Source organism: Streptacidiphilus carbonis, assembly GCF_000787775.1.
GTDB lineage: Bacteria > Actinomycetota > Actinomycetes > Streptomycetales > Streptomycetaceae > Streptacidiphilus > Streptacidiphilus carbonis.
Genome location: NZ_BBPM01000021.1, coordinates 65332 through 119715, shown reverse-complemented (window position 1 = coordinate 119715; position 54384 = coordinate 65332). Strand labels below are relative to the sequence as shown.

Genomic DNA, 54384 nt, shown 5'->3' with positions numbered 1-54384 from the left:
GGAGGGGGGGGGTCCCATCCGGACCCGCCCCTCCGGCGTGGCGCGCACCGGTCGTCCTCCGTTCCACGAACGTTCAACTGTCAGCCTGTGGCCGTGCTGTGCGGAGTCCCTAGAGTCCGTGGAGGCTTTTGTGAGAAGGGTGACTTATGGATGCACGCCTTGCCGTCCGGGCTCGTGGGATCACCAAGTGCTTCGGCGACATCGTCGCGCTCGACAACGTCGATCTGGATGTGGCGCAGGGTCAGATCCACGGTCTGGTCGGACCGAACGGCGCCGGCAAGACCACGCTGCTCGGTCTGCTGCTGGGCCTGTCTGCGGCGGACAGCGGCGAACTCGACATCCTCGGCACGACCGTCCGCCGCGCCCTCGACGCCCCTGACGGCGTCACCGGATTCGTCGACGGACCGGGCCTGTACCCGTCGCTCACCGCCCGGCAGAACCTCGCCGCGCTGGCCGCGCTGCGCGGCCGCGGCTCGGCGGCCGCACGGATCGACGACATCCTCGCCGAGGTCGGCCTCACCGACGTCGCCGACGACCGGGCCCGCGGCTTCTCCCTCGGCATGCGCCAGCGGCTCGGACTCGCCGCGGCCCTGCTCTCCGGGCCGCGACTGCTGGTGCTCGACGAACCCGCCAACGGCCTCGACCCGGCCGGCAAGCGGCACGTCCACGGGGTGCTGACCCGGCTCGCCGCCGAGGGCACCGGCGTGGTGCTCTCCAGCCACCGGATGGACGACCTGGAGGAGCTCTGCTCCGAGGTCACCATCCTGGCCACCGGGCGGGTCGTCTTCTCCGGGCCGCTGGGCAAGCTCGCCGCCGAGAACCGAGAACTCGACTACCGGCTGCTCACCTCCGACCCCCGGGCCGCCCTCGGCGCGGCCGCCGGCACGGCCGGGATCCGCGTCGTCGAGTCCACCGTGGCCTGGCGCGGCGCCGAGGCGTTCGTCGTCCGCGCCCTGGTGCCCGCCCTCGACGAACTGGTGGCGCGGCTGGCGCGCGACGGCGTCGCGGTGCGCGAACTCGCCCCGGTGGTCTCCCCGTTGGAGGCCGCGCTGCTCGCCCTGACCGAACCGCAGGACCAGGAGGCCGCCCGATGACCGCCACCGCGACCCCGACCACGACGCCGCGCGAGGACACCGCGGCCACTCGCGCACACCCCGTCCCGTTGGCCGGCGGCTACCGCTTCGAGCTGGTCAAGCTGGTCTCCCAGTGGCGGATCCGGCTGCTGGTGCTGGTCTGCTGGATCGCGCCCGCGCTCTTCGTCGCCGCGGTGAGCCAACAGAGCACCCTGCCCGCCGACACGCTCTTCGGCCGCTGGATGCACGCCACCGGGTGGGCCGGATCGCTGGTCGTGCTCGGCTTCTCCGGCAGCTGGGCGCTGCCGCTGCTGATCTCGGTGGTGGCCGGCGACGTCTTCGCCGCCGAGGACCGGCTCGGCACCTGGCGCCACCTGCTGGTCGCGGTCAGGTCGCCCCGGCGGATCTTCGCGGCGAAGGCACTGGCCGCCCTGACCCTCATCCTGCTGCTCGTGGCGGGGCTGGCCTGCTCCAGTGCCGGCGGCGGGCTCATCGCGGTCGGCAACCGTCCGCTGGTCGGCCTCGACGGGCACCTGCTGACGCCGTCGGACGCGGCCGTCAAGGTGCTGCTCGCCTGGGTCTGCGTACTGGCGCCGACCCTGGCCCTGGCCGCGATCGGGCTGCTCGGCTCGGTCGCGCTGGGGCGCTCCCCGATGGGCCTGCTGCTGCCCGCGCTGGTCGCGCTGGCGATGGCGCTCGCCCAGATGCTCCCGCTGCCCGTGGCGGTACGCGTCGCACTGCCCGGCTACGCCTTCATCTCCTGGAACGGGCTGTTCACCGGTCCGACGCAGCTCGAACCGCTGCTGATCAGCATCGCGGCCGGTCTGGTGTGGGCGGTGGCCGCGACCGCGGCGGCCTATGCGGTCTTCGTCCGCCGCGACTTCACCAACGCGGCGTACGACGGCACCGGTCGCCGCAGCGTCACCTTCGGGCTGCTGCCGCTGGCCGGGCTGCTCGCCGTGAGCGTCGCCGGTGTAGCGGTCGCGACCCCGTCTACCGGTTCCGGCATCGACCAGGACAAGGTCCAGCGCTCGCTCGCCACCGCATTCGCGCACCTCTACCGGATGCAGACGGACGAGCTCAACCGCCCCGCCGTGACCGAGGCGCAGCTCCAGGTGTCCGCGTCCTGCGACAGGGGCGGCGGCCAGGGCGACAACGAGGGCCCCGGCAACGACTGGCGCTGCGTGGTCACCTGGCACCTGCCCGGGGTGCAGGTCAGCGGAAGCGCCGTCTACCAACTCGACATCTCCGCGAACGGTCGCTACGTCGCCGACGGCGACGGACCGAAGGAAGTGAACGGCTACTTCCTGGTGCACACCCGCTACGGGGACGCGCCGAACCCGTTGTGGCAGTTCGACGGCAACGTCGAACTGCTCTCTGCCTCATCGAAGGGATAACACCGTGCAGGTCAAGCGGCAGCGTCGGATCAAGGAACAGGCCCCCCAGCTCAACGTTCTCGGCCGGAGAGTCGGTCGGCGGAGCGCCCTGGTCACCGCGGGTATCACGGTCGCCCTGGGCGTCACCGGCACCGCAGTCGCCTCTACCCAGCAGTTCGGCACCCAGCAGGTCGGCCAGGTCACCGCCAAGGGCCAGGTCGTGTCCGACGACCAGTACCTCAACCCCTACGGCAGCCGCACCGTCATCAACGACGGCAAGATCATGTCCTCGACGGTGAGCCCCGACGGCAGCACGCTGGCGGCCGCGGTCACCGACGGCGACGCGGCGCTGGTCATCATGGACCTGAAGACCGGTCAGGTGAAGCAGAGGATCGGCACCGGCACCGCGGACGGCCTGCGCATCAAGAGCGCCTCCGTGGGCCAGGAGGGTCCGACCTACTCCCCCGACGGCACCCAGCTCTGGCTGGGCCAGAGCGACGGCTACACCAGGTTCACGGTGAACCCGGACGGCACGCTCGCCAACCCGGTGGTCGTCTCCATCCCCGTCGACGGCACCAAGCACGCGCTGGTGGGCGCGGCCGTGTTCTCGGCCGACGGCTCCACCGTGTACTCCGCGGTCAACGGCCAGAACCGGGTCGTCGCCATCAACGCGGCGACCGGGACCATCGTGCAGAGCTGGGCCACGGGCATCGCGCCGCGCGGCCTCGCCATGGTCGGCAACAAGCTCTACGTCAGCAACGAGGGCGGCCGCCAGGCCAAGCCCGGCGAGACCACCATCAACTCCTACGGCACCGACGTGCCGGCCAACCCCGTCACCGGCGCCTCCACCACCGGCACGGTGAGCGTCATCAATGTGGCGGACCCGGCGGCGGCCGTCGGCTCCATCGACGTCGGTCTGCACCCGACCGCGGTGTACGCCAGCAAGGGCACGGTGTTCGTCACCGACACCGCCGACAACAAGGTGTCGGTCATCAGCTCGGCCCACGACCGGGTGGTGCAGACCATCACCACCCAGCCGTGGCCGGAGGCGTCGGTCGGCTACGAGCCCAACGCCGTGACGCTCACCGACGACGGCCACCTGCTGGTGACGCTCGGCCGCGCCAACGCGGTCGCCGTCTACCGCTACTCCGGGGCGCAGGAGCCGGTCAGCTACATCGGCCTGCTGCCGACCGACTACTTCCCGGCCCAGATAGCCACGGTCGGCAAGAAGATCGTGGTCTCCAACACCCGTGGCGTCGACGCCCTCCGCCCCACCACCGCCTCCGGGCACGGCACCCACGACACCACGTCCAGCCTGACCACGTTCACGCTGCCCAGCGACCGGGTCGTCAGGGAGCAGACGGTCAAGGTCTTCCAGCAGAACGGCTGGACCAACGGCTCGGTCAGCACCGCCGCCGCCACCGCCAAGAAGACGAAGGCCGTGCCGGTCCCGACCCGTATAGGCGACCCGTCGACCATCAAGCACGTCTTCCTGCTGGTCAAGGAGAACCGGACCTACGACCAGGTCTTCGGCGACCTGCCCCAGGGCAACGGCGACCCGGCGCTGACGCAGTTCGGTGAGAACGTGACTCCGAACCAGCACGCGCTGGCCCAGCAGTTCGGGCTCTACGACAACTTCTACGACGTCGGCACCAACTCCGCCGAGGGCCACAACTGGCTGATGCAGTCCGACAACCCGGAGTACACCGAGTCGTCGGCCGGCGAGTACACCCGCAGCTACGACACCGAGAACGACGTCCTCGGACACCAGAAGACCGGCTTCATCTGGACCGGCGCCCAGGCCGCCGGGAAGTCCGTCAAGGACTACGGCGAGTTCCAGTCGCTGGAGAGCAAGCCGGCCGGCGCGACCTGGCAGAACCTGTACTGCGACGCCAAGACCATGGCCGCGACCGGGGCGTCGACGGCCTACCCGATTCAGACCGGCTCGGCGATCCCGTCGCTCAACAAGGTGTCGGTGCCCGGCTTCCCGCTGTTCGACCTGAGCGTCCCGGACACCTACAAGTACCAGATCTGGAAGCAGGACTTCGAGAAGAACGGTCCGGCGAACCTGAACATGTTCTGGTTCTCCAACGACCACACCGGCGGCCCGGCCAGCCCGGCCGCCGAGGTCGCCGACAACGACCTGGCGGTCGGCAAGATGGTCGACGAGATCTCGCACAGCAAGTACTGGAAGGACTCCGCGATCTTCGTGGTCGAGGACGACTCCCAGGCCGGCCTGGACCACGTCGACGGCCACCGCGCGCCGGTCCAGGTCATCAGCCCGTACGCCCAGCACGGCGCCGTCGACAACCACTACTACTCGCAGATCACCATGGTCCGCACCATCGAGCAGATCCTCGGGGTCCAGCCGATGAACCAGAAGGACAGCGCGGCCACCCCGATGTTCGGGGCGTTCACTTCGAAGCCCAACTACACGCCGTTCACCGCGGTGCCCAACCGGACCTCGCTGACCGACGGTCTCTCCACCCCGCCGCCCTGCGGCGTGGACACCCCCGCGCCGCAGGACCCCACCGCGGCGCTGGTCCCGGCGACCACCGCGCCGCCGGCGGCCGAGAAGCAGGTCGCGGCGCAGTGGAACAGCTGGAAGTCGCACCAGCGGCTCACCGGCCCGAGCGCCGTGCCCGACTACGCCAACCCCGAGCAGATGAACCGCTTCACCTGGTACCAGACCCACAACTGGACCAAGGCGTACCCGGGTGACAGCAAGATCCTCGCCCCGAACGACGTGCCCGGCGCGTCCATCCCGTCGGCGGAGAACGACAACTGACGGAGCCCGACCGCATCACAGGATGCCCCGGCCGGCGGTGACGCCGGCCGGGGCATCCTGCGTCCCCTCGGCTGCGAACGGCCCGGTCGCGGTGCGTCCGCGTCCGGCCCGCACGGCTACGCTGATCAGGTAGGTCGCGAGACCGGTCGTCGGAGGAGTGCAGGTGGCGCAGACAGTGGGACAGCCCGGTCCGAAGGGCGACGCCGGGCGGGCGGACGGGCACCTGGCGGAGGGTTCCGGGGTGCGCTGGCTGGTCCTGGTCTACAAGGTCCCGGCCGAGCCGACCCGGCTGCGGGCCGGGGTGTGGCGCAAGATCAAGGGCCTGGGCGCCATCTACCTGCAGAACTCGGTGGCGGCGCTACCGCAGGGCCCGGGCGCGGAGCGGTCCTTGCGGGTGCTGCGCAACGAGATCGTGGAAATGGGCGGCAGCGCGCTGCTGCTGGGCTCCGAGGTGCTGTCCGGCAGCGCGGAGATCGAGCAGGCCTTCAACGCGGCCCGCGACGACGAGTACGAGGAGATCGTCGACCGCTGCCAGGACTTCCTGGGGCAGATCGAGAAGGAGTACCGGGCCGAGCACTTCACCTACGCCGAGTTGGAGGAGAACGACGAGGACCTGGTGAAGCTGCGCAACTGGTTCGCCAAGGTGGAGAACCGGGACGTGCTGGCGGCGTCCGGCAAGGCCGAGGCGACGGCGGCGCTGGCCAGGTGCGAGCAGGTCCTGGACGAGTACGCGGCCCGGGTCTATGCCGAGGAGGGGGAGGGCCGCTGACGGGCCGTCCCCCGTCTCACCCCCGTCCCACCGCGCGCTTCACCCCCGCCGGGCCGACCGCACCGCCCGGCGCAGCGACAGCCCCAGCAGCAGGACCACCGCGACCGGCGGCAGCCACCAGGCGTCGACCCCGCCCCGGACCAGGCCGTAGGTCGCCGCCAGGGCCAGCACCACGCCGACGGCGACCCGCCAGTCGTCGCCGACGATGAAGTCGTACCAGAACATCGCGAACGTGCGCAGCAGGGTCACGTCAGGCTTCCTTCCACGGGGGCGCCGGAGGGGGTGCCCCCGGAGTTCTTCGCGCCGGGGCCGCTGCGGCGCAGGACGGCGGTGCAGCCGAGCGCGACCAGGGCCACCACCGGGACCAGCACCAGCAGCGAGGTGTCCGAGCCGGGCCAGTGGGCCCCGGTTCCCTCGGTGGCCCAGAACACGCCGAAGGCGGTGAGCATGGTGCCCACCACGAACTTCATGGTGTTCTCCGGGACCTTCGCCAGCGGTGCGCGGACCGCGACGCCGACGGCGGCGACCAGGACCACCGCGGCCAGCGCGCCGAGTACGGCGACCGGCACGTCCTTCTGGTTGTTGCCGAAGGTGACCACGATGAAGGCCACCTCCAGGCCCTCCAGGAAGGTGCCCTTGAAGGACAGGGTGAAGGCGTACCAGTCACGCACGGCGCCGCGCCCGCCGCCCGCCGCCGCGCGGGCGGCTTCCACCTCGTCGGCGAAGGCCGCCGTCTCGTCGTGCAGGGCCTTGTGGCCGGAGCCGCGCAGCACGGCCTTGCGCAGCCACTGCAGGCCGAAGACCAGCAGCAGCGCGCCGACGACCAGGCGCAGCCCGTTGATCGGGATCAGCGAGACGGCCGGGCCCAGGACCGCGACGGTGGCGGCGAGGGCGACCAGTGCGGCGCCGGCCCCCTGGAGGGCGGAGCCCCAGTGCCGGGCGGTCCCGGCGGCCAGGATGACGGTCAGCGCCTCGACGGCCTCCACCGTGCAGGCGAGGAAGACCGTGAGGAAGAGAACCCAGGAGCTCACGTGGCGGCTCCCGGGGCGGGCACGGGCGGTGGGGTGGTCATCGGACCTCCGTCGAATTCCATCACACTAGAAGTGTAACGACGGTTAGATCCATAGAGCCACAGCTGAAACGGAGCGGATCTGCCTCAGGCGTGGCAGCGCAGCATCTCGAACGCCGGGTTGGCCCGGTAGTCCTCCCAGAATCCGTCACCATATGCGGCGGTCCCGGCGGGCGACACCTCGGTCGGCACCCAGGTGATCCCACGGAACCCCGCCCTGGCCAGGGACGTCTCGAACACCTCGCGGCGTGCCAGACCGGAGGTGAACGTGATCGGCGCCCCCTCCAACAGAGCGGTGACCCTCACCCGGGGCCCCGTGCCGGCCTGCTCGCCGGTCAGCTCGGTGAGGAACCCGTACGGGCGCGGCGACGGCCCGGAGAAGTCGTAGTCCGGCGTCTGGTGGAGCATGAGGAACTCACCGCCGCTCTTCAGGCTCTGGTGCACCTTGCGGCAGAGGTGCTCGAATTCGGCGACGGTCTCCGCGTAGTTCAGCAGCATCACCGCGGTCGCCATGTCGAACCGCTCCCCCGGCAGCGACAGGTCGGCCACATCGCCGACCTGGTAGCGCACCCCCAGCGGGTCGGCCTGCTCGATGCCCTCGGCGGCGCGGATCATCTCACCGGAGATGTCGACGCCGAGCACGTCCGCCGCTCCGCGCCGTTTGAGCTCACGGCTGTAGAAGCCGGTGCCGCAGGCCAGGTCGAGCACCTTCCGGCCGGTGACGTCCCCGACCATGCCGAGGAAGCTGGGCGCCTCCACGTACCGGGCCAGCGGCAGGCTCTTGAAGCCCTCGAACGCCTCACCGATCTCGTCGTACGTCTGCTGCGCACCGCTCACCGCGGACTCCCTCCGTCGTGGTGTCCCGGCCTGGGACACCCGGGCAGTCTCTCCGCGCCCGGCGTTCGGCCCGTACTGGCAGAAGCCACAAAGATCGGGGGGCCTGCGACCGCGTCGTGTGAAGGATGTACGGGCTCTGCCTGCTCCCGGGGCTGCCGCCGCACCGGACCTGACCTGGCGTCACCCTCTCGCCCGCCTCGACGTGCCCCGCGAACGGAGCACCCCTGGCGTGAACGATCAGCCCCTCCGGCTACGCCACCTACGGCCAGATGGCCGTGGTCCTGCGCTGAGTCCGCTCCGGCCGGGGCCTTGTGGCGCCGCGCCCTCCCGGTCGACATCATGGGACCCGTCAGTCAGTACTCCAGGGGGACGGCCGCCATCGTGAGCATCATCTACACACTGATCCTGTTCGCCGGGATCGCGCTGCCGGCCCGGCACGCCGACGACCAGGCCACCGCCCACTGGTGGCAGCCCCTCGTCGCCGCCGTGCTCATCGGCGCCGCCGCGGCCGTCGCGGGACGCATGCGCCCCCGGCCGGTGTCCTACTTCGCGATCGGCACCGCCGTCGGCTGCACGATCGGCATCGTCGGAGCCCCGTTCTGGCACCACGCCAACCAGGAGCCGGCGCTCGTCGCAGGCCTCCTCCTCTCCGGCGCGGTGCTGTTCCTGTGCGCCGGAGAGATGAACCGACGGCGGTACGACACCCGGATGATGCCGGTCCGCGCGGACGTCAGGCGTCGCGCTTCTTGAACAGGACCGCCCCGGCGACGATGACGGCCGCGGCATACGCTGCGAAGACGGCGAACCCGGTCCAGGGTGACAGCATCGGGATGCTGCCGTCGCCGAGCTTGCGCAGGCCCCACAGCTGGCCGCCGGCGAAGAACGGCACCCACTTGTCGACGTGCTTGGCCCAGTCCGAGGGCAGGAACTGCGCCATGATGAAGGTCACGAACAGCACGCCGATGGCCGCGGTGATCGCGCCGGCCGTGTGCCGCAGCAGCGCCGCGAGGCCGAAGGCGAGCAGGCCGCTGACAGCGAGGTAGAGGCCGCCGCCGATCACGGCCTGCAGGACGTGCGGTGCGCCGATCGTCGTCGACAGGTCATGGATGGTGATGACCGGATGGCCGGCCGGCCCCGGGCCCTTGGCACCCACCGGCCCCCGGAAATCATGGACCGACACCTTGGCGAAGAACGCCTGGCCGATGAAGAACGAGGTGAAGCTGCAGAACAGGCCGGTGACCAGGGCCACGCCGGTGAAGACCGAGAGCTTGGCGCCGAAGACGACCCCGCGGCGCGGCATGGACGTCAGCGAGGTGCGGATCATCCCGGTGGCGTACTCGCTGGACATCGTCATCGCGCCGATCACCACGATCACCAGCTGGCCGAAGACGATGCCGAACATCGCACTGCGGACCGGGTCGAAGGTCGGCACGTCCTGGATGTCCGTGTGTCCCGACGAGCCCCAGGCGAACAGCGTGCTGATGCCGATGGTGACGATCGCGGTCGCCAGGAGGGTCCACACCGTGGACCGCACCGAGCGGATCTTGGTCCACTCCGAGCGCAGGGCGCCGCCGAAACCGGCCCGGCCGGTGGCCGGCGGAAGGCCGACAGCGGTGAGAGTCGTCATGATCCGGCCTCGACCTTTCCGTCCGCCGACGCGAGCTGCGCCGCCGGGACCGTCGCGTGGAACTCCACGCTGTCCTTCGTCAGTTCCATGAACGCCTGCTCCAACGAGGCCTGCAGCGGCGACAGTTCGTGGATCCGGACGCCGTTGTCGAACGCGAGGTCGCCGACCTGCGTCAGGTCGAGACCGCTGACCAGCAGCGTCCCGTCGGCGCCGGGCTTCGCCCGGCCGCCCGCAGTGTCCACGAGCTCGGCGAGCTTCTCCGGCTCGGTGGTGCGCACCCTGACCTGGAGGGCGGAGTTGCGGTCGATGAACTCCTGCACCGTGCAGTCGGAGATCAACCGGCCCTGGCCGATGACGATCAGGTGGTCGGCGGTGTTCTCCATCTCCGACATGAGGTGGCTGGAGACGAAGACCGTGCGGCCCTCCGAGGCCAGTCCCTTCATCAGGTTCCGGATCCAGAGGATGCCCTCCGGGTCCAGCCCGTTCACCGGCTCGTCGAACATCAGCACCTTGGGGTCGCCCAGCAGCGCGCCGGCGATGCCCAGCCGCTGGCCCATGCCCAGCGAGAAGCCCTTGGACCGCTTCCTGGCGACGTCACTCAGGCCGACCAGCTCCAGGACCTCCGCGACCCTGCTCTTCGGCAGGTCGTTGGTCTGCGCCAGGCACAGCAGGTGGTTGTAGGCCGAGCGCCCGCCGTGGATCGCCTTGGCGTCCAGCAGCGCGCCGACCTCGCGCATCGGATGCGCCATCGCGGCCAGCGGCTTTCCGTCGATGGTGACGCTCCCGGCGGTCGGGGCGTCCAGACCGAGGATCATCCGCATCGTCGTCGACTTGCCGGCCCCGTTCGGCCCCAGGAAGCCCGTGACCTGGCCCGGCCGGACGGCGAACGTCAGCTGGTCGACGGCCAGCCGTTCGCCGTATCTCTTGGTGAGGCCTGATGCCTCGATCATGACTTCTACGCCCTCTCGCGGTTGACCTGCTCCCGACGCGGCGAGAGTAGCGCCGTCCGTCCGGCGGCACGTCAGCTCCTGTGCTGAGCCGGGGTACATCTGAAGGATGACCGCAACGGCACGCCGCCCGCGCACGGGCCCGCCGTCGGCGCAGCCCCTGCCCGGCGCCACGACCCCCGGGGCGCCTTGACGCAGCTGATCCACACCTGGGTAGTCTTCACGCCCATGACCTGGCTGCCCGAAGACTTCGTCCACCCCCTCCGCGTCCCCGTGCTCGACGGCTACCACCTGCGTCCGATCCGGGCCACCGACACCGAAATCGACTACCCGGCCGTGATGGGTTCGCGGGAGCGGCTCTGGTCGATCTTCGGCGAGGCATGGGGCTGGCCCGCGGCCACGATGACCGAGGAGGAGGACCGCAAGGACCTGGCCCGGCACGAGCGCGAGGCCGACGCCCACCAGTCCTTCAACTACGCGCTGTTCGACGCCGACGAGACGGCGCTGCTGGGCTGCGTCTACATCGACCCGCCGGAGAAGCAGGACGCCGACGCCGAGCTGTCCTGGTGGGTGGTGGACGAGCTGGTCGGCACACAGGTCGAGAAGGCACTGGACGCCCTGGTCCCCGACTGGATAGCCGCCGACTGGCCGTTCCGGCACCCCCGCTGCATCGGCCGCGACCTCTCCTGGCAGGAGTGGCTGGCCCTGCCCGCCAGGAAGTGAACCGGGCAGCCCGCAGGCGCCCGGGGAGGTCGGCCGCCAGAATGGTCGCATGGACAGGGAAGCGCAGCGCTACATCGACGGAATCCCCTCCGAGCACCGCCCGCTGTTCGACCGGGTGAGCGGGCTGATCCTGGAGGCGTACCCCGGGGCGGCGCCCGTGCTGTCCTACGGGATGCCGACCTACCGGGTGGGCAAGCGGAAGCTGCACGTCGGGGCCTGGAAGCACGGCATCTCGATCTACGGGTGGGGCGCCGGTGCGGATGCCGAATTCATCGCCCGCCATCCAGCACTCCTCCACGGCAAGGCGACCATCCGGCTCCGTCCGCAGGACGCGGCCGACGTCACCGACGACGAACTGCGGGGGCTGATCCGCGCCGCACTGGAGTCCTGACGACGGCACGGACCATCGGCCGGCCCCGCAACCGGCGGACACGCCCGGCCGGCTGACTGCCGGTCATTTCGGCCCTGTGCGGCATATAAACGACGCACATGGCCGAAATGTCAGGGAGCAGACTCCGAGGTGTGCCACTACTGCGGTTGCCGCGACATCCCGCTGATCAGGGAGTTCATCGCCGAGCACGAGTCGGTGACCAACCTGGCCGGGGACTTCCGGCGCGCGCTGCAGCGGGGCGGGACGGCGACGGCCCGGGTGCTGGTGGACCGGATCTCCGCCGAGCTGTCCGCGCACTGGCGCGGCGAGGAGGACGGCCTGTTCGCCGTGATGGCCCAGGACCCGGAGTACACCGCGTACATCGACGACCTGGTCCGCGAACACCGCGAACTCCACGCCCTGCTGGCCGCCGCCGACCTCGGCGACCCCGGCGACGCGGACCTGGTCCTGACCGCACTGGACGGTCTGCACCAGCACATCGCCAAGGAGGAGGACGGCCTCTTCCCCGCATCGCTCACCGCCCTCAGCGGTCCTGAGTGGGACTTCGCGATGGCGGCCTGGCGCGAGACCCCTCGACCTGCGAAGGAACCCGGGCACGAGCCCGGAACCAACCGCGGCTGACAGCCCGTGAGACCGGCCGCGACCGGCGCATCAGCTGCTGGCATAGTCCGATCGTCCGCTGTGGCAGGTTCACCCCCGGCACCGGCTGACAGGTGGTCACCCACGTCGCAGGATGGTCTCCATGAACCAGATCCAAGAGGTGGAAGTCGGCGCGGCTCTGCTGCATGAATGCCCCCAGTGCGGGCAACTCCCGCACCAGTCCTGCATCACAGCGGGCGGCAATCGCGCGGACAAGCCGCATGACGTCCGGCTGCGCGCGGCCGCCCGGTCCCGGACCCCGGTCATCCGGGTCGCCCCTGCGGTCACCGCCGTCGCCGCCGCCGAGCGGCGGGCCACCATGATCTACTGCTGGGCCCCGACCGTCGTCCCGCTGCTGATGCAGACCGGCGACTACACCATGGCCCTGCTCTCCGGGCCGCTGGGCCAGCCCACGCCGGAGGCCGTCGCCGCGTACCGGGAGGTGCACGAGGAGCGGAAGGCACGGGCCCGCGGCGGCGTGCCGGTGCAGGCGGTCATCGGCGAGGCCGCGCTGCGCTCGGTTGTCGGCGGTCCCGAGGTGATGCGCGGACAGATCGGGCAGTTGCTGGCTCTCCCGGAACGGTTCACGGTGCGGGTGCTGCCGTTCACCGAACCGGCCCAGGGACGTGCCGCGTTCATGGCGCTGGACCTCGAACGGCCGGTCGAGCGACTGGTGTTCGTCGAGGGGTACCGGGAGGGGTTCGAGAGCGTCCCAGAGGTCGTCGAGGGCCACCTCGAACGCTTCCAGTACCTGTCCCGGCGTTCGTTGGACGCCGACGAGTCACGCGGATTCCTGCAGAGCCTGCTGGACGACGTAAGCGCGTGGGGGTAGCGGCACCAACGCACCGCGCAAGCCGGGCGGCACCTCAGCCGTTGAGGATCCTGGCCTTCTCGCTCTCGAACTCGGCTTCCGTCAGCACACCCTGGGCCTTGAGGTCGGCCAGCGCGGTCAGCTGCGAGACCCGGTCCTGGGCGGGCGCCGCCGGAGCCGGCGGGGCAACCGGCTGCTGGGCCATGGCCTGCTGCTCGGCCAGCGCCTGCTGCCCGGCGCTGCGTTCGGCCGCACCCCGCTGGACCCGGCCCGAGACCGCGCTCGCAGTTCCGGCCACCACGGCCGTCCGGGCCACGGTGCCGAGCAGGCCCGGGCGTCCCATCCTTCTGCGGATCATGACCGTCTACTCCTCTTCCAGGGATTCGATCGCGGCGACCACCGTGTCGCGCGGAATGCGTTCCAGCAGCGCGACCTGGCCGCCCGACCCGCGCAGTGCGGCGGTCAGGCGCGCGGCCCAGGTGTTCTCCCAGACCACCACCAGGGCCGAGGACTCCGCCGGCAGCGACTCCGCCACGGAGTTCAGGTCCTCCGCGCTGAGCAGGTCGAACTCGCGCACCGCGACCCTGTCGAAGGCATCCGCCAGGCCCGCGTCCTCCAGCTCCACCACCGCCGTCGAACCGTCGGCGCCCTTGCTGACGAAGGTCAGGTCGAGGATCCGGACGGTCCCGCTGTCCTGCAGTTCCCGCAGCGCGGGGGCGACGTCGCCGTTGAACCGGTTTCCCGGGAACGCGACGGCGGCCACATCGACCGGACCGACTGTGTCCGCCCTGAGTCCGTCTGGCATCGGCGTACCGCCCTTCTGCTCATTGACGATCACTAATAGGAACAAAGCCCCTATATCGGGCAGCCTAGGGGCCGGACTCGCCTGTCGCATCCCCACGCGGCCGCCTCAGCACGTGGCCGCCTCAGCACGTTGTCGCCTCACCACAGGTCGACTTCCACAGGTGGAGGGGCCGGCGTCAGGGAGTGACGATCGCGAAGTCGGGGTCGGGGGCGCTCAGACAGCCCAGCAGTTCGGCCAGCCTGCCCGGGTCGCCGGAGACCCGCGCCCGCCCGGTCAGATCCGCCGCCGGGACCACACCGAGCAGGACCGCCCGCAGGTCGGCCTCAGCGAGGGTGATCTCCACATCCGGGTCGCCGGCCGGCCTGCTGTCACCGAAGGCGTGTGTCAGCACGCCGTTGTGCAGACGCATCGTGATGCGTTCGCCGCCTTCCAGGTTCCAGCGCACGGTGATGGTCTTGTCCCAACTGCGCGGGCCGTCGACCCGGATGGCGAGGGCGTCGAACAGCTGGTCCAACGTCAGCGCGGCCATCAGGTCCGGCGAGGCGGCAACGGTCGGGGTGCCGACCGGGCCGTGACGCAGTTCCAGAGCGCCCATCAGGAAGAAGTTGCGCCAGGGACCGTTCTCACTGCCGTAGCCGAGCTGCTCCAGGGCGTCCGATTGCAGTCCGCGCGCCTCGGCGTTGTCGGGTTCGGCGAACAGCACATGGTTCACCACCTGGGCCACCCAGCGGAAGTCGCCCTCCGCGAAGGACTTGCGGGCACTCTGCAGCACCTGGTCGGAACCGCCCATGAAGGCGAGGTAGCGGGTGGCCGCCTCGACCGGAGGGTGCTCCCACAGGTGGGCCGGATTGCCGTCGAACCAGCCCAGGTAGCGCTGGTAGACAGCCTTGGTGTTGTGACTGACCGAGCCGTAGTAGCCGTGGGTGTGCCAGGCGCGCTCCAGGGCCGGCGGCATCTGCATCCGCTCGGCGATCTCCGATCCGGTCAGCCCCTGGTTGAGCATGCGCAAGGTCTGGTCGTGCAGATAGGCGTAGGTGTCACGCTGCTCGGACAGGAACTCCTGGACCCGCTCCCGACCCCACACCGGCCAGTGGTGGGAGGCGAAGGCGACGTCGGTACCGTCCAGGAACAGCTCGACCGCCTCGGCCAGGTAGCGCGCCCAGACCCGGGGGTCGCGGACCTCCGCGCCGCGCAGGGTCAGCAGGTTGTGCAGGTTGTGGGTGGCGTTCTCGGCCATGCACAGCGCGGACCGGTCCGGGAAGTGGATGTTCAGCTCGGCCGGGGCCTCGGTGCCCGGGGTCAGCTGGAAGACCATGCGGATGCCGTCGACCGTCTCGGTGTGCCCGGTACGGGTGACCGTGAGCGTGGGCGGGATCAGACTCACCGTGCCGGTGGAGGTGGTCTGGCCCAGACCGGTGCCGATCTGTCCCTGCGGACCGGTGGGCAGGGCCGCGCCGTACATGTACGCGGCACGCCTGGCCATCGCGGTGCCCGCGTAGACGTTCTCGCGGACCGCGTGCTCCAGGAAGCCCTCGGGAGCGATGACCGGGATCCCGCCGGCCACGTCCTCGTCACTGACCACGCCCTTGACGCCGCCGAAATGGTCCACATGGCTGTGCGTGTACAGCACCGCGGTCACCGGCCGGTCGCCGCGGTGGGCGCGGTACAGGGCCAGAGCCGCCGCTGCGGTCTCGGTGGAGATCAGCGGGTCGATGACCAGGACCCCGCGCTCGCCCTCGACCACCGTCATGTTGGACAGGTCGAACCCGCGGATCTGGTAGATGCCCTCGACGACCTCGAACAGGCCGTGACCGGAGGAGAGCCGGCTCTGGCGCCACAGGCTGGGGTTGGCGGTGGGCGGGCAGTCCTGGTCCAGGAAGGCATAGGCGTTCAGGTCCCACACCGGCTTCCCGTCGGCACCGGGGATGAGTCCGTCCTCCAGGGTGCCCAGCAGGCCCCGGGCGGCATCGTCGAAGTCGCTGGTGTCCTCGAAGGGGTACTGCTTGAGTACCGCTTCGTTTCCGGCGGCGATCCCCGCCTGGGCTTCCTTCGACCGGTCGTCCTGGGCCATGTCCAGCTCCCCTTTCCCGGCCTTCCGGCGTTGCGACCGACCGGACCATGGTGCGGTGCCGCGCACTGCGGCACTCCCGGCCACTCTCGCGGGACCGGGCCGCGCCGACCATCCGAGTGCTCCGTCCGGTGGACGGCGGCCGACCCGAGGCCGTGTTGACGGCGACCCGCTCAGGCGGCCGAACAGGGCCATGCCCTGGGGAACCATCAGCTCGGGCTCGGCGATGCCCTTCCGGTCACGCTGCCACGCGCCCGTGCGGCCGCTGCTGGCAGTCGCGTTCGTCCTCCTGGCTGCACCGGTCGCCGCGATCGTCGGCTTCAGCACCCACTGAAACGGTCCGTCAGCAGGATCTCCCAACGGGTCAACCCCGCTCGCTGCTTCCGGTACGGGCCCGTTGACTGGATCTCTGCCGGGTACGACGACGGATCGGAGGGCACCGTGGACGGGCAACCCGGACGCGCTGACGAGGCGGAGCTCGATCGGCTGCGGCACCAGGTGGCCGAGCTCTCCCGTCCGCACCACCGGCTGCGTTCGACCGGAGCAGGGATCCTGCTGGCGCTGGTGCTCATCCTGACGCCGCTGGCGGTGGTCGCCTCCTGGACCGCGAGCATCATGGGTGACACCGACCGCTACGTCGCCACCATGGGTCCGCTGGTGGAGAGCCCGGCGGTCCAGGAGGCGATCGCCGCCCGGGCCGGCACAGCAGTCTCCCAGCACCTTGACCTGAACACCCTGCTGGAGCAGGTGGCGCCGACCGACCGGCCGCTGCTGACCCGGGCCTTGGGACGGCTGGGCACGCCCATCGAGAGCGCACTGGCCGGCTTCGTCCAGAAGCAGACGCTGGCGGTCGTCTCCAGCAGCTGGTTCCGGACCTTCTGGACCGACGCCAACCGTCGCATCCACACCAGCATGGTCAAGGCCCTCACCGGCAAGGGCGGCGGCGCGGTGCGGCTGACCGACAACAGCGTCACCATCGACCTCGCACCCGTCATCGACCAGGTCAAGCAGCGACTGGTCGACTCCGGGGTGACCATCGCCGCGAAGATCCCCACCGTGCACACCTCCTTCACCGTCTTCGACGCCGAACACATCAGCGCCGCCAGGACCGGGTTCCGGCTGCTGCAGCTGCTCGGCGACTGGCTCGGCGTACTCACCGTCCTGCTGGCCGCACTCGCGGTCTGGCTGGCCCGGCGCAGGCGTCGGGCATTGGTCACCGCCGCCGTGCTGGTCGCCGCCGGGGCGCTGCTGCTCGGCCTGGGCCTGGTGGTCGGGCGCGCGATCTACCTGGACAGACTTCCGGCCACGGTCGCCTCCGACGCCGCAGCCGCCGTCTTCGACCAGCTGGTGCGCTTCCTGCGCACCGCGGTGCGCTCGGTCGCGGTGCTGGGCATCGCCGTCGCCCTAGGCGCCTGGCTCTCCGGGCCCGGCCGCCGGGCAGCACAGCTGCGGTCGCTCTGGTCCGCGGGTATCGGCGCCACCCGCGACGCCGGGGAGCAGATGGGTCTGCGGTTGGGACCGGTGCCCGGTTTCGTGCACCGCTGGAAGCGCTGGCTGGTGTGGACCGCCCTCGCGGCCGGCGGCCTGACCCTGGCGTTGTGGTCCTACCCCACCGGCTGGGTCGTGGTCGGCATCGTGCTCGCCGTGCTGTTCGCCGTCACCGTCATCGAGTTCCTGGACCGGGAGCCCGAAGCCGACAGCCCGTCAGGAGACTCCGTCCCGGGCCTCGGCGGCGCCGGCTGATGCAGGTGGACGCCGCCGCGGTGCGGCGGATGACGTCGTCATGCGGAGTCGACTCCTTACGGGGCGCGAACGGATATGCGATATGCCGTATTTGTCGCGATACTACGCCCTGATCCGACCTAGCGTTGCGGTCAGTCCACACTGCCGTTCCAGCTACGGAGATTGATGATGACTCCCGCCCGTACCGCCCGGATCACCGCCGCAGCCGGCGCCGCGCTCGCCGCCGCCGTCGGGCTCGCCGCCCCCGCCTCCGCGGCCACCCCGTTCCACACCGGGTCGCACAGCTCCGCGGTCTTCGTGCAGACCGACAACCCGGGCGGCAACACCGTGGTCGCCTACGACCGGGCCGCCGACGGCTCCCTCACCGCGGCGGGCAGCTATGCCACCGGCGGCCTGGGCGGCGTCCTGGCCGGCTCGGCCGTGGACCACCTCGCCTCCCAGGGCTCGCTCGCCTACGACCGCGAGCACCAGTTGCTCTACGCCGTGAACGCGGGAAGCAACACCGTCACCGTGTTCGCGGTGCACGGCGACCGGCTCCGGCGCACCCAGCAGATAGCCTCCGGGGGTTCCTTCCCGGTCAGCGTCGCCGTCCACGGCAACCTGGTCTACGTCGCCAACGCCCTGGGCGGCGGCTCGGTGCAGGGGTTCGTGCGGATCGGTGACCGACTGGTCTCCATCCCCTCCTGGAACCGGGGCCTGGGACTGGACCCGTCCGCCACTCCCCAGTTCACCCACACGCCGGGTGAGATCGCCTTCACCCCGGACGGCACCCGGCTCGTGGTCACCACCAAGGCGGCCGCCAACAGCATCGACGTGTTCCGGCTGAGCGCCTCCGGAGCCCCTGCGGCCACCCCGGTGGTGAACACCGAGCCCGGCGCCGTGCCCTTCGGCTTCGTGTTCGACAGTGCGGGCCGGCTGCAGGTCACCGAGGCCGGCGGCAACGCGGTGGCGACCTTCACCGTGGGTCGCGACGGCAGGGTCACGGCGTTGGGCGCCCCCGCCGCCACCGGGCAGGCCGCGACCTGCTGGATCGTCAGGGACGGGAACCACCTGTACGCCTCCAACGCGGGCAGCGGCAGCCTCTCCGGCTACACGACCGGTGCGCACAGCAGCCTCACCCCGCTCGGCAACACCGCCACCGACGGCGGAACCGTCGACGCGGCGGCCTCCTCGGACGGCCGCTACCTCTACGCCCAGACCGGCGCGAGCGGCGTCGTGGACGAGTACCGCGTGGGCGCCGGCGGCTCGCTGACCCCGGTCGGCTCGGTCACCGTGCCCGGCGCGGCCGGCGGCGAGGGCATCGTGGCCCAGTAGCGGCCACCGCGCAGTGCGGACCGCCCCGGCCGGCACCGGTCGGGGCGGTTTCCGTGCCCAGCGCTACCGCTCAGGGCGAGACCCCGCCGAACCCGATCTCGTTGCCGTCCGGATCGTGGAAGGTGAACTTGCACATGCCCTCCGGATAGCTCTGACGGGTCGTCGGCTCCAGTCCGCGCTCGGCCATCTGGGCGATCCGGGTGTCGATGTCGTCAACGATGACGGTGTGCATCGCGCTTCCCGCCCCGTCCGGCCGCTGCACGATGTACAGGTAGCGGTGTTCCGCGAGTCCCCAGACCGCCTCCGTGTCGTGCGGAAAGAAGGTCGGTGGAGTGCCGAGCAGCCTCTCGTACCAGGCCAGGGCAGCTGTGTAGTCGGTGACCGGGATGCCTGCGAAAAGGTCGAGTGCCATACCCCCAGCGTAGGCCGCTCACCAGGCCGGGTCCGCTCGGCCGGGCCCGGCCTCCGCCGACAGCGGAACGACTATGTCGCCAAGATGCGCGGCTATCCGGCCGTGGGCATCCCGCACCACCTGATCGTCGATCCCCGTAACGGCACCGGCCTGCACGCCTACCAGATCGAGACGATCGAAGGACGCCCCGCCTACAGCATCCAGATCCCCTACAAGTACGGCGACATCGTCCCCATCGGCGACTGGACCATCGAGACCGCCGACCTCCCCCGGTAAGACCAGGAACCCCGGTGAGCGGCTGCGCACACCTGGCGGCTGGTCAGGCTGCGGTGTGCGGCGCGCTCCACTCCACGTCGGGCCTGGCGCAGACCGGGTTGCCCTTGGCGTCGGCCATCCGGACCCTCGCGAGCAGCAGGCCGGTCCCGGCCGCCGCGGCCATGACGTCCGGCTCGACGCCGGACAGCAGCAGCTTGGCCCGGCGGAACATCCGGAAGCCGCCGTCCGTGCCCACCTCGCCCCAGGACAGGTAGACGAAACGGCCGCCCAACCGGTTCTGGATGTAGCGGCCGCGCAGCGTCAGCAGGCCCTCCGAGTCGGTGAACGGCTCGCACTCCAGATCCCACGACACCGCGTCCGCGTCGCCCGGCTGCAGGTCCAGCAGCTCGCCCGGCTTGTCCTTGCGCTGCACGGCGACGTGGACGTTCCCGGCCCCGGGGAAGTCCGGTCCGGGTCCGCAGTGACGTCCCGGCAGGTCGTAGCCTTCGATACGCAACAGCACCCGCCCATCGTCCCACGGCGGGTACTGGTCTCCCACCACGACCGGGAGACGGGCCCCTCACCTGTGCTCGCCCCGAACCGTCAGAGATTCACGGAAACCCCCAAGGGACGCGGCGCCGGGGGACCCGGCGCCGCGTCGGTCCGTCAGCGGGAGACGGGAGCCAGTGGGGCGACCGGTGCGACGCACAGCGGTCCGCCGTCCGAGGCGCCCTTGGCGTCGCTCGCGGTGCTGCCGTTCGGTCCGACCGCCTTGGTCAACGACGTGCCCGAGCCGCAGCCGTGGCTGCCGCCGGGGGACGCGGCGTAGACGGCACCCGCCCCGGCCAGCACGCTGACCAGCACGGCACCGCCTGCGACCGCCGCCCTGCGCTTGATCTTGCTCATTTCGTACTTCCCTTCACTGCGGGACCGAGGTCCACCGGGACGGCGCGTTCCGCCCTGGTGGACCCATTCAGTCAGCGCCGGGGTTTCGTCCGCGTTCGGTGCCGCTCCGACGGCCTGCGTCATCGATATGGACCCCCGAATATGAACTGACATGACGCACCATCGGGTCGGCCGTGCCACCCGCCCCGACCCGGACGCGCGCATCCAGGGCAGCACCGCCAGCGCTGCCGCCAACCCGCCCCGAGTGGACGCCTGCGCCCTGCGCCGCGTCAGCGTTCGGTGCTCGACGGCGCTGGGAAGCGGACGCTGACGGTCAGTCCGCCGCCCGGATTGGCCTGCGCGGTGACGGTGCCGTGGTGCGCCTCGGTCACCGCACGGATGATCGCCATCCCGAGTCCGTGGCTGTCCCGGCTGCTGCCCCGGGTACGGGGAGCAGCGCGGACGAACGGCTCGAACAGTCCGTCGACGAGGCCGGCCGGAACCTCCGGGCCGGTGTTGGACACGGCGAGCACCGGTCCGTCCTGGTCCGACACGACATGGACCAGGACCCGACCGCCGTCGTGGTTGTGCCGTACGGCGTTGCGCAGCAGGTTGACGGCGAGGCGTTCGAGGAGCGCGGGATCTCCGTCGACGCGGACCGGGGCGGACCTCACCTCGATCGCCAGGTCCCGGTCCTTCGCTTCGGCGCGGGTCTCCGCCAGGGCCGTCTCTGCGGCCGCGGCGAGATCCGCCGGTACGGCGGCGGCGATGCCGTGCTCGGCGCGGGCCAGGTCGAGCAGGGTGTCCACCAGGTGCTCGCTGTGGCTGTTGATGGCCAGCAGGGTGTCGGTGAGGACGCCCACGTCGCACTTGCCTGGTGTGGCGGCGGCCACTTCGAGGAGGGTTCTGCTGATGGTCAGCGGGGTCAGCAGCTCGTGCGAGGCGTTGGCGGCGAAGCGGCGCTGGGCCTGGAAGGTCCGCTCCAGCCGGGCCAGCATGGTGTCGAAGGTGTCGGCGAGTTCCTTGATCTCGTCCTGCGGACCGTCCAGCGCGACCCGTGCTTGCAGGTCGTGCGAGGCGGTCTCTCGGGCGACCGCGGTGATCCGCCTGATCGGCGCGAGCATCCGGCCCGCGACGGTCCAGCCGAGGACTGACGCCACGGCCATGCCGAAGACCAGCGCGACCACAGCCGACAGGAGCACGCCGTGCCAGGTGTCCGAGGTTTGCCCGGACCCGGCCGCCGGCCCCGTCGCCGGCACTGCGGGCGTGGGCGCAGCGGTCAGGACGGTCGACGTCAACAGGTACACCCCCACCGACAGCAGGGTCACCGCGAGCGTGAACGAGACGCCGTAGATCAGGGTGAGCCGCGTCCTGATGGTCAGCCCGGCCCCACGCGCGGTCACCGGTCCGCCAGCCGGTAGCCGACTCCGGGTTCGGTGTGGATCAGCGGTGGATCCCCCAGCTTGCGTCGCAGCCAGTAGATCGTGATCCGCACGGCGCTGGTGAACGGGTCCGCGTTCTCGTCCCATGCCTTCTCCAGCAGCTGCTCCGCGCTGACGACGCCGCCGTCGGCCGCCAGCAGCAGCTCCAGGACGCCGAACTCCTTGCGGGTCAGGCGGATCTCACGCCCCTCGCGGACCACCTCGCGACGGTGCGGGTCCAGTCGCACGCCGGCTGCCTCAAGGGCGACCGGCCTGCCATTGGGCCCCCGACGGCACAGGGCGCGGATGCGCACCACGAGTTCGGGGAACCGGAACGGCTTGGCCAGATAGTCGTCGGCGCCCAGCCCGAAGCCGGCGACGGTGTCGTCCAGGCTCCGGGCCGCGGTCAGCATCAGGATCCGGCAGGTCGCTCCCGACCGGGTCAGCTGCCGGCACACCTCGTCCCCGTGCACGCCCGGCAGATCCCGGTCCAGCACCACCACGTCGTAGTCGTGGACGGCCAGCCGCTCCAGCGCCTCGGCGCCGTCGCCGGCGACGTCCACGGCCATGGCCTCCTCACGCAGCCCCGCAGCGACCGTACGGGCCAGCAGCGGCTCGTCCTCCACGATCAGAATCCGCATTCCGCGCCCCTCCTGGTTCCCCTGCCGAACAGCACATGGTGCACGGCGGGCTGTTTCGCCGGCGTTGCGACACCCCGGTCGGCGCCGTCACGGTCGGACCAGGCCGCCGCCCGGCGGCGGGGGGACGGTCCGCGTGACCACCGCTCTCCGCGCACAGCCGCCCGGACCAGGTCCAGCATGCACCGCCGGCTGCTCAGTTCCAGTTGCCTGTCCCGCTGCTACTGCGGCAGTTGGTCGAACTGCAGCAGCTGGACCTCGGCGAGGTCGGTGTTGCCGCCGTGGTCGTCCAGGACCCGCAGCATGGGTACCGACTCGTGCTGCGGCGGGGTGAAGGTGTACCACTGCTGGTCGCTGGTCACGCCGGAGATGGTGACCAGCGTCTGCCAGGTGGCGCCGCCGTCGGTGGACCCCTGCACGACCGTGCCGTTGGCCCGGCTCGGGTAGGTGGCCCGGGCGTGGATCCGCACCGCGTCGAAGCTCAGCGAGGAGCCGTCGGTCGGGGTGACCGTCACCCAGCCGTTGGAGGCGGTGGTGTCCGTGGAGGTGGTGATGTCGCCGTCGAACATCCGCCAGCCGTTGGCGGCCGCCGTGCCCGTGCCCGGCCACTGCGGGGTGGACGCGACGACCCAGGACGGCGAGACGGCGGCGACCCTCACATGGGTGTTCCACAGTTGCAGCGCGGATCCGTCGGTGCTCTGGAAGACGGTCGCGCCGATCCGGCCGTCGGCGGTGGTGGAGTCGACGGTGAACTGCAGGGCGCGTCCGTAGGCCACGTTCTCCGGCAGTACCGCCGTGGCCTTCCAGTGCTCGGCGTCGGTGCTGGTGACCGTCGCGGCGACGCCTTCGACGGTGGCCTTCAGCGCGGCCAGCGGTTGTGCGGCCACCAGGTCGAGGGTCACCGTGTCCCCGTTGACGGCCTGGCCCGCCACCGTGTCGTCGGACGACAGGTGCACCGAGGAGATCGTCTGGACCGCCTCGGCCCTGACCCCGTGGATCCGGAACTCGCTGAAGGAGGAGATTCCCGGATAGTTGGGGTCGGTGGCCACGCCCGGGTCGTCGACCTGGACCTTGAAGAACCGATAGGACTGGTTCTGCACCTCGCTCCGGACCGGGATCGTCTCCATCGCGAAGCCCGGGGTGGTGTCGGTGGTCTCCTTCGAGGTCAGCTGGGTCCAGGTCCGGCCGTCGTTCGAGCCGTAGACATTGGCGCCCTGCGAGCGGTTGGCGAAGTTGTAGCGGGCCCGCAGCCCGAAGGCACTGGCCGTCACCCGGAACCCGGCGCCGAAGTCCACCGTGAACGGGGCCTTCAGGTCGCCCGAGTAGGTGTTGACGTCACCGTCGACCATGTTCCCCAGGGCGGTCGAGGGCAGCGACGAGGTCACCAGCGCCGGGTAGTCGAGCGAGCCGTCGTCGGCGAGGGTCGGGTTGAGCAGTCGCAGCGCCTGCACCGCCCGCTGCACGGTGGCCAGGCCGGCCAGGAACGTGCTGTCGTCGGCGGTGCCGATGGTGGACCGGACTGCGGCGACCGCGGCATGGAACGCGTCGAGCGTCGTGCTGACATAGGTCGCCTTGGCGTCGAATCCGGTCTGTGCAGACGTGAGCGCGCTCTGCCGGTCGCGGGCTACCACCAGGGTGACGTTGAGGACGGTGTCGACCGTGCCGTCGGAGGCGACGACCGTCTGCTGCGCGGTGCCCGCCTGCGAGGCCGTCGGCGTCCAGCTGAAGGCCCCGGTGGCGGTGTCGACCGTCGCTCCCTCGGGCAGCGCGGGGGCCTCGTAGCTGAGGACGTCGCCTCCCGCGTCGGTCGCGGCGAGCGACCGGCTGAGGGTCTCGCCGGCCACCCCGATGAGCGTGGTCTGCTGCCCCTGCGCGAAGGCCGGCGGGGTGAGCTGGGCCTTGGCCTGCAGGTTGACGCTGTCGATGTCGACGTTCACATCGGAGGCGCCGACGACGGTGTAGTACGCCAGGTTCGCGCCCCCGGTGCTGCCGGGGACCACCGCGTAGTCCATGTCGTAGACGACATAGCGCCACTGGCCGTGCGTATCAGGCAGGCTGACGGTGTGGTAGGGGGCGAGTGACATGTTCTTGCGGATCTGGAGCGTCGCCGGGCCGGTGGTCCGGATCAGCACCCCGACCGGACTGTAGCCGTTCTGGCTGTCGTACATCAGCGTGCGGACCGCGATGCTGGTGCCCTTCCTGGACGCCTGCATCCGGACCACGTCGTGCCCGTCGACCGAGTGCACCTTGGAGCGGCTGTCCAGCGGGATGCTCCGGTCGGCCACCTGCACCAGGGCGTTGGGCTGGGTGGGCCGGACCTGCCCGGCCACCTGCTCGGGCAGCGAGAGCCAGTAGTCGGGGTTGTAGTCCGGGTTGCTGTTCCAGAAGTTGTAGAGGCTGGTGCCCCAGTAGAACTCGGGTCCGTCGGCCTGCTGGGCCATCTTCGCCACGTTCGGGGCCTGCTTCTGGACATTGACGCCCAGGCTGTACCTGTAGATGTTGTACAGCTCGTCGATGGGGTCGAACTGCCGTCCCCGGTACGCCTCGGAGGGCTTTCCGGGACCGCCGGTGGTGTCGATCCAGGGGATGGTCCTCCCCATCATGTAGGCGTAGAAGGTGTCCGTACCGGCCAGCAACCGGTCGCTGCCGAAGGCGTACGGGGTCACCGCGTTCTTCTTGGTGGACACCGTGCCGGCCACCGGGTCCAGCTTGGTGTTCTGCACCGTGAGCAGTCGGGCGATCTCGGTCAGGGCGTTGATGCCGTCCCAGGCGTGGGCCTGGTCGCGGCCCATCTCCTGCTCCTGGACGAATGAGTAGCCGTAGGGGTTGCCTGGGTCCTTGGCGCTGATCCTGGGGATCAGGTCGATCAGCGACCCGTTGGTGTCGGTGTCCGGGTTTCCGGAGTTGACGGAGAACCACTCGACGCCCTGGTCGTAGCCGGCCCGATCGTCGCTGAAGATGTAGCCGGCCAGCTCGCCGACCAGCGGGTAGGACTGCTGGCTCATGAAGAAGGTGTTGCCGTACAGCAGGGTCTTGATGACGGGGGTGATCAGGTTGGTGGTCAGATTGCCGGTGTCCGCGTCGGTCCAGCTGGTGTCGTAACCGCCCGCGGTGGGATTCACCGTGGAGTAGCGGAAGATCTCGGCCGCGGCGAGCATCCGCATCAGCGGGATGCCGGCGTGGATGTGCGCGTCGGCGTAGGCCGCGTACTTGGCCGGGTCCATGTGCGACCAGGTCCGGATGATGTGCATGCCGTTCTCGCGGTACACCGGGTTGCCGGTGATGTAGTACTGGATCGCCTGGGTGTACGCACCGAAGGCGTCCGCGATGAACTTCGCCTCGACCCCCTGCGAGTTGAACGCGGTCGTTCCCGGGGTGTCGACCTGTGAGCTGTGGTTCACGGGGGTCAGGGTGGCCGACGCGTACGAGGTGCCGACCATCGCCGCGTAGTAGGAGGCCCACGGCTCCTGGTTGTCGAGCACCTCCTGACGCGCGAGTCGGAGGTTGGACGCGCTCACAGCGATCCCCGGATGGACGAAGCCGGCGCTACTGGTGACCTGGTTCAGTACGACGGCGGGAAACGCCGTCGCCACCGGTGCCGCCGCCACGGTCGACGCCGCCGCCGGAAGCGCCGGCACCAGTGCCACCAGCAGGGCGAACAGTGCTGCTGCGGCCGCCCACCAGCGGGCTCTTCCGGGTCTGGCCGTCGGATCTTGCCACATACGAATTCTCCCTGGGGTCATGGTTACTTGAGGCTTCCGAGGGTGATCCCGGAGCGCCAGTAGCGCTGCAGGGAGATCATCAGGATCACCATCGGCAGCAGCGAGACGATCGAGCCGACGACGACCATGCCGGTCAGGTCGGTGGAGCTGTCCGTCTTGACCTTGAGCCAGGAGTAGAGGCCCAGCATGACGGTCCATCTGCTCTGGCTGCGCAGGAAGATCAGCGGTCCGAAGAAGCTGTTCCAGTTGGCGACGAAGCCGAGCAGGAAGACGGTGGCGGCGCCGGTCGACATCAGCCGGCAGCCGATCCGGAAGAAGATGCGGTACTCCCCCGCGCCGTCGATCCGGGCCGCCTCCAGCAGTTCGGGCGGGATCGCCCCCTCCGCGTAGACCTTCGCCAGGTAGACCGAGAAGGAGTTGAAGCAGCCGGGCACGATGATCGCCCAGGGGGTGTCGATCAGTTGGAGGTCGCTGTACAGGAGGAAGGAGGGGATGGTGAGCAGGGCGCCGGGCACCAGGAAGGAGCCGATGACGCAGCCCATCAGCACGCCCCGGCCCCGGAACTGGTACATCGCCAGCCCGTATCCGCAGGCGACGCAGATCACCGTCATACCGGTAGTGCTGACCAGGCCGTAGACGACGGTGTTGCCCATCCAGCGCAGGAAGATCCCGTCCTGGTAGGTGAACAGCTGGCGCAGGTTGTCGCCAAGGCTCAGGTGCGCGAACCACAGGCCGTTGGTGGTGTAGAGGTCGTTCTGGTCCTTGGTGGCGGCGACGATCAGCCACCACACCGGCGCGAGCGCGTAGACGGTGAAGAAGGTCAGTCCGGTCAGCAGCAGCACCTTGGTGCGTCGGCCGTGCCGGACCGCTCCGGGTGCGGTGCGCCGGCGCAGGGCCCGCACCCGGGCGGTGGGGTCGGCGGCGGTGGGTGGCGGCTGGAGCGTCGACGTCATACCGGGGCCCTGTTCGTGAGCTTGTAGAAGACGGCGGACACGGTGCCGACCACCGTCGCGAGGATGATCGAGAGGGCGGCGGCGTAGTTGAACTCGCCCTGCTGGAAGGCCCAGTCGTAGATCGCCATGATCGGGGTGAAGTCGCGGGTCACGGTCTCCGGCGTCATGGTGCGGAACAGCATCGGGTCGCTGAAGATCTGCAGCGTGCCGATGATGCTCAGCACAGTGATCAGCACCAGCGACCGGCGCACCAGCGGGACCTTGATGGACCAGGCGATCCGCCATTCGGAGGCCCCGTCCACCCGGGCGCTGTCGAAGATCTCCCGTGGCACGGCCTGCAGCGCCGAGTAGACGATGAGCATGTTGAAGCCGATGCCGCTCCAGGCCAGCAGATTGCCGATGGAGATCCAGACCATGCTGCCGCTGTAGAAGTCCGCGTTGATCCCGAACAGGTGGAAGAACGGGGTCAGCGGGCCCACCACCGGGCTGTAGAGGTAGATCCAGATCAGCACCGCGACGATGCCCGGGATCATGTAGGGGATGAGCAGCGGCACCCGGAAGCGTCCGGCCAGGCGGGTTGTCAGTGCGTCCAGCAGCAGCGCCATGGCCAGGCTGAGCACCATGATGGTGGGGATGGCGACAACGGCGAACAGGGCGACGCGCAGGATCGCGGACCAGAACGCGGTGTCCTGGAAGCCCCGGGAGAAGTTGGCGAAGCCGCTGAACCTAGTGGTCGCCGGGCCGAAGCCGAGCCCTGCGCTCTCCTTGGTGTAGAGGCTCTCTCGCAGCGCGAGCACGATCGGCGCCAGCGTGAAGACGGCGAACCCGAGGAAGAAAGGGGCGGTGAAGGAGGCTCCCTTCAGCGCCATGATCCGTTTCCACGGGAGCCTCGGTGCCGTCGGGATTGCACTGCGGACGTCGGCTACCACCGCGTCAGCCCTCCACATTGATGTGCTTGCTCGTCAGGTCGGCCACCGTCCACTGCTGCATGTGCTGCAGTGCCGCCTGCAGGGTGGTCTGCTTGGTGACGACCTTCGCCCACTGGTCCTGCAGCTCGGCGAACATGCCGGTGTAGTCGGGGCCCGCCACCCAGGTGTCCCTGCCGCTCCTGGCGGCCTTCAGGATGACGCCGCCGGCCTCGGACTTGTGCGTGCCGAAGAGCTTGTCGGGCACCACCGAGTCGACCCACGGCGAGGGGTCGGGGATGGCGCCCGGCCAGGTGTACTGCCCGGTGTCCTGTTGGTAGGAGGCATTGATGGCGTCCTTGGAGGTGTTCAGCCAGACCCCGGCCTCGACGGCCTCCTTCACATGCGCGCAGCCCCTGGGAACGATCACCCCGCTGGTCGGGGAGTGGCTCGGGGTGACGAACTTCGTGGCACCGGTGAACTGCGGCAGGTCCACCGGCTCCCAGTCGCCCAGCGACTTCTTGTAGTTCAGCTCGTAGGACGCCAACTGCCAGGTGGAGGTGGGCAGCGAGACCATCTTTCCGGAGTCGAAGTAGCTGATCAGCGCCGGCTTGTCGGTGTAGGTCTGATGGGCCACCAGGTTGTCGTCGATCAGCTGCTGCACGACCGAGGCGGCCTTCAGGGACTCGGGCGACAGGAAGTCGACCTTCCACTTGTCGCCGTCGATCCGGTACCAGCTGCCGCCGGCCTGCTGGACCAGGTTGATCAGGGTGCTCGGGTCCTCGCCGGCCAGGTTCATCACATAGATGCCGTGCTGCTTGAACACCTTGCCGGCCGCGATCACGTCGGCCCAGGTCTTGGGGACGGCGACGCCGTACTGGTCGTACAGCTTTCGGTTGATCACCATGAACGCCGGCGTGGAGCCGCCGGGAACCGCGTAGTACTTGCCTCCCGCCTGGGCCGAGGCGAGCGCCGACTGGGCGAACAGGCCCTGCTTCAGGTACGGGTCCAGGTCGGCGGTGATGTCGTCGGCCAGCCCCTCGGAGGCCAGCGACGGCGCCTCGCCGAAGTTCTGCACCAGGCAGGGCACGTTCTTCTGGGCGGCCACCGCGTTGCGTACGTTCTGCTGGGTGCCGGGGTTGTCGGCCTCCTTGACGAACTTCAGCTGGACGTCCTTGTGGGTCGCGTTGAACTTGGCGACCACCGGATCGACCGTAGGCGACTCCTCCCAGCTCCAGTACTCGATGGTGACCGGACCACTCGACTTGGCCGTCTTGGCGCCGCTGGAGCAACCCGCCAGGACCGATATCGAGAGCAGCACTGCGGTTGCGGTGGCCATGGCGGCCGGTCTGCCGTTCATCGAACTCCTCCTGGAGGTGCGATAGAAATCGGTCTCTACGCAAGTTAGGGGTGGGCTGCCGGTCGGGCAAGATGTCGTACAGCGAAAACTCCCGGGTCCCGGCCCTGGGAATGGCCACGTGACCACCATTACCGCTGCTCACCAGCCGTTCGACCGCTTCCCTTGAGATCTTCCGGGACCGCCCCGTTGACCCGCAGTGGCCGTCTCGCTAGCTTGGAAAGCGATTTCTGAACGTTCCCCTTCCCGGTTCGAAGACCGGGCCCGCAGCTCAGGAGCGCGATGACCCCCCTGCCCAGCTTCGGTCCGCCCGGCTCAGGCCACCGTCCGTACCACGCCGGGAAGCAGGGACCGTGGCTGAGCGACCGCGCTGTTCGCCATCGCGCCCGAGCACCTCTCCGGACTGTTCCCGCTGCGGCTGATGAACCGGCTGAAGGAACTGGTCGAGGTCGACGACTCGTTGGTGGTCCGCGACTTCCGCCGGTCCGCCGCGGCCATGGCGCTGGAGGGCACCGAGATCCTGGTCACCGGCTGGGGCTGCCCGCAGCCGGACGCGGAGGTACTGGCCGCGGCCCCCCGGCTGCGCGCCGTGCCGCACGCGGCGGGGAGCATCCGCAGCCTGGTCACCGAAGGCTGCTGGGAGCGCGGGCTGCCGGCCGACTCCCCGCTCTTCACGCTGCCCAACGTCCTGCTCACCCCGCACATCGCCGGCTCCCAGGGCAATGAACTGGAACGGCTCGGCCGTACCGTCGTCGAAGAAGTCGAACCCCTGGTCGAGGGACTGCCGCTGCAGCACCAGATTCTCCTCGCCGACCTGGAACGGGTGGCCTGAACACTGCAGGGAGGTACTGCTCCGCGGTGCCGCACCTCCTACGATGCAGCGACGGAGCGGATGAGCGGGCGGACGAGCGGGAAGAGCGGCGACACCATGGCGAAGCGTGGGACACGGCGGGACGACGGCCCGGGACACGAAGGAGGGGGCCGGCCCGAGGGCGACGTGAAACACGAGGGAGACGCCAAGCGCGAGGGAGACGCCAAGCGCGGCAGCGAGATCAAGCGCGGCACCATCAAGGAGGTCGCGGCCAGGGCCGGGGTCTCCCCCGCCACCGTCTCCCGGGTCATCGGCGGCACCTACCCGGTCGCCGGCTCCACCAGGTCCCGGGTCCAGCGCGCCATGCGCGACCTCGACTACGTCGTCAACGCCTATGCCCGCGCCCTGGTCGCCTCCACCTCCAACACCGTCGCCTTCGTCGTCAACGACATCACCGGCGCCTTCTTCGCCCATATCGCCATGGGAGTGGAGCAGCAGGCCACCGCCGAGGGCCGGCTGTGCCTGGTCTGCACCACGCACGGCGACCCGGCCCGCGAGCTCGCCGTCATCAACCTGATGCGCGAGCAGCGCGCCGAGGCGGTGGTCCTGGTGGGCGGCGCGCCGTCCACCCCCGGGTACGGCGAGCGCATGGTCAAGCTCGCCCGCGCGCTGGACGCGGCCGGCTCCCGACTGGTCCTCGCCGGACGCCCCTCGCTCGGCCCGGACGTGCCGGAGACGGTGGTCGAGTACGACAACGAGGGCGGCGCCTTCGCCATGACCAGCTATCTGCTCTCGCTGGGCCATGAGCGCATCGTGCTGCTGGGCACCCAGCCCGGCCTCTCCACCTCGGACGAACGGGTCCGCGGGTACGAACGGGCGCTGCTCAGCCGCGGGCTGACGCCCGATCAGTCACTCATGGTCCCCGGGGAGTTCTCCCGGGAGTCGGGCTACGAGCAGACCCTCCGACTGATCGCCGACGGGGTCGTCTTCACCGCGGTCTACGCCATCACCGACATGGTGGCGGCCGGTGTGCTGCACGCCCTGCGCGAGGCCGGCCGGCGCGTCCCGGAGGACGTCTCGGTGGTCGGCAACGACGACATCCCACTGGCCCAGGAGCTCTACCCGGCCCTCACCACCGTCCACATCCCGCACGAGGAGTTGGGCCGCACCGCGGTCCGGCTCGCCCTCAACCGCGCCGACCACCCGGGCGCCCAGCAGCGGACGAAGATGGGCACCCACGTCGTCGTCCGCGACTCGGCCGGCCCGGCGCCCCGCCCTGCCTGACCACCGGTCGCTCGCGACGGACCGACGCCACGCCGGCCGGAGACGCCCGGCCCGCTACAGCACGCGCTCACCGTGGTTCGTACCGCGGATGAGGCCGGTGCGTTTGGCGGTGGCGAGCAGCGGGGTGGTCTCGATGGCGGTGATCCCGCCCAGCGGGCCGATGGTGGTGACCAGGAAGGTGTAGAGGGCGTCCAGGTCGGTGGCGGCCAGGGCGATCAGGAGGTTGGCGGGGCCGGTCGTCGCCGCCGCGAAGCGGACCTGCGGGTGGGCGGTCAGGGCCTCGGCCGTGGACTCCAGCGCCCCGGGTCGGACAGTGATCCACAGCAGGGCCTCGGCGTGCACACCGAGCAGCGCGAGGTCCACCTCGGTGGCCAACCGGACGGCCTGGCCGCGCACCAGGGCGTCCAGCCGCCTACGGGCCGTGAGCGGGGTGGTGCCGGCACGGAGGGCGAGGTCGGTGTAGGTGGCGCGGCCGTCCTCGGCGAGGGCCGCGATCAGGGCGGTGTCGAGGTCGAGGGGCGCTGGTGGCGCGGTCGGCGGAACCGCGGCGAGACCGGCCGTCTCCTCGGGTGAGAGCAGGCCCGCGGTCCAGCGGAAGGCGGCGAGGTAGACGCGCAGCAGGGTGTGCGCGACCCAGGAGTGCACCGCGTCGGTGGCCGGCAGGTCGCGCAGCAGCAGGGTGTTGCGGGCGTCGGGGCCGTCCAGGAAGAAGATGGCGGAGATCTCGTCGCCGCCGCCGAGGATGTCCACCCAGACGGTGTCCGCGCGGCGGGAGAGGGCGCCGGCCACCTGCCGAATCTTGTTGGGACGGCAGCGGATCCGCAGCGCGACCGGGACCAGGCCGGGAAGCCGGGCCGGGTTGCGCACGGCGGTGGCACGCAGGGTCCCGTCGGCGTACAGCGGCGCGGCGCGGCGTACGACGGTGCGCTCCGACAGCCCCAGACAGCGGCTGACGTCGCGCCAGGAGGCACGGGGCGAGGCCAGCAGGACGGCCGTGATCCGACGGTCCGTCTCGTCGAGTTCCTGTCTCATGATCTGCATGGTAGGCGGTATCGATGGCGTTGTTCCTGCGTTTATGGCCCCGATGGGTATGTCTTCCTGCGGCGAGTCCGTAGAACAGTGGAGGTAGAGCGAGAGTGCCGAGCTGACGTGGGAGAAGACGATGACTGATCATGGAGCCGACCTGCTGGTCCGGGCCGCTGCGGTGCACACCCTGGTGCCCGGCCAGGCCCCGCAGCGGGCCCTGGCGGTGCGTGGGGAACGCATCGCCGCGCTGTCCGCCGACCCGAACGGCCTGGACTCCTGGGTGACCGCCCGGACCACCGTCCTGGACCTGCCGGGGTCCACCGTGCTGCCGGCGTTCGACGACACCCACACCCACCTGATCTTCGCGGCGCTCGGCGCCCATGACGTCCCGGTCCACCGGGCCCGGAACATCCCTGAGTTCCTGGACCTGATCCGGCAGCGGGCCGCGGTCACCCCCGAGGGCGAGTGGATCCGCACCACCACCAACTGGCAGGAACTCAATCTGGCCGAGCGCCGCATGCCCACCGCGGCGGAGCTCGACCAGGCCACCGACCGGCACCCGGTCCTGGTCAAGCGCGGCGGCCACAACGACGTCGTCAACACCTTCGCGCTCCGTCTGGCGGGCATCACCGAGGACACCCCCGTGCCGCCCGGCGGCACCATCGGCCGCGGCGCCGACGGCAGGCTGGACGGCAGGCTGATCGACAACGCCCTGCGGTTGGTGGAGCGCCTGGTCCCGGCCCCGGACCGGACCGAGCGCATCGACGGACTGCGTCTGGCCGGCCGCGACTACGCCGCCACGGGCATCGGGACCGTGCGCGACTGCGCGGTCACCCCTGAGGACTACGCGGTGCTCCTGGCCGCCCGTGCGGCGGGGGCGCTCGGCACCCGGGTGCGGGCGCTGGTCTCCGCGCTCGGACTGACCAGCGCGGCCCAGGTGGAGAACGTGCTCGACGCCATGGAGGAGTGGCGTGACGACTCCGACCCGTGGCTGTCGGTGTGGGGCGTGAAGTTCGGCCTGGACGGGGGCCTGGAGGCCGGGGCCACCGAGCAGCCGTACGCCTGCGACCACACCTTCTCCGGGATGCTGACCTGGGAGCCGGACGCGCTGGTCGAGGCGGTCGAGGCAGTGGTCCGCCGCGGTTGGCGGGTCGGCACCCACGCCTACGGCGACCGCGCGGTCCGCGTCCTGCTGGACGTCTACGAACGCGTCCTGGACCGCAACCCCGGTCTGCCCGCCGGCACGCTGGTGATGGAGCACGGAGGCCTGGCCGGGCCGGAGCAGCGCGCCCGCGCCGTCGCCCTGGGTGTCCCGGTCACCATCCAGCAGCCGCTGCTGCACGACACCGCCGAGGTCGAGGAGGGCTTCTGGGGCCCGGAGCGGGTCGCCCGGCTCTTCCCCGCCCGCGGCTGGGTCGACCTGGGCGCCCAGGTCAGTGCCGGATCCGACTTCCCGGTCGGCCGGTTCGGGGCCATGCGCTCGGTCTGGGGCATGACCACCCGGCAGACCGTCATCGGCGTCAAGGGCCTCGAGCACGCCATCACCTACGACGAGGCCGTCGCCCTGCACACCGTCAACGCCGCCCGCCTGACCGGCGAGGAGCATCTGCGCGGCACGCTCACCCCCGGCCGCCTCGCCGACCTCACAGTCTGGGACCAGGACCCGGCCCGCTGCACCGGCGACGCCCTGCGCGACCTCAAGCCCACCCACACCCTGCTCGGCGGCCGCCCCGTCCACAGCCCCGAGCTGACCGACTCACTCCCGGTCAGCCGGTCCGCCGAAACCATCGCGGATCTGTGAACCACCGTCAGTTCCATCCCTGCCCCACCGCCACAGCGCACCCCCCGGACGGTCCGCCGGCGGCCTGCCGCACCGAGTGGAGCCGGCACCCGCACATCGCGGGGGTGTGCGGCAGCGCCGGGTACGGCAGAGTGGGCGCCTGTCGTCGAAGACAAGGACTCCAGCGCGATGGGTACCAGCATTCCCAGCCATCATGCGATGCAGGCGCGGGACAACCTGCGGGAGCTGACGGCCGGTCTCGCCCACGGCGACACCGGCTTCAGTCAACCGAAAGACCTCGCACGGACCCTGGCCGCGCTCGCCGAGCTGGCTGAGCTGCTGTCCAAGAGCCTGCTTCTCAGCTTCGCCGGCCTGGGCGCAATGGCGCTTGACCCGGCGGCAACGGTGGTGGGACGGCTCATGACCGAGACGGCGACGACTGCCACGGACCTCGCCGTCCAGCTCGAGCAGATCCACGAACTCGTGGGTCGTCTTCCCCGCCGACGCTGACGCGACGAAGTCGTCGGGTTGTCCACCCGGGCGCACGGAGCGGTCGGCCGCGACGCGGACCTCCGCCCGAGCGAGCAGATTTGTGTTATCGCGACGCCGATCAGAGGCCCTCCATAGTCATGACCCAGTTCTCACGCAGTGGACAGCACCGGCCGGACGGGCCGTGGACACCGGTCGACGTGGTGCGGGCCGCTCGGACCGGCGACCAGCAGGCGCTGGACGCGCTGGTGGCCGACTACCTGCCGCTGGTCTACAACATCGTGGGCCGGGCGCTGAACTCCCCCGCCGACATCGACGACGTCGTGCAGGAGATCATGCTGCAGATGATCCGCGACGTGCGGAAGCTGCAGGACCCGGAGGCGTTCAGGTCCTGGCTGGTCGCGATCGCCATGCGGCAGGTGCGCAAGCACTGGCGGATCCGTCGCGGCGAGCCGGCCACCGCACCGATCGAGGGCCTGGAGGAGACGGCGCTGCTGGCCGATCCGGGGGCGGACTTCGTCGACCTGACGGTCACCGAGCTGAGCCTGTCCGACCAGCGCCAGGAGGTGGCCGAGGCCACCCGCTGGCTGGACGCGGGCGACCGGCAACTGCTGTCGCTGTGGTGGCTGGAGGCCGCGGGCCAGCTGACCCGCAGTGAACTGGCCGCCGCGATGGACCTGCCGATGCCGCAGACCGCGGTCCGGGTGCAGCGGATGAAGGCCCAGTTGGAGACGGCACGGGCGGTCGTCCGCTCGCTCAAGGCGGTGCCCCGGTGTCCGGAGCACGACACCGTGCTGCGCGGCTGGGACGGCCGACCGGCCGGCCTGTGGCGCAAGCGGATCGCCCGTCATGTGCGCGGCTGCGCGCAGTGCGCCGGGCTGGGTCGGCAGACGGTGCCGGCCGAACGACTGCTGTCCGGGCTGGCGCTGACACCGGTGCCGCTGGTGCTGCTGACCCTGGCGCGGTCCGGGGTGGTCGGCGCAGCGGCGGGCGGCGCGGCGATCGGCGGCGGCGGAAGCGCGGCGGCGGGCCGGACGGTCGCTCGTGGCGCGGGCAGAGCTGCACGGACGGGAAGCCGTTCGGCCCATGCCTGGGGTGGTGGCGTGTCCCTGGGCAAGGCCGCCGTCCTCGCCTCCGCCGCCTCGGTGGTCCTTGTGGGCGGAGCAGTGGCCTGCACCGGCGGGGCGTTCGGGCACGATGCGAAGAACGCCCCCCAGGCCGCTCCTTCGGTCCGAGCGGCGGCGACGGCCCCCGAGTCCGCACCGGTCGCCAAGCCGCCGTCGCCGAGCAAGCCCGCGCCGTCCGCGAAGGCCTCCGCCCCCAAGCCGGTCGCACCGGCGAAGGCGCCAACTGTCAGCAGTGCCAAGCTGCCTGTGCGGGCCGCCTTCTACTACCCGTGGTACAGCGAGAACTTCGCCAACGGAGGCAGCAAGTACAAGCCCTCGGCCGGCTACTACTCCGTCGACGACCCGGCCACGGTCGACCGTCAGATCAAGGACATGCAGTACGGCGGGCTCGAAGCCGGCATCTCCTCCTGGTGGGGCGCGGGCAAGCGCGAGGACAAGCGGCTGCCGCTGCTGATGTCCGAGGGGGCCAAGCTCGGCTTCTCCTGGACCGTCTACTACGAGGAGGAGGCCTACTCCAACCCCTCGGTGGCGACGATCACGTCGGATCTCAGCTATCTGCGCAAGTACTCCGACCAGCCGACCTGGCTGCACATCGACGGGAAACCGGTCGTCTTCGTCTACGCCTCGGGCGACGACGGCTGCGCCATGGCCACCCGCTGGGCGCAGGCCAACCGGACCGAGGGGTACTACGTCGTGCTCAAGGTGTTCGGCGGCTACCGCAGTTGTGCCGACCAACCACAGGGCTGGCATCAGTACGAATCCGGCCTGGACATCCAACAGGGCTACTCGGCGGTGCTCTCCCCGGGCTTCTGGAAGAACGACGCCGCCACCCCGACGGTCCCCCGCGACCTGGCCCGGTTCCGCAGCGACGCCACCGCGGTCGCCACTTCGGGCGCGCCGTTCCAACTCGTCGTGACCTACAACGAGTGGGGCGAGGGCACCGCGGTGGAATCGGCCACCGCCTGGCCCAGCTCCAGCGGCCACGGCGCGTACATGGACATTCTGCACCAGGTCTTCGGCGCCCATCCGGGGTGAAGAAAGTTTCACATGATCCACCGGGTTCCGGATTGGTCCAGACCTTGACTCCGTCAGGTTTGAAGCAGTTCAATCAAGTCTCGAAGCAAATATTTGACAGCACAGGGCAAATTGCGAACTGATCGCGATCGATTGGTTCACTTCTCAAACACGATCCTGCCCTCGCGCGGCTCACCACCCCCAGCCGCAGGGCCAGTTGTCACCGTGTCAGGCCCCTGTCGTCACGCAGCCCAGCCAGCCCTGCCCTGCCCTGCCTCACCCTGTTCCGCCCGACCCTGTACCGCTCCGTCCTGCGCATCGACCAGGTCGCCTCCCGTCCCCAGGAAGGATCCCGTTGAACACCGCCTCCCGCTCCCGCCACAAGTACCGGCCCGGACTGCGGGCCCAGGCGCTGGCCGGAGCCACCGCCCTGGCCGCCGCCACCCTCGGGTTACTTCTCACGACCTCCCCGTGGGACCCGGCAGGCGCCGCCGTCGTTCCGGGCACGGCCACCGCCGCGGCCGCCGCGAGCACGAGCGGGGCCGCCGTCCCCGGCATGGCCGAGTACGAGGCCGAGGGCGCGCAGGCCGCCACCGACGGCAAGGTGATCGGTCCCGACTACACCCAGGGAGACCTGGCCACCGAGGCCTCGGGCCGGCAGGCCGTGCAGCTCACCGCGCAGGGCCAGTACCTGCAGTTCACCCTGTCGTCCGCAGCCAACGCGCTGGATCTGCACTACGCCGTCCCGCAGGGCGCCTCGGGCAGGCTCTCCGTCTACGTCAACGGGACCAGGCTGGGCACGGAACTCCCGCTCACCTCCGCCTACAGCTACATCAGCACCGGCATCACCGGCAGCAGGACCCACAAGCTCTACGACGACGCCCGGCTGCGGCTCCCCTCCACGGTGGCCGCCGGATCGACCGTCAAGTTCCAGGTGGACGCGGGCGACACGGCCCTGCCCTACACCCTCGACGTCGCCGACTTCTTCGACGTCGCCGCTCCGGCCGCCCAGCCCGCCGGCTCCGTCTCGGTGGTCAGCGAAGGTGCGGACGCCAGCGGCAGCGGCGACTCCACCAACGCCTTCCGTACCGCCATCGCCGCCGCAGCGTCGGCGGGCGTGCCGGTGTGGATACCGCAGGGCACGTTCAGGATCACCTCCGCGCTCCAGGTCGCCAAGGCCACCTTCGTGGGCGCGGGCAGCTGGTACTCGCAGCTGGCCACCAACGAGTTCATCAACAACGGCTCGGCCGTGTCCGGCCCGGTCAACCTCAGCGGCTTCGCGATCCTCGGCTCCACCGTGGGCCGGCACGACGACAGCTCCGCCAACGCCGTCAACGGGTCGCTGGGCAGCGGCGCGACAGTGGACGGGCTGTGGATCCAGGACACCAACGTCGGCTTCTGGCTGCAGTACGGCAACAGCGGAATCACCGTGAAGAACTGCGTCGTGCTGTCCACCGACGCCGACGGCCTGAACTTCAACGGCAACGCGAGCAACGACACCGTCACCGGCAACTTCCTGCGCAACACCGGCGACGACGGACTGGCCCTGTGGTCCATGCCGTCGCCCGACACCGGCATCACCCTCAGCCACAACACCGTCGTCCAGCCGACGCTGGCCAACGGCATCGCGGTCTACGGCGGCTCCGGCAACACCGTCACCGGCAACACCATCGCCGACACCAACGCCCTGGGCAGCGGGATCGCCGTCTCCAACCAGGCGTTCCTGTCCCCGTTCACCCCGCTGTCCGGAACCACCACCGTCTCCGACAACACCCTGATCCGCACCGGCGCGCTCAACCCCAACTGGGGCCACGCGATGGGCGCCATGCGCTTCGACTCGTTCAACTCGGCCTTCACCGACGCGACCGTGAACGTCAGCGGCAATGCCGTCTACTACAGCCCCTACGAGGCCTTCGAGATCGTCTCCGGCGGCGGCTCCGGCTACGCCGTTTCCGGTCTCGTCTTCAGCAACAACACCGTCAACTGGACCGGCACCACGGTATTCCAGGCCGAGACCACGGGCTCCGCCTCGGTCAGCGGGCTCACCGCGTCGAACGTCAAGGTCGCGGGCGCGTACAACTACGGCTACCCCAACAACAGCGCGGGCACCTTCGCCATCAACCAGGGCAGCGGCAACAGCGGTTGGAGCACCGCACCTGTGCTCACCGCCTTCCCGACGCCGACCGGGCTGCCGCCGACCGGCCCCGCCCCGACCGGCGGCGGCACCCCGACCACCGCCCCGCCGACCACTGCGCCGCCTACCACTGCCCCGCCGGCCGGCACCGACCTGGCGCTGCGCGCGACGGTGTCCGACACCGGCCACACCCAGAACTACACCGCCTCCAACACGGTCGACGGCAATGCCGACACCTACTGGGAGAGCACCGACAACGCCTTCCCGCAGAGCCTGACCGTCGACCTCGGCGCCACCCACGCAGTGGGGCGGCTCGTGCTGACCCTTCCGCCGGCCACCGCCTGGTCCGCCCGCACCGAGACCTTCTCCGTCCTGGGCAGCACCGACAACGGCACGTACACCACGCTGACCGCCTCGGCGGGCCACACCTTCGATCCCGCCACCGGCAACACGGTCACCGTCACCCTCCCGTCCGGCACCGCAGCCCGGTACCTGCGGCTGACCTTCACCGGCAACACCGGGTGGCCGGCCGGACAGCTTTCCGGATTCGGGGCCTTCGCCTCCTGACCCCCCATCACCCCCGGTCGCCCATCGCCCCTGACCTTCATCACTTCGGCATCACCTACCGAAACCCACCACCGATCCCTGGAAAGTGAACCCACATCATGGGCATGACTCGTCGTACATTCATCGGCATCGCCGTCGCCGGGACCGCCGTCGGCGCACTGCCGGCCTGGGACGCGGCCAGCGCCGCCGTGTCCGCGCAACCGGCCGCCAGCCCGGCCGGGGACGTGGTCGGCAAGATCACGGTCGGCTACCAGGGCTGGTTCGCCTGCATCGGCGACAACTCCCCCATCAACGCGTGGTGGCACTGGAGCCCCAACTCCTCCCAGCCGCCCTCCCCCAGCAACAGCGGCATCAAGGCCTGGCCGGACATGTCGGAGTACAGCAAGAGCTACCAGACGGGCTTCGCCGCCCTCGGCAACGGCGCTGCCGCCAAGCTCTACTCCAACTACGACGCCCAGAGCACCGACACCCACTTCGCCTGGATGTCCCAGAACGGCTGCGACACCGCCGCCCTCCAGCGCTTCAACCCGACCGGCGGCGAGGGGCCGATCCGGGACGCCGTCACCGCCCTGGTGCGCACCTCCGCCGAGAGCCACGGCGTGAAGTTCTACATCATGTACGACGTCAGCGGCTGGACCAGCATGCAGGCGGAGATCAAGGCGGACTGGACCAACAAGATGTCCGCCTACACCTCCTCCTCCGCCTACGCGCACCAGAACGGCAAGCCGGTGGTCGGCATCTGGGGGTTCGGCTTCAACGACAGCAACCACCCGTGGGACGCGGCGACCTGCCTCGACGTTGTCAACTGGTTCAAGAGCCAGGGATGTTACGTGATGGGCGGGGTGCCGACCTACTGGCGCACCGGCGTCAACGACTCCCGGGCCGGCTACCTGGACGTCTACCACGCCTTCAACATGATCTCGCCCTGGATGGTCGGCCGGATCGGCACCGCCGCGGACTCCGACAGCTTCTACACCAACGTCAACACCGGCGACCAGGCCGACTGCAACGCCAACGGCATCGACTACCAGCCGTGCGTGCTGCCCGGCGACCTGTCGGCCCGTCAGCGCGCGCACGGCGACTTCATGTGGCGGCAGTTCTACAACATGAAGCGGGTGGGCGCGCAGGGCATCTACATCTCGATGTTCGACGAGTTCAACGAGGGCAACCAGATCGCCAAGACCGCCGCGACCGCGGCCGGCGTCCCCACCGGATCAGGGCTGCTCGCCCTGGACGAGGACGGCACCGCCTGCAGCAGCGACTACTACCTCCGCCTCACCGCGGACGGCGGCAGGATGCTGAAGGGCCAGATCGCGCTGACCGCCACCCGGCCCACCCAACCCGTCGTCAGCAGCGGCGGCACCACGGTCATCAGCCTGCGGTCCCGCGCCAACAGCATGATCGTCACCGCGGACAACGCGGGGGCGGACCCGCTGATCGCCAACCGCACCGCGGTCGGCCCCTGGGAGCAGTTCGACCAGCTCGACGCCGGCAACGGCAACATCGCGCTGCGGGCCCACGCCAACAACATGATCGTGACGGCCGAGAACGCCGGGGCCAAGGCCCTGATCGCCAACCGCACCTCGGTCGGCGGTTGGGAGACCTTCAAGCTGGTGCACAACTCCAACGGCACGGTCAGCCTGCTCGCCCTGGTGAACAACTGCTACGTCACCGCGGACAACGCCGGCGCCAGCCCGCTGATCGCCAACCGCACCGCCATCGGCACCTGGGAGCAGTTCGACCTGCTCTGACGCTCCGACGCGCCGGTGCGGGGCCGCGGCACCTGCCGCGGCCCCGCACCCGTGGGACCCGCTACACCGCCTCGGCCTCGACCGGGGTGGCCCGGGGCCCGGGCTCGTGCGCGGAGTCGACGGCCGGGGCCCAGTGGATCCGGGTCGCGCACAGCGACACGATCAGGGCGCAGGCGGCGACCGCGCCCATGCCCCAGACCAGGCCGCTCGCGTTGGCGATGAATCCGATCACCGGTGGCCCGGCCAGCAGGCCGACCGTGCCCATGGTGGCGACCAGCGTCAGCGCGTCCGACCCCTGGGCCGCCGCCGCCACGTAGACGCAGGGCGTGACCGCGGCGACGCCCAGGCCCACGCAGGCGAACCCGATCAGCGCCGGGACCAGGCCTCCGCTCAACAGGGCCAGTGCCAGGCCCAGGGCAGCCAGCGCGCTGCCGGTGCGGACGATCCGGCCGTCGCCCCAGCGGTCGCGCCGGCCGTCGGTGAGCAGGCGGGCCAGCACCATGGTGACCGAGACCACCGCGATGCCCATGGGCGCCAGCCCGGCCGACGCCCTGGCGACGTCCTTGAGGTAGAGCGAGGACCAGTCGTTCATGGCCCCCTCGGTGACGGTGCCGAAGGCCATGGCCAGGCCCATCCACAGGGTCAGCCGGGCCGGCAGGGTCAGCCTGCGCCGCCGCTCCTTCGGCTCCTTCACCTCGCCGGACGCACCGGGACCGGCGGCTTCGGCGGCTTCGGCCGCTCCGGCGGGCTTGTCCTGCGTCAGCAGGCCGGGCCGGGCGTAGGCGACAGCGAGCAGCAGCAGGCCCGCGGCGACCGTGAAGTGCAGCAGCACGGACGAGGTCAGCAGGCTGATGCCGGAGGCGATCAGCGCGGCCACCAGCGACCCGCCGCTGAAGGTGGCGTGCAGCGTGGCCATGGTGTTCCGCCCGAACCGCACCTCCAGCGCCGCGCCCTGCGCGTTCATCGCCACGTTCAACGCGCCCACCAGCACACCGTCGGCGCACATCACCACCAGTGCCGTCGGATAGTCCGGCAGCTCAGCCATGGCGAACAGCAGCAGGGCCAGGCAGAGCGCCGACAGCAGCGAGAGCCGGCGCGAGCCCAGGCGCTTCATCAGCAGCGCCACCAGCGGGAACGACGCCACCGCGCCCACGCCGGTGGCCATCAGCAGCAGGCCCACCTCGGCCGCGCTCAGACCCAGGTGCGCCTTGATCGCGGGTATCCGCGAGGCCCAGGTGGCGTACTGGAAGCCGAGCGAGCAGAACAGCGCCACCACCGCCAGCTGGGTCCGGCGGAACTCGTCCTGGACACGGAACATGGGCGTCAGTCTCCTTCGTGGTGCGGGGGTGAGCCGTGCGGCGGGGCGCCGAGCGGTTTGGACATGTAGACGGCGCGGGCGCCGTAGTGCCGCTCGGCGGCGACATCGCGGTGGACGGCGAAACCGTGGCGCGACCAGAAGGACTCGCTGCCGGCGACCGCGACCAGGGAGACATGCCGGTGCCGCTGCGTCCGGGCGACCACCTCCAGCCGGGCCAGCAGCCGGGCGGCCAGCCCGCGGCGGCGCAGCTCCTCGGCGACGACCAGGTCGTGCAGATGCAGGTTGCCTGCGCGGAAGGCCTCCTGCTCCGGCTCGCCCAGTCCCGGATACCGGAACCTGGGATAGGGCAGAGCCAGCGCGTACGCTGCGACGCGACGTCGCAGCGGCGCTCTCGACTCGAACTCGACCACGAAGCACGTGGCCGGGGAGGCCCGCGCCCGGGACTCCAGCGCCGCCCGCTGCTCCGACAGGCCGAGCGGGGCGTAGGCGCGGGACTCCAGGGCGACGATGCCGTCCCAGTCGTCCGGACGGATCCGACGGATACTCAACTCCTCAGCCACGCGGCCTCCCTGCGCTCTCTGCGCTCGCAGCGGGCAGCCCGCTGCCGCGCACGCAGGTGTGGCCGAGCGGCGGGAAGCCGTTGAACCCCTGGGTGAGGTAGCTGGTGGCGTAGGCGCCGGCCGAGAGCACCCAGACCGGATCGCCCGAGTCGAGGTCCCGGGGCACCGGGACCGGGCTGTGCCCGCGCGGGTAGGCGTCGTCGCCGTCGCAGGTGGGACCGGCGACCACGGCGGGCACCCGGGGCGCGTCCGGGCTATGGGTGGGGAAGACCAGCCGGTACTGCAGCGCGTCCATCTCGTACAGGCCGTTGAACTTGCCGCAGCTGAGGTAGAGCCAGTGCTCCCGTTCCCCGCCCGGCTGCTGACGGGCGGTCAGCCGGGCCACCTGGGCCCGGATCGCGCCGTGGTCGGCCACCAGGTGCCGGCCCGGCTCCATGATCAGGTCCAGCGGCCGGGCCGACACCTCCCGGAGCCGGGCCGCACCCTCGCGGATCACGGCCAGGATCTTGTCCAGCGGCGGCTCCAGGGGCCGGCCGTGCCGGTCCAGGTAGCCGAGGGCCGGCAGGCCGCCGCCCAGGTTGACGTGGTCCGGGTGGATGCCGCGCCGGTTCAGCGCGGCGAGCGTCCCGGCCAGCGAGTCGAAGGCGTCCCGCCAGGCCCCTGCGGTCATCTGCTGCGAGCCCACGTGCACCGACAGGCCCGCCGGGGTCAGACCCGCCGCCCGGGCCGCCGCCAGCACCGCCGGCGCTTCCCGGGCCGAGCACCCGTACTTCCTGCTGAGACCCCACAGCGCGCCCTCGCCGCTGGTGGCCAGCCGGCAGAAGACCCGCGCGCCGGGAGCGTGGCGCGCTATCGCGGCGACGTCCGCGACGCTGTCGGTGGCGAAGTCGCGCACACCCAGCCGGTGGGCCTCGGCGATGTTCCGATCGGACTTGACGGTGTTTCCGTAGTGGACGGAGCCGGCGGGTAATCCGGTCCGCAGCGCCTGGACGATCTCCTGCGGGGACGCCGCGTCGAAGCCGGCGCCCTGTCCCGCCAGGCAGGCCAGCACCTCGTCCACCGGGCAGGCCTTGACTGCGAAGCGGATTCCCACCTGCGGCAGTTCGCGCCGCAGGGCGGCGTAGCGCGCCTCGATCCCGTCGAGGTCGAAGAAGATGCGGTCCCCGGCGGCGGCGGACAGGGCGTCGGACAGTACGTCGGACAGTGCGTCGGACATGACTCCGGACAGCGGCTCGTTCCGGTGCGTCATGTGCGGCTGCGCTCCAGCTGCCGTCCCGGCGCCGGAGACGTGCGCGGGTCGAGGGACGTGACCGCGGCAGCCCGCATCAGCGGACCCCAGACCTCGGTCAGCAGGGCGAAGTCCTCGATGTCGCGCCGGGCCTCGTCCAGCAGCCGGGGGCCGCGGACGGCCAGCAGGTCGGCGAAGGCCGCGTAACGGCCGCCCAGTCTGCGGTAGGAGCGGTCCAGGCTGCGCAACCGCTGGACGTTCTCGCCCCGGTCGAGTTCGGCGCTCTGCCGCAGGAACCGGGCGATCAGATCGGGCCGCACCCGGTCCTGGTCGTCGAGCAGCGACTCGCCGGCCGCCGCCATCCGGGCGTAGACGTCGTTGAAGTAGAGCATCGACAGGAAGAACTTCACCAGCCGCACGTGGTAGGCGGCGAACCCGGCGTCGGTGCGCCGCTCGGGGGTGTAGTAGTTGACGATGTGCCGGTTGTGCAGCACACCGGGCAGTCCGGCGTCGTGGACCAGATGGATCAGGAAGTAGTCGCTGCCGATCGTCTCGGTCCCCGGCGGCAGCGGGACCAGCTCCTGCACCTGGTGGAAACTGATATTGCTCATGTCCACCCGCATCGGGTCCACCACGGTCAGCGTCGCGCGGTCTCCGCTGAACGTCTCGCTGCCCGCGCCGCGGAACGACTCGGCGACCAGGTCCCGCTTCTGCTCCGCCGACCAGTCCGCCGGCGCCCACAGGCTGACGAGGTCGTGGTAGACCTCCGGGTCCAGCCGCTCGACCTCGCCGATGTCGACGGAGAGCTCGCCCACGAAGGAGGCGCCGACCATGGACACCGGCCGGTGCGCATACGCCGGGTCCAGGTCGATCTCGTCGACACCCGCGGCCGCCTCGCTCGCGCGCCTGCCCAGGGAGGCCAGTTCGTGCCGGACCGGATGGACCGGGACGCCGTCCAGCAGCTGGTAGCGGAGGTCGGAGTCGCGGCGGTGGACCGACTCGCAGCCCAGCGCCCTGGCGATCAGGAACGCCCGGTTGGTGCAGGCGCCGTAGGAGGACCGGCTCGGCAGCATCAGCGCCAGCACCAGGTCCGGCTGGAGCACCTCCGCCCGGTCGATCGCCTCGCGCAGGAACGCGCGCTGCGCGGCCTCGTCCAGATGGTGCACCACCACGTTCGGCACCGTCGGCGCCGCGCGGACGGCTGCGGCGTGCTCGGCGAAGGTGCCCGGGTCGGAGGAGTCCAGCACCAGCAGGTGCACCTCGACGTCGAAGTTGGCGGCCGCCCAGGCGGCCTCCTGGTGCACGGCACCGATCGTCCCGGCGCAGGCCCGGTCGGTGGGCAGGGTCAGACAGACACGGCGCATGCGTGCTCTCCGCTCATGAGGTCGGACCCGCGCTCGTCCGCGGCAGCGCCGTGGCTGTCGCTGTCGCCGTCACCGCCGTCGTGCCAGGAGTCGAGGCCCAGCAGCCTGCGCCCCAGCCCGTTCAGCTCGGCCGGCCCGTAGCGCAGCGACTCGTGCCTGACCGCGTCGCCGACCAGGGTGCCGTTCCAGTCCGGGGTGCTGAGGGTGCGCCAGGAGTCGATGCGCGAGCGGCGCAGCTCCGTGTGGGACTCCAGGGCGGGCATCATCGACAGGTACTGCACCGAGCGGACCCCGTTCGCCGAGGTGTTCCGGGCCACTCCGTGGGCGAGCAGCCCGTTCCAGATCAGCAGGTCGCCGGCGCGCAGCTGCGGGCGCACCACCGGCATCAGCTCGCGGTCCACCCGGGGCCGGATCGGGTCCCGGCCGGGCGGCTGCACCGCCTTCCAGCGGTCGAACTGGCGGAACAGTTCCGGGTTGCACTGGAACCCGCCCTCGTCGGGGCCGGTGTCGTTCAGCGCGATGAGGCCCTGCACCCGCTGCGGCAGCACGCCGAGCGTGGTGTCCACGTCCCAGTGCAGTTCGATGTCGAAGCCGCGCTCGGTCGGCGCGATCAGGGCCCGGTCACGGTTCCTGACGTTGGGCGGGTTGAGGTTGAGCCGGTCCAGGCTGACCCAGAGCTCCTCGCAGTCCCACACGTCGACGAAGGCGTCGTAGACCCGCCGGCTCTGCCGGCTGTCCCAGATGAGCTGGTGCTGGTAGGCCTCGACGAAGCCGTAGATGTGCAGTTCCCGGTCCAGGTCGGTACGGAACGGGCGGTCCTGGTACCAGGTGTCCGGGCGGGCGGGGTCCAGGCCCTGGAAGTCCCAGGCGAAGTCGAGCAGCCGGGCGGCCGCCGCGGCGGGGATCGCCTGGGGCACCACGACGTAGCCGTAGGTCTGCCAGAAGGCGAAGTCCTCCTCGGAGAGCACCCGCAGCGGGCGGGACTTCTCCAGGTCCCGCAGGGGGGTCAGGGCCAGGTACTTCTCGCCGTCGGAGCTGAAGTACGGCAGGTCCGAGGGCGCACGGAACAGGTAGGGGTCGGGCGTCGGCATGGTTTCGCTCCAAGTTTCGAGACTCGGCGGGGCACGCGGAACGCACCCGACGGCCGTGTCGGGGGGTTCGCTGCGGCCTGCGTCGGGCCCGGCGCGGTGGAACCGCCGGGGTCGACGCGGAATCGGCATGGGTGCGAGGCGCCGGGCAGCCCAGGACGGGCTGACGCTGCGGCGGGGCATGCGCTGCGGGTCCAGTTGTGTCGCTTCCTTCACTCGGTGAACACCCGCCCCTTCAAATTGGACTAGACCAAGTGGGCATGTCAACAGGTGGCTTATGGAGATTATGTGTGCAGGGTTGGTGAACACCACTCGCCGAGCGGGTCCTTGACAGCTCTGACCAGCTCAAGTCACCATGCAATGGCCAGGACCACTCCTCAGACACTCCCCCGGACCGACAGACAGCGAGGCTTCCGCCTGTCGAGTCCCGGCGCAGGACGCCGTTCCCAAGCACGCGGAAGCCTCATCTGTCGCTTCGTCAGGTGGCCTCACCAGGCCACCTGACGAAGCGCCACCGGATGGTGTCCGGCGGAGTGTCATGCGGTAGAGATCGCCGATCGTGCAGGCGACGCCGGCGCGGCCTGCGGAGGCAGGCTCTCCACCTCCGCTCCTACGATCACACCCCGGATACAGCGAGCTGGCCTGCCGAGAAGCGGCGCCCCTCGAACGCTGCCCCGGCCCGGAGTCCGGACGCCGGACCGGCGGACCGGGCGGACCGGGCGGACCGGGCGGACCGGGCGGACCGGGCGGACCAGCGAGGCTCCAATCGGGCCCGTGCGGGTCGCCAAACCGGTTGAATGCGCTGGCGGCGGCCCGTTACGATCATCCGCATGTTCTAGAGACGGCACAGGTCGAGACACCTCATCCGGCGTGCGACAGCGGTCGATTCCCCGACGCTGCGTGCTGAACGCTGCCTGTGTTTCCCATGCCGTCGACCACCGCTTCCGCAGCGGCACCTCTCCCACCTCGATCGACGTCGCGTTGGGCGGTCGGCATGCCATCGAGAGACCCTCTTCGAGGAGAATGCTGATGTCCCAACGCTGTGACGTGTGCGGCAAGGAGCCGCATTTCGGCAACAAGGTCGCCCGGCTGGGGCGCAACGCCCAGAGGCGGCGCGTTTTCGGACGCTCGGCGCGAATGTTCCGTCCGAACATCCAGCCCGTGAAGGCGGTCGTCGACGGCCGACCGGTCAAGCTCAAGGTCTGCACCGCCTGCCTGAAGGCCGGGAAGGTCCAGCGCCGCACCACGTAGCGCTCCGCCTCCGCCCATGCTCGCGCGGGGCCCGCAGCTGCGGGCCCCGCGCGGTGGCCACTCCCATGACCGGCCGGACTCGGCCTAGTTGGCGAAGTCCTGGGTCAGCCAGACCGTGCCGGAGCTGTCGCGGTAGACCGCTATGCCGACGCGGGTGAAGCTGCTGCTGAGGATGTTCTTGCGGTGGCCGTCGTCGGGGGCCTTCTCGTCCAGCATCATCTGGGTGAGGCCGACCGCGCTGGTGGCGATCGCGGCGTCGGAGGAGTCGACCCCGCCGCCCTCGCCGATGTTCTCGCCGGCCGAGGTCCACTGCACACCGGCGGCGTTCTCGCGGTCACCGAAGGCGGGCTCGCCCGGGCACTGGTGCGAGAGGCCGCAGCCGGACGCCATCACCTTGTTGTGCGCGGCGGCGCTCGCGTTCAGTCCGGCGGTGAGGGTGTACGGGGAGAGTCCGGCTGCGGCGCGGGCCCTGTTGATCAGGGCGAGTACCTGCTGCACCGCGTCGCCGTTCGCGGCTGTGGTCGACGTGGCGGTCGGAGCGGACGCCGGTGCCGCGGTGGTCGGCGCGGCGGTGGTGGGCCGGGCGTCGGGGTGCGCCGAGGGCGAGGCGGAGGGCCTCGCCGAGGACTTCCCGCTGGGCTTCGCCGTCGGGTGGACGCTCGGCTTGCCGCGCGCCGGCGCGATCGTCGCCATCGCGGGGGCGGCGGCGGTGCGGCTGGGCCGGGCGCTCGCGCCTGCCGCACCGGACCCGCCGGCGTGGTGCGTCCCGTGCCCGCTGCCGACGCCGAAGGCTGCGGACACCTGCGGCACGTCCATGCAGGCGAAGGCCGTGCCGCCGCCGATCACGGCGAGGGCCGCGGCTCCGGTCAGGGCCAGCCGGAACCTCGGCTTGCGCCGCGAACGGTGCTGCCCGGACCGGGAGTTGTGCGGTCGGGCACGGCGGGAAGAGCTCATCGGGGGCACCTCGTGGTTCGAGTCGACGCAGCGGTCGGTCCGGCTGCGGCGGGCACGACCCTAGGGCCCTTCCGGCCTCCGGAGCCGCTGTGAGCACCAACTTCAGGTTGCGCTAAGGAACGCCGCAGGGTCCGTTGCGGTGCGCCGGACGGGTCACCAGGAGACCTCGCGGGTGACCTCCTGGGCCTGCGGCTGAAGGCTCGCGGTGAGTTCGGAGCGGTGGTGGGCGCCGGTGAAGGTGACCGTGAGGGTGTCCGGGGCGGACTGCGTGGTGCTGGTGGTGAAGCCCAGACCTGGCACCGCCGAGACCAGGCAGACGGCGTCCGCGCCGAATCGGACGGTCACCTGGCCGCCGGCCGACTCGAAGCTGTGCGCCCCGGCCCCGCCGGAGCAGTCCGCGGAACCGGAATGGTGCGGCGGCGCGGCCGAGGGCGACTGCGAGGCCGGGGCGGACGGCCGGGACGGCTGCTGACGGTGCGACGGCGACGGCGCCGGAGAGCTCGGCGCGGGGGCCGGGGATCCCGTCACCGCCGAGGGCGCGGCCCCTGCCGAGGCCACCGCCGCGCCGGTGGCCAGCACCGTGGACACCCCGCGCGCGGTGGGCGGCAGCGGAGTGGTGGAGCCCACCACGAAACGCACGGTCAGCAGGACCGCGGTGGCGGTCAGCGCCGTGCACGAGAGCCATATCAGGAAGTAGTGGAGAGGCCGGGGCACGGCCCCATCATGGCCGATCGGTTACGGTGTGCGGCATGGCCAGCGTCCTCGTCGTGGAAGACGATCCCGGCATACGTGCCGAACTGATCGACATACTCACCGGGGAGGGCCACGTCGTGCGCAGCGCCCCGGACGGCTTCGGCGGACTCCGCGAGGTGACCCGGGGACCGCTGGACGCGGTGATCCTGGACCTGGGCCTGCCCGACCTGGACGGCGGCGACGCGCTGCGCATGATCCGCGGCATCTCCCGGGTGCCGGTACTGATCGTGACCGCCAGGGACGAGGACGCCGAGGTGATCCGGCTGCTCAACGCGGGCGCCGACGACTACCTGGTGAAGCCCTTCTCCGGCGGCCAGCTCACCGCCCGGCTGGCCGCGGTGCTGCGCCGATCGGGCCCGGCGCAGGCCCCGTCCGGGCCGTCGGCGCCGCTGCAGGACGGGCCGCCGCTGCTGCGCGAACCGGTCGCGGTCGGCCCGCTGCGGATAGACCCGGGATCCCGTACCGCGCATCTGCACGGCCGGGAGGTGCCGCTGACCCGCCGTGAGTTCGACCTGCTGGCCTTCCTGGCCGCCAACGCCGACCTGGTGGTGTCCAAGCGGCGCATTCTCGCCGAGGTCTGGCGCGAGCCGTACGTCGAGGACCAGACGGTCGACGTGCACCTGTCCGCGCTGCGCCGCAAGCTCGGCGAGAGCGCCGCGGCGCCGGTGCTGCTGCGCACGGTGCGCGGGGTGGGCATCAAACTGGTGACGCCCCGATGAGACGGACCCTGGCCGGGGTCGCCCTGGCGGTCACCTCGATGGTGGCGCTGTCCTTCCTCATCCCACTGGCGCTGCTGGTCCGCTCGGAGGCCCGGAACCAGGCGGTCACCGGAGCCGAGCAGCGGGCCGCCGCGCTGGCGCCGGTGCTGACCCTGACCGCCGACCCGGCCGAGCTGCGCCAGGCCGTCTCCGGGCTGGACCCGAACGGACGGCTCGGCGTCCATCTGCCGAACGGTCAGTCGATCGGTTCGGCCCGGGCGCCCGCCGCGATGCTGCTGCGGGCGCAGCAGGAGGGTGAGTCGCTGGCGCAGGGGCTGCCGGACGGCGGCTGGGTGTATCTGCAGCCGGTGGTGCTGGGCCAGGGGCGGGTGGCCGTGGTCGAGGAGTCGCTGCCGAAGGCGGCGCTGGCGCAAGGCGTCACCGTCTCGCTCACGGTGATGGCCCTGCTGGCGCTGGGGCTGGTGCTGGGCTCGGTGCTGGTGGCCGACCGGCTCGCGGCCCGGGTGGTGCACTCCTCGCGCGGACTGTCCCGGGCGGCCCGGGCGCTGGGACGGGGCGACCTGGAGTCGCGGGTGGAGCCGAACGGGCCGCCGGAGCTGTTGGAGGCCGGCCGGGCGTTCAACGCCATGGCCGAGCGGATGCTCGAACTCCTGGCTGTCGAACGGGAGTTGGTGGCCGACCTGTCGCACCGGATGCGGACCCCGCTGACCGCGCTGCACCTGGCCACCGACCGGATGCCGCCCTCGCCGGACGCGTCCAGGATCACCGCGGCGGTGGCTCAGCTGGAGTCGGAGCTGCATGCCGTGATCACCGCTGCCAGGACACCGCTCGCGGTGGGGCACATGGGCGCGGTCGCCGCGGGGGACGGCGGTCCGGCCCGGGCGGCGGTGCTGTGCCCGGCGCCCGAGGTGGTGCGCCGCCGGGCCGGTTTCTGGGCCACTCTCGCCGAACAGCAGGAGCGCCGCTGTCTGGTGGAGGTGACCGGCGAGGACGCCCCGGTGGACCTGCCCGAGGACGACCTGGCGGCCGTGGTCGACGCCCTGGTCGGCAATGTGTTCCGGCACACCGCCCCGGGCACCGCCTTCGCGGTCCGGCTGACCCGGGCGGCCCAGCTGGTGCTGCTCACCGTCGAGGACGCCGGCCCCGGCATCAGCGACCCGGACGGCGCCCTGGTGCGCGGCGTCAGCACCGAGTCCACCGGCCTCGGCCTGGACATCGCCCGCCGCGCCGCGGCCGCCACCCGCGGCACCGTCGCCATCGGCCGCGGCCCGATGGGCGGCGCCCTGGTCTCGGTGACCTTCGGCCTGTCCGCCCCACCCCCGCGCCGAGGCGCGCTCAACCGCCGCCGGGGCCGGGCACGGAGGGCCCGGGGATAGCACCGTGCCGCACCGCGGACTCGTGCTCCTGGGCCATCCTGCGCAGTGCCAGCAGGGCCGGCTCCAGAAGGACCGTCAGCAGGACGGCCCGCTCGGCTCGCTCCAGGGCGTCGTCGGTGTCCTTGAGCTGGTCGAGGTCCAGCACGGCAGTCCGCTGGGCGAGCTCGGCGTACGGGACCAGGGCGCGCCAGCTGAAGTCCGTGCCCAGGGAGCGCAGGGTCTCCAGGGTCTCGGCGATCACGCCGCGGGCGGGGGTGTGCTCCGAGAGCTGCCACCCCAGCCGTGCCACCAGCGCGTCCACGTCGGACATGCCGGGCTGGGTGTCGGGTTCCCCGTCCTGGTCCACCCGCTTGGCGCCGAGTGCGAGCCCGAGCACCTGGTGTACGTCGGCCTCGTGTTCGGAGACGGCGCTCAACACCTCCCTGGTGGCGTTCACCGTGAGGCCTCGAACGCTGATCAGGGCCCGGATCAGCCGCAGCCGCCGCAGGTGGGTCTCGTCGTACTCGGCCTGGGTCGCGGCCGTGGCGCGCCCCGGGGGCAGCAGCCCCTTGCGCAGGTAGAACTTGATCGTCGCGTTCGGCACCCCGCTACGGCGGCTCAACTCAGAGATTCGCAATTCGTCCTGCCTCGACCGGCCAACGGCTTCTGCCACTGTTCGCTGTCACTGCGCCTGCTGTCACTCTTCCAGTTGTAGATACTCCCACTCGCCAAACGTGACCGGACCCCGGGGGCGGGCTCACCCCATTGACAGACATTAGGAACCATGACTATCTAGTATGGATACTGCCACTCTCCAGTCATGAAGGCGAGCGTACGATGCCAACTCTTCCCTGGACGGTTCCGAACCCGGCCCCGCCGAACACTCAGGCGTTCGTCATGGCCTCCCGCTTCGAGGTGCGATCCGCCAGGAACGTGCCGGGCTTCTTTGTGAAGGCGCTCTCGGCGTGGCGCCAGGTGCGCTCCGCACCGGGCGCGTTGGGCGCCTCGCTCATCGCCCAGCCGTTGAAGCGGACGTTCTTCACGCTCTCCGCCTGGGAGGACCGTGACGCTCTCTATGCGTTCGCTGCCACTGAGCCGCATCGGAGCATCATGAACGGCCTGCGCCCCACCATGCGGGAATCGACGTTCACCTTCTGGGAGGTGCCGGTGGCGGAGTTGCCGATCACCTGGGCGAACGCCAGGCAGCACCTCGCCGATCAGGCCCGGCTGGACGCCACCGAAGCCGGCGCCGCCCGCTGACCTGTGGGCGCGTTCGTGCCGTGGTCCACGACAACTGACCGCTCAAGCAGCGGGCTGCGTCCCCTCCAGCATCCGCTTCAGCGTGGCGGGGTCGGCGCGGACGGCGTCCGTGTCGCGCCTGAACGATGTGCGTGCTGATGTGCTGGGAGCCCGAAGAGCCCGACGTCGTAGTCTCCTGGAGGACGACACTATGGGGCCGCTGCCGTGGCGGTCCCGAACGACTCGGCCGCGAGGAGCAGTGCCCGCCCGCCGTCCGGGTGGTCGTGATCACCGGACGGCGGGCGGACGTCAGGGGCTGCTAGCCGAGCGTCAGGTCGTCGGCGTAGACGTCGGCCTGGCCGTACCAGCCGTGGACGAAGACGGTCACCGTCCCGCTGCTGCCGGTGGTGAAGGGGATGGAGAGCTGGTTCCAGCTGGAACCGTTGGACCAGGTGCTGGCGCTGGCCCCGCCGCTGACGCCGACGTAGGCGTAGGGGCCCTGGACCCAGGCCGTCAGGGTGTAGCTGTGGTTGGGCGAGAGGGTGACGGTCTGGTCGCACTCGCCGGTGGTGCTGGAGGTCGGCGTGACCTGCAGCGCGTGGCTGCCCGAGTGGACCGGGGTGGAGACGACGGCGCTGCCGGACTGGCAGGTCCACGGGCTGAGGCTGCCGGTCTCGAAGCCGGCATTGGTGAGCGAGCCGCCACCGCCTCCGCCTCCGCCGCCCCCGCCGCTGGTGGTGACGGTGAGTGAGTAGGTCGCGGTGTGGCTGCCGGTGGCGGCCGTGCCGGTGACCGTGATCGGGTAGGTTCCGGCCGCGACGGAGGAGCCGACGGTGGCGGTCAGTGTGGAGCTGCCGCCGGAGCTGACCGAGGCCGGGCTGAAGGAGACGCCGACGCCGGAGGGCGCACCGGAGGCGCTGAGGCTGACCGATTCGGCGCTGCCTGAGGTGACGCCGACGGAGACCGCCGCCGTGGCCGAGCCGCCCTGGGCCACCGAGGCCGAGGAGGGCGCGAGCGAGACGGAGAAGTCGCTGGTCCCGCCCC

The 54384-nt window shown here is 71.0% G+C and carries 50 protein-coding genes; 23 read left to right on the top strand and 27 right to left on the bottom strand.

Annotation, left to right across the window (positions count from 1 at the left end):
- The first annotated feature begins 146 nt into the window (after positions 1-146).
- The 4 genes from TR46_RS18750 to TR46_RS18735 all read left to right on the top strand — a co-directional run bounded on the left by TR46_RS18750 (position 147) and on the right by TR46_RS18735 (position 6006).
- Positions 147-1094: an ABC transporter ATP-binding protein gene (locus tag TR46_RS18750; protein WP_042402357.1), complete on the top strand. Its 948-nt coding sequence runs from the start codon at positions 147-149 to the stop codon at positions 1092-1094.
- A complete protein-coding gene (locus tag TR46_RS18745; RefSeq protein WP_042402353.1) occupies positions 1091-2470 on the top strand; it encodes an ABC transporter permease in 1380 nt (459 codons plus the stop codon). Before TR46_RS18750 ends, TR46_RS18745 begins: the two co-directional genes overlap by 4 nt.
- Before the next feature lie 4 nt (positions 2471-2474).
- Complete coding sequence (locus TR46_RS18740) at positions 2475-5237, top strand: bifunctional YncE family protein/alkaline phosphatase family protein (protein ID WP_042402350.1); 2763 nt, start codon at positions 2475-2477, stop codon at positions 5235-5237.
- A 163-nt stretch (positions 5238-5400) separates the two neighbouring features.
- Positions 5401-6006, top strand: coding sequence for a Chromate resistance protein ChrB (locus TR46_RS18735; protein ID WP_201776416.1), 606 nt, complete (start codon positions 5401-5403; stop codon positions 6004-6006).
- Between the two features lie 39 nt (positions 6007-6045).
- Here the strand turns inward: TR46_RS18735 and TR46_RS18730 are convergent, their stop codons facing one another.
- The 3 genes from TR46_RS18730 to TR46_RS18720 form a co-directional block, all read right to left on the bottom strand.
- Positions 6046-6255, bottom strand: a complete 210-nt coding sequence (locus tag TR46_RS18730) for a hypothetical protein (RefSeq protein WP_084718698.1) — start codon at positions 6253-6255, stop codon at positions 6046-6048.
- Positions 6252-7037, bottom strand: coding sequence for a COG4280 domain-containing protein (locus TR46_RS18725; RefSeq protein WP_042402341.1), 786 nt, complete (start codon positions 7035-7037; stop codon positions 6252-6254). Before TR46_RS18725 ends, TR46_RS18730 begins: the two co-directional genes overlap by 4 nt.
- A 125-nt stretch (positions 7038-7162) precedes the next feature.
- Positions 7163-7912 (bottom strand): class I SAM-dependent methyltransferase, encoded by a 750-nt coding sequence (locus tag TR46_RS18720; RefSeq protein ID WP_042402339.1) that lies wholly within the window; start codon positions 7910-7912, stop codon positions 7163-7165.
- A 339-nt stretch (positions 7913-8251) separates the two neighbouring features.
- On the opposite strand from TR46_RS18720, the gene TR46_RS18715 reads away from it, so the two are divergent.
- The gene (locus TR46_RS18715) at positions 8252-8662 is read left to right on the top strand and encodes a hypothetical protein (RefSeq protein ID WP_152626560.1); all 411 of its coding nucleotides are present in this window, start codon (positions 8252-8254) and stop codon (positions 8660-8662) included.
- Here the strand turns inward: TR46_RS18715 and TR46_RS18710 are convergent.
- Positions 8643-9539 (bottom strand): ABC transporter permease, encoded by an 897-nt coding sequence (locus TR46_RS18710; RefSeq protein WP_042402334.1) that lies wholly within the window; start codon positions 9537-9539, stop codon positions 8643-8645. The two genes, TR46_RS18715 and TR46_RS18710, sit on opposite strands and share 20 nt — an antisense overlap.
- Positions 9536-10489, bottom strand: a complete 954-nt coding sequence (locus TR46_RS18705; RefSeq protein ID WP_042402332.1) for an ABC transporter ATP-binding protein — start codon at positions 10487-10489, stop codon at positions 9536-9538. Before TR46_RS18705 ends, TR46_RS18710 begins: the two co-directional genes overlap by 4 nt.
- A gap of 225 nt (positions 10490-10714) precedes the next feature.
- On the opposite strand from TR46_RS18705, the gene TR46_RS18700 reads away from it, so the two are divergent.
- The 4 genes from TR46_RS18700 to TR46_RS38090 all read left to right on the top strand — a co-directional run bounded on the left by TR46_RS18700 (position 10715) and on the right by TR46_RS38090 (position 13071).
- Positions 10715-11209: a GNAT family N-acetyltransferase gene (locus tag TR46_RS18700; protein WP_042402479.1), complete on the top strand. Its 495-nt coding sequence runs from the start codon at positions 10715-10717 to the stop codon at positions 11207-11209.
- A 49-nt stretch (positions 11210-11258) separates the two neighbouring features.
- On the top strand, positions 11259-11600 hold the full coding sequence (locus TR46_RS18695; RefSeq protein WP_042402330.1) for an iron chaperone: 342 nt from the start codon (positions 11259-11261) through the stop codon (positions 11598-11600).
- A gap of 129 nt (positions 11601-11729) precedes the next feature.
- On the top strand, positions 11730-12221 hold the full coding sequence (locus TR46_RS18690; RefSeq protein ID WP_042402327.1) for a hemerythrin domain-containing protein: 492 nt from the start codon (positions 11730-11732) through the stop codon (positions 12219-12221).
- 121 nt (positions 12222-12342) lie between these two features.
- Entirely contained in the window at positions 12343-13071 is a 729-nt protein-coding gene (locus tag TR46_RS38090; protein ID WP_052432919.1) for a DUF5753 domain-containing protein, read from the top strand.
- 34 nt (positions 13072-13105) lie between these two features.
- On the opposite strand, the gene TR46_RS18680 is transcribed toward TR46_RS38090, so the two are convergent.
- The 3 genes from TR46_RS18680 to TR46_RS18670 form a co-directional block, all read right to left on the bottom strand.
- Positions 13106-13408, bottom strand: a complete 303-nt coding sequence (locus TR46_RS18680; protein ID WP_236655381.1) for an SHOCT domain-containing protein — start codon at positions 13406-13408, stop codon at positions 13106-13108.
- 6 nt (positions 13409-13414) lie between these two features.
- Entirely contained in the window at positions 13415-13855 is a 441-nt protein-coding gene (locus tag TR46_RS18675; protein ID WP_042402321.1) for a DUF6325 family protein, read from the bottom strand.
- Positions 13856-14030: 175 nt separating this feature from the next.
- Positions 14031-15926 (bottom strand): alkyl/aryl-sulfatase, encoded by a 1896-nt coding sequence (locus TR46_RS18670; protein ID WP_042402320.1) that lies wholly within the window; start codon positions 15924-15926, stop codon positions 14031-14033.
- A 438-nt stretch (positions 15927-16364) separates the two neighbouring features.
- Here TR46_RS18670 and TR46_RS18665 point away from each other — a divergent pair, with 438 nt between their 5' ends.
- On the top strand, positions 16365-17666 hold the full coding sequence (locus TR46_RS18665) for a hypothetical protein (protein WP_052432918.1): 1302 nt from the start codon (positions 16365-16367) through the stop codon (positions 17664-17666).
- Between the two features lie 165 nt (positions 17667-17831).
- Positions 17832-18980 (top strand): lactonase family protein, encoded by a 1149-nt coding sequence (locus TR46_RS18660; RefSeq protein WP_042402318.1) that lies wholly within the window; start codon positions 17832-17834, stop codon positions 18978-18980.
- A gap of 70 nt (positions 18981-19050) precedes the next feature.
- Here TR46_RS18660 and TR46_RS18655 read toward each other — a convergent pair whose 3' ends face one another.
- Positions 19051-19392, bottom strand: a complete 342-nt coding sequence (locus TR46_RS18655; RefSeq protein WP_042402316.1) for a VOC family protein — start codon at positions 19390-19392, stop codon at positions 19051-19053.
- An 84-nt stretch (positions 19393-19476) separates the two neighbouring features.
- Here TR46_RS18655 and TR46_RS18650 point away from each other — a divergent pair, with 84 nt between their 5' ends.
- Complete coding sequence (locus TR46_RS18650) at positions 19477-19668, top strand: hypothetical protein (RefSeq protein WP_052432917.1); 192 nt, start codon at positions 19477-19479, stop codon at positions 19666-19668.
- Positions 19669-19711: 43 nt separating this feature from the next.
- Here TR46_RS18650 and TR46_RS18645 read toward each other — a convergent pair whose 3' ends face one another.
- The 8 genes from TR46_RS18645 to TR46_RS18610 form a co-directional block, all read right to left on the bottom strand.
- Positions 19712-20170, bottom strand: a complete 459-nt coding sequence (locus tag TR46_RS18645) for a DUF5990 family protein (RefSeq protein ID WP_042402314.1) — start codon at positions 20168-20170, stop codon at positions 19712-19714.
- Between the two features lie 143 nt (positions 20171-20313).
- Positions 20314-20553: a hypothetical protein gene (locus tag TR46_RS18640; RefSeq protein WP_042402310.1), complete on the bottom strand. Its 240-nt coding sequence runs from the start codon at positions 20551-20553 to the stop codon at positions 20314-20316.
- 269 nt (positions 20554-20822) lie between these two features.
- Positions 20823-21935, bottom strand: a complete 1113-nt coding sequence (locus tag TR46_RS18635) for a sensor histidine kinase (protein WP_042402307.1) — start codon at positions 21933-21935, stop codon at positions 20823-20825.
- Complete coding sequence (locus tag TR46_RS18630) at positions 21932-22594, bottom strand: response regulator transcription factor (protein WP_042402304.1); 663 nt, start codon at positions 22592-22594, stop codon at positions 21932-21934. The genes TR46_RS18635 and TR46_RS18630 overlap by 4 nt, the downstream gene beginning before the upstream one ends.
- A gap of 218 nt (positions 22595-22812) precedes the next feature.
- Positions 22813-26313, bottom strand: coding sequence for a putative Ig domain-containing protein (locus TR46_RS18625; protein ID WP_052432916.1), 3501 nt, complete (start codon positions 26311-26313; stop codon positions 22813-22815).
- 23 nt (positions 26314-26336) lie between these two features.
- Positions 26337-27266, bottom strand: a complete 930-nt coding sequence (locus tag TR46_RS18620; RefSeq protein ID WP_052432915.1) for a carbohydrate ABC transporter permease — start codon at positions 27264-27266, stop codon at positions 26337-26339.
- Positions 27263-28135 (bottom strand): carbohydrate ABC transporter permease, encoded by an 873-nt coding sequence (locus tag TR46_RS18615; protein ID WP_042402302.1) that lies wholly within the window; start codon positions 28133-28135, stop codon positions 27263-27265. Before TR46_RS18615 ends, TR46_RS18620 begins: the two co-directional genes overlap by 4 nt.
- 64 nt (positions 28136-28199) lie before the next feature.
- On the bottom strand, positions 28200-29531 hold the full coding sequence (locus TR46_RS18610; RefSeq protein WP_052432914.1) for an ABC transporter substrate-binding protein: 1332 nt from the start codon (positions 29529-29531) through the stop codon (positions 28200-28202).
- A 418-nt stretch (positions 29532-29949) separates the two neighbouring features.
- On the opposite strand from TR46_RS18610, the gene TR46_RS18605 reads away from it, so the two are divergent.
- The gene (locus TR46_RS18605; protein ID WP_042402299.1) at positions 29950-30360 is read left to right on the top strand and encodes a Rossmann-fold NAD(P)-binding domain-containing protein; all 411 of its coding nucleotides are present in this window, start codon (positions 29950-29952) and stop codon (positions 30358-30360) included.
- Between the two features lie 165 nt (positions 30361-30525).
- Complete coding sequence (locus tag TR46_RS18600) at positions 30526-31623, top strand: LacI family DNA-binding transcriptional regulator (RefSeq protein ID WP_042402294.1); 1098 nt, start codon at positions 30526-30528, stop codon at positions 31621-31623.
- A 54-nt stretch (positions 31624-31677) separates the two neighbouring features.
- On the opposite strand, the gene TR46_RS18595 is transcribed toward TR46_RS18600, so the two are convergent.
- Positions 31678-32655, bottom strand: coding sequence for an Lrp/AsnC family transcriptional regulator (locus TR46_RS18595; protein WP_042402460.1), 978 nt, complete (start codon positions 32653-32655; stop codon positions 31678-31680).
- A gap of 130 nt (positions 32656-32785) precedes the next feature.
- Here TR46_RS18595 and TR46_RS18590 point away from each other — a divergent pair, with 130 nt between their 5' ends.
- The 5 genes from TR46_RS18590 to TR46_RS18570 all read left to right on the top strand — a co-directional run bounded on the left by TR46_RS18590 (position 32786) and on the right by TR46_RS18570 (position 41511).
- On the top strand, positions 32786-34450 hold the full coding sequence (locus tag TR46_RS18590) for an amidohydrolase (protein ID WP_042402289.1): 1665 nt from the start codon (positions 32786-32788) through the stop codon (positions 34448-34450).
- A 168-nt stretch (positions 34451-34618) separates the two neighbouring features.
- Positions 34619-34939, top strand: a complete 321-nt coding sequence (locus TR46_RS18585) for a hypothetical protein (RefSeq protein WP_042402285.1) — start codon at positions 34619-34621, stop codon at positions 34937-34939.
- A gap of 119 nt (positions 34940-35058) precedes the next feature.
- On the top strand, positions 35059-37080 hold the full coding sequence (locus TR46_RS38085; RefSeq protein WP_084718693.1) for a sigma-70 family RNA polymerase sigma factor: 2022 nt from the start codon (positions 35059-35061) through the stop codon (positions 37078-37080).
- Positions 37081-37414: 334 nt separating this feature from the next.
- Positions 37415-39760 carry a discoidin domain-containing protein gene (locus tag TR46_RS18575; RefSeq protein WP_236655380.1) on the top strand — a complete coding sequence of 782 codons (2346 nt, stop codon included), beginning with the start codon at positions 37415-37417 and terminating at the stop codon, positions 39758-39760.
- 98 nt (positions 39761-39858) lie between these two features.
- Positions 39859-41511: a glycoside hydrolase family 99 protein gene (locus TR46_RS18570; RefSeq protein ID WP_042402283.1), complete on the top strand. Its 1653-nt coding sequence runs from the start codon at positions 39859-39861 to the stop codon at positions 41509-41511.
- Positions 41512-41572: 61 nt separating this feature from the next.
- On the opposite strand, the gene TR46_RS18565 is transcribed toward TR46_RS18570, so the two are convergent.
- From TR46_RS18565 to TR46_RS18545, 5 genes are read right to left on the bottom strand one after another with little or no spacing between them, the layout of a single operon-like run.
- A complete protein-coding gene (locus TR46_RS18565; protein ID WP_042402279.1) occupies positions 41573-42829 on the bottom strand; it encodes an MFS transporter in 1257 nt (418 codons plus the stop codon).
- A 5-nt stretch (positions 42830-42834) separates the two neighbouring features.
- Positions 42835-43389 carry a GNAT family N-acetyltransferase gene (locus TR46_RS18560; RefSeq protein WP_042402277.1) on the bottom strand — a complete coding sequence of 185 codons (555 nt, stop codon included), beginning with the start codon at positions 43387-43389 and terminating at the stop codon, positions 42835-42837.
- The gene (locus TR46_RS18555; RefSeq protein ID WP_052432922.1) at positions 43382-44605 is read right to left on the bottom strand and encodes an alanine racemase; all 1224 of its coding nucleotides are present in this window, start codon (positions 44603-44605) and stop codon (positions 43382-43384) included. The genes TR46_RS18560 and TR46_RS18555 overlap by 8 nt, the downstream gene beginning before the upstream one ends.
- A gap of 29 nt (positions 44606-44634) precedes the next feature.
- Entirely contained in the window at positions 44635-45981 is a 1347-nt protein-coding gene (locus TR46_RS18550; RefSeq protein WP_042402274.1) for a DUF6271 family protein, read from the bottom strand.
- Positions 45963-47072, bottom strand: coding sequence for a phytanoyl-CoA dioxygenase family protein (locus tag TR46_RS18545; RefSeq protein WP_042402270.1), 1110 nt, complete (start codon positions 47070-47072; stop codon positions 45963-45965). The genes TR46_RS18550 and TR46_RS18545 overlap by 19 nt, the downstream gene beginning before the upstream one ends.
- A 1026-nt stretch (positions 47073-48098) precedes the next feature.
- On the opposite strand from TR46_RS18545, the gene rpmB reads away from it, so the two are divergent.
- The gene (rpmB, locus tag TR46_RS18540; RefSeq protein WP_174505130.1) at positions 48099-48320 is read left to right on the top strand and encodes a 50S ribosomal protein L28; all 222 of its coding nucleotides are present in this window, start codon (positions 48099-48101) and stop codon (positions 48318-48320) included.
- Positions 48321-48404: 84 nt separating this feature from the next.
- Here rpmB and TR46_RS18535 read toward each other — a convergent pair whose 3' ends face one another.
- Both TR46_RS18535 and TR46_RS44320 read right to left on the bottom strand, forming a co-directional pair.
- Entirely contained in the window at positions 48405-49274 is an 870-nt protein-coding gene (locus TR46_RS18535) for a CAP domain-containing protein (protein WP_052432912.1), read from the bottom strand.
- 153 nt (positions 49275-49427) lie between these two features.
- The gene (locus TR46_RS44320) at positions 49428-49988 is read right to left on the bottom strand and encodes a hypothetical protein (RefSeq protein WP_236655379.1); all 561 of its coding nucleotides are present in this window, start codon (positions 49986-49988) and stop codon (positions 49428-49430) included.
- Between the two features lie 35 nt (positions 49989-50023).
- On the opposite strand from TR46_RS44320, the gene TR46_RS18525 reads away from it, so the two are divergent.
- Positions 50024-50746 (top strand): response regulator transcription factor, encoded by a 723-nt coding sequence (locus tag TR46_RS18525; protein ID WP_042402267.1) that lies wholly within the window; start codon positions 50024-50026, stop codon positions 50744-50746.
- Positions 50743-52122 (top strand): sensor histidine kinase, encoded by a 1380-nt coding sequence (locus tag TR46_RS18520; protein ID WP_042402263.1) that lies wholly within the window; start codon positions 50743-50745, stop codon positions 52120-52122. Before TR46_RS18525 ends, TR46_RS18520 begins: the two co-directional genes overlap by 4 nt.
- Here the strand turns inward: TR46_RS18520 and TR46_RS18515 are convergent.
- Positions 52082-52738 (bottom strand): MerR family transcriptional regulator, encoded by a 657-nt coding sequence (locus tag TR46_RS18515; RefSeq protein WP_042402260.1) that lies wholly within the window; start codon positions 52736-52738, stop codon positions 52082-52084. The two genes, TR46_RS18520 and TR46_RS18515, sit on opposite strands and share 41 nt — an antisense overlap.
- 200 nt (positions 52739-52938) lie before the next feature.
- Between TR46_RS18515 and TR46_RS18510 the strand changes: the two genes are divergently transcribed.
- Positions 52939-53361, top strand: a complete 423-nt coding sequence (locus TR46_RS18510) for a DUF3291 domain-containing protein (protein WP_042402256.1) — start codon at positions 52939-52941, stop codon at positions 53359-53361.
- A gap of 298 nt (positions 53362-53659) precedes the next feature.
- Here TR46_RS18510 and TR46_RS43435 read toward each other — a convergent pair.
- The coding region (locus tag TR46_RS43435) for a carbohydrate binding domain-containing protein (protein ID WP_174505129.1) at positions 53660-54384 on the bottom strand (725 nt) is incomplete at its 5' end.

Bases quoted from the DNA above. Each gene is read 5' to 3' on its own strand.
- TR46_RS18750 (WP_042402357.1), top strand. From the start codon at position 147: ATGGATGCACGCCTTGCCGTCCGGGCTCGTGGGATCACCAAGTGCTTC.
- TR46_RS18745 (WP_042402353.1), top strand. From the start codon at position 1,091: ATGACCGCCACCGCGACCCCGACCACGACGCCGCGCGAGGACACCGCG.
- TR46_RS18715 (WP_152626560.1), top strand. From the start codon at position 8,252: ATGGGACCCGTCAGTCAGTACTCCAGGGGGACGGCCGCCATCGTGAGC.
- TR46_RS18710 (WP_042402334.1), bottom strand. From the start codon at position 9,539: ATGACGACTCTCACCGCTGTCGGCCTTCCGCCGGCCACCGGCCGGGCC.
- TR46_RS18705 (WP_042402332.1), bottom strand. From the start codon at position 10,489: ATGATCGAGGCATCAGGCCTCACCAAGAGATACGGCGAACGGCTGGCC.
- TR46_RS18700 (WP_042402479.1), top strand. From the start codon at position 10,715: ATGACCTGGCTGCCCGAAGACTTCGTCCACCCCCTCCGCGTCCCCGTG.
- TR46_RS18695 (WP_042402330.1), top strand. From the start codon at position 11,259: ATGGACAGGGAAGCGCAGCGCTACATCGACGGAATCCCCTCCGAGCAC.
- TR46_RS38090 (WP_052432919.1), top strand. From the start codon at position 12,343: ATGAACCAGATCCAAGAGGTGGAAGTCGGCGCGGCTCTGCTGCATGAA.
- TR46_RS18680 (WP_236655381.1), bottom strand. From the start codon at position 13,408: ATGATCCGCAGAAGGATGGGACGCCCGGGCCTGCTCGGCACCGTGGCC.
- TR46_RS18675 (WP_042402321.1), bottom strand. From the start codon at position 13,855: ATGCCAGACGGACTCAGGGCGGACACAGTCGGTCCGGTCGATGTGGCC.
- TR46_RS18670 (WP_042402320.1), bottom strand. From the start codon at position 15,926: ATGGCCCAGGACGACCGGTCGAAGGAAGCCCAGGCGGGGATCGCCGCC.
- TR46_RS18660 (WP_042402318.1), top strand. From the start codon at position 17,832: ATGATGACTCCCGCCCGTACCGCCCGGATCACCGCCGCAGCCGGCGCC.
- TR46_RS18655 (WP_042402316.1), bottom strand. From the start codon at position 19,392: ATGGCACTCGACCTTTTCGCAGGCATCCCGGTCACCGACTACACAGCT.
- TR46_RS18650 (WP_052432917.1), top strand. From the start codon at position 19,477: ATGCGCGGCTATCCGGCCGTGGGCATCCCGCACCACCTGATCGTCGAT.
- TR46_RS18640 (WP_042402310.1), bottom strand. From the start codon at position 20,553: ATGAGCAAGATCAAGCGCAGGGCGGCGGTCGCAGGCGGTGCCGTGCTG.
- TR46_RS18630 (WP_042402304.1), bottom strand. From the start codon at position 22,594: ATGCGGATTCTGATCGTGGAGGACGAGCCGCTGCTGGCCCGTACGGTC.
- TR46_RS18625 (WP_052432916.1), bottom strand. From the start codon at position 26,313: ATGTGGCAAGATCCGACGGCCAGACCCGGAAGAGCCCGCTGGTGGGCG.
- TR46_RS18620 (WP_052432915.1), bottom strand. From the start codon at position 27,266: ATGACGTCGACGCTCCAGCCGCCACCCACCGCCGCCGACCCCACCGCC.
- TR46_RS18615 (WP_042402302.1), bottom strand. From the start codon at position 28,135: ATGGCGCTGAAGGGAGCCTCCTTCACCGCCCCTTTCTTCCTCGGGTTC.
- TR46_RS18610 (WP_052432914.1), bottom strand. From the start codon at position 29,531: ATGAACGGCAGACCGGCCGCCATGGCCACCGCAACCGCAGTGCTGCTC.
- TR46_RS18605 (WP_042402299.1), top strand. From the start codon at position 29,950: ATGAACCGGCTGAAGGAACTGGTCGAGGTCGACGACTCGTTGGTGGTC.
- TR46_RS18595 (WP_042402460.1), bottom strand. From the start codon at position 32,655: ATGAGACAGGAACTCGACGAGACGGACCGTCGGATCACGGCCGTCCTG.
- TR46_RS18590 (WP_042402289.1), top strand. From the start codon at position 32,786: ATGACTGATCATGGAGCCGACCTGCTGGTCCGGGCCGCTGCGGTGCAC.
- TR46_RS18585 (WP_042402285.1), top strand. From the start codon at position 34,619: ATGGGTACCAGCATTCCCAGCCATCATGCGATGCAGGCGCGGGACAAC.
- TR46_RS38085 (WP_084718693.1), top strand. From the start codon at position 35,059: ATGACCCAGTTCTCACGCAGTGGACAGCACCGGCCGGACGGGCCGTGG.
- TR46_RS18570 (WP_042402283.1), top strand. From the start codon at position 39,859: ATGGGCATGACTCGTCGTACATTCATCGGCATCGCCGTCGCCGGGACC.
- TR46_RS18565 (WP_042402279.1), bottom strand. From the start codon at position 42,829: ATGTTCCGTGTCCAGGACGAGTTCCGCCGGACCCAGCTGGCGGTGGTG.
- TR46_RS18555 (WP_052432922.1), bottom strand. From the start codon at position 44,605: ATGTCCGACGCACTGTCCGACGTACTGTCCGACGCCCTGTCCGCCGCC.
- TR46_RS18550 (WP_042402274.1), bottom strand. From the start codon at position 45,981: ATGCGCCGTGTCTGTCTGACCCTGCCCACCGACCGGGCCTGCGCCGGG.
- TR46_RS18545 (WP_042402270.1), bottom strand. From the start codon at position 47,072: ATGCCGACGCCCGACCCCTACCTGTTCCGTGCGCCCTCGGACCTGCCG.
- rpmB (WP_174505130.1), top strand. From the start codon at position 48,099: ATGTCCCAACGCTGTGACGTGTGCGGCAAGGAGCCGCATTTCGGCAAC.
- TR46_RS18535 (WP_052432912.1), bottom strand. From the start codon at position 49,274: ATGAGCTCTTCCCGCCGTGCCCGACCGCACAACTCCCGGTCCGGGCAG.
- TR46_RS18525 (WP_042402267.1), top strand. From the start codon at position 50,024: ATGGCCAGCGTCCTCGTCGTGGAAGACGATCCCGGCATACGTGCCGAA.
- TR46_RS18520 (WP_042402263.1), top strand. From the start codon at position 50,743: ATGAGACGGACCCTGGCCGGGGTCGCCCTGGCGGTCACCTCGATGGTG.
- TR46_RS18510 (WP_042402256.1), top strand. From the start codon at position 52,939: ATGCCAACTCTTCCCTGGACGGTTCCGAACCCGGCCCCGCCGAACACT.